Annotated in this window: 55 protein-coding genes and 1 pseudogene (2 of these 56 only partly in view); 39 read left to right on the forward strand and 17 right to left on the reverse strand. The window is 58.9% G+C overall.

Annotated elements, in window-relative coordinates; all coding sequences use genetic code 11:
- Window positions 1–482 carry the 3' portion of a class I SAM-dependent methyltransferase gene (locus IPK32_02385; protein ID MBK8090862.1) on the forward strand. 388 nt of this gene lie to the left of the window's left edge, so only the last 482 of its 870 coding nucleotides appear in the window; the start codon falls outside the window, past its left edge; the stop codon is at window positions 480–482.
- Window positions 483–493: 11 nt separating this feature from the next.
- Here IPK32_02385 and IPK32_02390 read toward each other — a convergent pair whose 3' ends face one another.
- The 3 genes from IPK32_02390 to IPK32_02400 all read right to left on the reverse strand — a co-directional run bounded on the left by IPK32_02390 (window position 494) and on the right by IPK32_02400 (window position 3092).
- Window positions 494–1276: a hypothetical protein gene (locus tag IPK32_02390; GenBank protein MBK8090863.1), complete on the reverse strand. Its 783-nt coding sequence runs from the start codon at window positions 1274–1276 to the stop codon at window positions 494–496.
- Window positions 1210–1617: a hypothetical protein gene (locus IPK32_02395; GenBank protein ID MBK8090864.1), complete on the reverse strand. Its 408-nt coding sequence runs from the start codon at window positions 1615–1617 to the stop codon at window positions 1210–1212. The genes IPK32_02390 and IPK32_02395 overlap by 67 nt, the downstream gene beginning before the upstream one ends.
- A gap of 440 nt (window positions 1618–2057) precedes the next feature.
- Window positions 2058–3092, reverse strand: a complete 1035-nt coding sequence (locus IPK32_02400; GenBank protein ID MBK8090865.1) for an IS630 family transposase — start codon at window positions 3090–3092, stop codon at window positions 2058–2060.
- A gap of 31 nt (window positions 3093–3123) precedes the next feature.
- Here IPK32_02400 and IPK32_02405 point away from each other — a divergent pair, with 31 nt between their 5' ends.
- Window positions 3124–3510, forward strand: a complete 387-nt coding sequence (locus IPK32_02405; GenBank protein ID MBK8090866.1) for a transposase — start codon at window positions 3124–3126, stop codon at window positions 3508–3510.
- Between the two features lie 109 nt (window positions 3511–3619).
- Here the strand turns inward: IPK32_02405 and IPK32_02410 are convergent, their stop codons facing one another.
- Window positions 3620–3931: an SWIB/MDM2 domain-containing protein gene (locus tag IPK32_02410; protein MBK8090867.1), complete on the reverse strand. Its 312-nt coding sequence runs from the start codon at window positions 3929–3931 to the stop codon at window positions 3620–3622.
- 333 nt (window positions 3932–4264) lie between these two features.
- Between IPK32_02410 and IPK32_02415 the strand changes: the two genes are divergently transcribed.
- Both IPK32_02415 and IPK32_02420 read left to right on the forward strand, forming a co-directional pair.
- The gene (locus IPK32_02415) at window positions 4265–4891 is read left to right on the forward strand and encodes a DUF4372 domain-containing protein (GenBank protein MBK8090868.1); all 627 of its coding nucleotides are present in this window, start codon (window positions 4265–4267) and stop codon (window positions 4889–4891) included.
- On the forward strand, window positions 4779–5576 hold the full coding sequence (locus IPK32_02420) for a transposase (protein MBK8090869.1): 798 nt from the start codon (window positions 4779–4781) through the stop codon (window positions 5574–5576). The genes IPK32_02415 and IPK32_02420 overlap by 113 nt, the downstream gene beginning before the upstream one ends.
- Window positions 5577–6030: 454 nt before the next feature.
- On the opposite strand, the gene IPK32_02425 is transcribed toward IPK32_02420, so the two are convergent.
- Window positions 6031–7131, reverse strand: coding sequence for an aminopeptidase (locus IPK32_02425; GenBank protein MBK8090870.1), 1101 nt, complete (start codon window positions 7129–7131; stop codon window positions 6031–6033).
- A gap of 96 nt (window positions 7132–7227) precedes the next feature.
- Here IPK32_02425 and IPK32_02430 point away from each other — a divergent pair, with 96 nt between their 5' ends.
- On the forward strand, window positions 7228–8097 hold the full coding sequence (locus IPK32_02430) for a hypothetical protein (GenBank protein ID MBK8090871.1): 870 nt from the start codon (window positions 7228–7230) through the stop codon (window positions 8095–8097).
- A gap of 71 nt (window positions 8098–8168) precedes the next feature.
- Here IPK32_02430 and IPK32_02435 read toward each other — a convergent pair whose 3' ends face one another.
- Entirely contained in the window at window positions 8169–8873 is a 705-nt protein-coding gene (locus IPK32_02435; protein ID MBK8090872.1) for a DUF1080 domain-containing protein, read from the reverse strand.
- A gap of 138 nt (window positions 8874–9011) precedes the next feature.
- Between IPK32_02435 and IPK32_02440 the strand changes: the two genes are divergently transcribed.
- The 5 genes from IPK32_02440 (at window position 9012) to IPK32_02460 (ending at window position 16135) form a co-directional block, all read left to right on the forward strand.
- A complete protein-coding gene (locus tag IPK32_02440; GenBank protein ID MBK8090873.1) occupies window positions 9012–10253 on the forward strand; it encodes a nucleoside permease in 1242 nt (413 codons plus the stop codon).
- A gap of 26 nt (window positions 10254–10279) precedes the next feature.
- A complete protein-coding gene (locus IPK32_02445; GenBank protein MBK8090874.1) occupies window positions 10280–11146 on the forward strand; it encodes an aldo/keto reductase in 867 nt (288 codons plus the stop codon).
- A gap of 59 nt (window positions 11147–11205) precedes the next feature.
- On the forward strand, window positions 11206–12519 hold the full coding sequence (locus IPK32_02450) for a S8 family serine peptidase (protein MBK8090875.1): 1314 nt from the start codon (window positions 11206–11208) through the stop codon (window positions 12517–12519).
- Window positions 12520–12682: 163 nt separating this feature from the next.
- Window positions 12683–14848 (forward strand): BatA domain-containing protein, encoded by a 2166-nt coding sequence (locus IPK32_02455; protein MBK8090876.1) that lies wholly within the window; start codon window positions 12683–12685, stop codon window positions 14846–14848.
- Between the two features lie 534 nt (window positions 14849–15382).
- Window positions 15383–16135 (forward strand): L,D-transpeptidase family protein, encoded by a 753-nt coding sequence (locus tag IPK32_02460; GenBank protein ID MBK8090877.1) that lies wholly within the window; start codon window positions 15383–15385, stop codon window positions 16133–16135.
- 9 nt (window positions 16136–16144) lie between these two features.
- On the opposite strand, the gene IPK32_02465 is transcribed toward IPK32_02460, so the two are convergent.
- Window positions 16145–16288 carry a hypothetical protein gene (locus IPK32_02465; protein MBK8090878.1) on the reverse strand — a complete coding sequence of 48 codons (144 nt, stop codon included), beginning with the start codon at window positions 16286–16288 and terminating at the stop codon, window positions 16145–16147.
- A 201-nt stretch (window positions 16289–16489) separates the two neighbouring features.
- On the opposite strand from IPK32_02465, the gene IPK32_02470 reads away from it, so the two are divergent.
- The 5 genes from IPK32_02470 (at window position 16490) to IPK32_02490 (ending at window position 20620) form a co-directional block, all read left to right on the forward strand.
- Entirely contained in the window at window positions 16490–18109 is a 1620-nt protein-coding gene (locus IPK32_02470; protein MBK8090879.1) for an Eco57I restriction-modification methylase domain-containing protein, read from the forward strand.
- 1 nt (window position 18110) lies between these two features.
- On the forward strand, window positions 18111–18848 hold the full coding sequence (locus IPK32_02475) for a PaeR7I family type II restriction endonuclease (protein MBK8090880.1): 738 nt from the start codon (window positions 18111–18113) through the stop codon (window positions 18846–18848).
- 232 nt (window positions 18849–19080) lie between these two features.
- Entirely contained in the window at window positions 19081–19431 is a 351-nt protein-coding gene (locus tag IPK32_02480) for a hypothetical protein (protein ID MBK8090881.1), read from the forward strand.
- 110 nt (window positions 19432–19541) lie between these two features.
- Window positions 19542–19736, forward strand: coding sequence for a hypothetical protein (locus IPK32_02485; GenBank protein ID MBK8090882.1), 195 nt, complete (start codon window positions 19542–19544; stop codon window positions 19734–19736).
- Window positions 19737–19960: 224 nt separating this feature from the next.
- A complete protein-coding gene (locus IPK32_02490) occupies window positions 19961–20620 on the forward strand; it encodes a hypothetical protein (GenBank protein MBK8090883.1) in 660 nt (219 codons plus the stop codon).
- A 103-nt stretch (window positions 20621–20723) separates the two neighbouring features.
- Here the strand turns inward: IPK32_02490 and IPK32_02495 are convergent, their stop codons facing one another.
- Window positions 20724–22118 carry a hypothetical protein gene (locus IPK32_02495; GenBank protein ID MBK8090884.1) on the reverse strand — a complete coding sequence of 465 codons (1395 nt, stop codon included), beginning with the start codon at window positions 22116–22118 and terminating at the stop codon, window positions 20724–20726.
- The gene (locus tag IPK32_02500; GenBank protein ID MBK8090885.1) at window positions 22115–23029 is read right to left on the reverse strand and encodes a Gfo/Idh/MocA family oxidoreductase; all 915 of its coding nucleotides are present in this window, start codon (window positions 23027–23029) and stop codon (window positions 22115–22117) included. The genes IPK32_02495 and IPK32_02500 overlap by 4 nt, the downstream gene beginning before the upstream one ends.
- A gap of 137 nt (window positions 23030–23166) precedes the next feature.
- Between IPK32_02500 and IPK32_02505 the strand changes: the two genes are divergently transcribed.
- The 3 genes from IPK32_02505 (at window position 23167) to IPK32_02515 (ending at window position 28045) form a co-directional block, all read left to right on the forward strand.
- Entirely contained in the window at window positions 23167–24081 is a 915-nt protein-coding gene (locus IPK32_02505; GenBank protein ID MBK8090886.1) for a sugar phosphate isomerase/epimerase, read from the forward strand.
- Window positions 24082–24179: 98 nt separating this feature from the next.
- The gene (locus tag IPK32_02510; GenBank protein MBK8090887.1) at window positions 24180–27053 is read left to right on the forward strand and encodes a c-type cytochrome; all 2874 of its coding nucleotides are present in this window, start codon (window positions 24180–24182) and stop codon (window positions 27051–27053) included.
- A gap of 101 nt (window positions 27054–27154) precedes the next feature.
- Entirely contained in the window at window positions 27155–28045 is an 891-nt protein-coding gene (locus IPK32_02515; protein MBK8090888.1) for a hypothetical protein, read from the forward strand.
- Between the two features lie 100 nt (window positions 28046–28145).
- Here the strand turns inward: IPK32_02515 and glgX are convergent, their stop codons facing one another.
- A complete protein-coding gene (gene glgX, locus IPK32_02520) occupies window positions 28146–30215 on the reverse strand; it encodes a glycogen debranching protein GlgX (GenBank protein ID MBK8090889.1) in 2070 nt (689 codons plus the stop codon).
- A gap of 224 nt (window positions 30216–30439) precedes the next feature.
- Between glgX and IPK32_02525 the strand changes: the two are divergent.
- From IPK32_02525 to gyrA, 4 genes and pseudogenes are all read left to right on the forward strand, one after another.
- Window positions 30440–32990 (forward strand): annotated as a pseudogene (locus tag IPK32_02525) (DNA gyrase subunit B).
- A gap of 69 nt (window positions 32991–33059) precedes the next feature.
- Window positions 33060–34103 (forward strand): DUF1016 family protein, encoded by a 1044-nt coding sequence (locus IPK32_02530; protein ID MBK8090890.1) that lies wholly within the window; start codon window positions 33060–33062, stop codon window positions 34101–34103.
- A 5-nt stretch (window positions 34104–34108) separates the two neighbouring features.
- Window positions 34109–34756 carry a hypothetical protein gene (locus tag IPK32_02535; protein ID MBK8090891.1) on the forward strand — a complete coding sequence of 216 codons (648 nt, stop codon included), beginning with the start codon at window positions 34109–34111 and terminating at the stop codon, window positions 34754–34756.
- A gap of 26 nt (window positions 34757–34782) precedes the next feature.
- Window positions 34783–37449: a DNA gyrase subunit A gene (gene gyrA / locus IPK32_02540; protein ID MBK8090892.1), complete on the forward strand. Its 2667-nt coding sequence runs from the start codon at window positions 34783–34785 to the stop codon at window positions 37447–37449.
- 5 nt (window positions 37450–37454) lie between these two features.
- On the opposite strand, the gene IPK32_02545 is transcribed toward gyrA, so the two are convergent.
- Both IPK32_02545 and IPK32_02550 read right to left on the reverse strand, forming a co-directional pair.
- A complete protein-coding gene (locus tag IPK32_02545; protein MBK8090893.1) occupies window positions 37455–38237 on the reverse strand; it encodes a murein L,D-transpeptidase in 783 nt (260 codons plus the stop codon).
- 53 nt (window positions 38238–38290) lie between these two features.
- The gene (locus IPK32_02550) at window positions 38291–38776 is read right to left on the reverse strand and encodes a gluconokinase (GenBank protein MBK8090894.1); all 486 of its coding nucleotides are present in this window, start codon (window positions 38774–38776) and stop codon (window positions 38291–38293) included.
- Between the two features lie 149 nt (window positions 38777–38925).
- Between IPK32_02550 and IPK32_02555 the strand changes: the two genes are divergently transcribed.
- From IPK32_02555 to IPK32_02585, 7 genes are all read left to right on the forward strand, one after another.
- On the forward strand, window positions 38926–39303 hold the full coding sequence (locus IPK32_02555) for a hypothetical protein (protein MBK8090895.1): 378 nt from the start codon (window positions 38926–38928) through the stop codon (window positions 39301–39303).
- Window positions 39221–39646, forward strand: coding sequence for a hypothetical protein (locus tag IPK32_02560; protein ID MBK8090896.1), 426 nt, complete (start codon window positions 39221–39223; stop codon window positions 39644–39646). Before IPK32_02555 ends, IPK32_02560 begins: the two co-directional genes overlap by 83 nt.
- Window positions 39643–41283, forward strand: a complete 1641-nt coding sequence (locus IPK32_02565) for a hypothetical protein (protein MBK8090897.1) — start codon at window positions 39643–39645, stop codon at window positions 41281–41283. The genes IPK32_02560 and IPK32_02565 overlap by 4 nt, the downstream gene beginning before the upstream one ends.
- A gap of 185 nt (window positions 41284–41468) precedes the next feature.
- On the forward strand, window positions 41469–42959 hold the full coding sequence (locus IPK32_02570; protein ID MBK8090898.1) for an Hsp70 family protein: 1491 nt from the start codon (window positions 41469–41471) through the stop codon (window positions 42957–42959).
- Window positions 42960–42991: 32 nt separating this feature from the next.
- On the forward strand, window positions 42992–43357 hold the full coding sequence (locus tag IPK32_02575; GenBank protein MBK8090899.1) for a hypothetical protein: 366 nt from the start codon (window positions 42992–42994) through the stop codon (window positions 43355–43357).
- Between the two features lie 149 nt (window positions 43358–43506).
- Window positions 43507–44982: an undecaprenyl/decaprenyl-phosphate alpha-N-acetylglucosaminyl 1-phosphate transferase gene (locus IPK32_02580; protein ID MBK8090900.1), complete on the forward strand. Its 1476-nt coding sequence runs from the start codon at window positions 43507–43509 to the stop codon at window positions 44980–44982.
- Between the two features lie 587 nt (window positions 44983–45569).
- The gene (locus IPK32_02585; GenBank protein MBK8090901.1) at window positions 45570–47591 is read left to right on the forward strand and encodes an O-antigen ligase family protein; all 2022 of its coding nucleotides are present in this window, start codon (window positions 45570–45572) and stop codon (window positions 47589–47591) included.
- 20 nt (window positions 47592–47611) lie between these two features.
- On the opposite strand, the gene IPK32_02590 is transcribed toward IPK32_02585, so the two are convergent.
- Window positions 47612–47947, reverse strand: a complete 336-nt coding sequence (locus IPK32_02590) for a hypothetical protein (protein ID MBK8090902.1) — start codon at window positions 47945–47947, stop codon at window positions 47612–47614.
- A complete protein-coding gene (locus tag IPK32_02595) occupies window positions 47931–48620 on the reverse strand; it encodes a Gfo/Idh/MocA family oxidoreductase (GenBank protein ID MBK8090903.1) in 690 nt (229 codons plus the stop codon). The genes IPK32_02590 and IPK32_02595 overlap by 17 nt, the downstream gene beginning before the upstream one ends.
- 288 nt (window positions 48621–48908) lie before the next feature.
- Here IPK32_02595 and IPK32_02600 point away from each other — a divergent pair, with 288 nt between their 5' ends.
- Entirely contained in the window at window positions 48909–50234 is a 1326-nt protein-coding gene (locus IPK32_02600; protein MBK8090904.1) for an MFS transporter, read from the forward strand.
- Between the two features lie 44 nt (window positions 50235–50278).
- The gene (locus tag IPK32_02605; GenBank protein ID MBK8090905.1) at window positions 50279–50479 is read left to right on the forward strand and encodes a hypothetical protein; all 201 of its coding nucleotides are present in this window, start codon (window positions 50279–50281) and stop codon (window positions 50477–50479) included.
- A gap of 174 nt (window positions 50480–50653) precedes the next feature.
- On the opposite strand, the gene IPK32_02610 is transcribed toward IPK32_02605, so the two are convergent.
- Window positions 50654–50905, reverse strand: coding sequence for a hypothetical protein (locus IPK32_02610; protein ID MBK8090906.1), 252 nt, complete (start codon window positions 50903–50905; stop codon window positions 50654–50656).
- A gap of 92 nt (window positions 50906–50997) precedes the next feature.
- Between IPK32_02610 and IPK32_02615 the strand changes: the two genes are divergently transcribed.
- The 7 genes from IPK32_02615 to IPK32_02645 all read left to right on the forward strand — a co-directional run bounded on the left by IPK32_02615 (window position 50998) and on the right by IPK32_02645 (window position 54519).
- The gene (locus IPK32_02615) at window positions 50998–51537 is read left to right on the forward strand and encodes a transposase (protein ID MBK8090907.1); all 540 of its coding nucleotides are present in this window, start codon (window positions 50998–51000) and stop codon (window positions 51535–51537) included.
- Entirely contained in the window at window positions 51462–51857 is a 396-nt protein-coding gene (locus tag IPK32_02620) for a transposase (GenBank protein ID MBK8090908.1), read from the forward strand. Before IPK32_02615 ends, IPK32_02620 begins: the two co-directional genes overlap by 76 nt.
- A 64-nt stretch (window positions 51858–51921) precedes the next feature.
- Window positions 51922–52263, forward strand: coding sequence for a helix-turn-helix domain-containing protein (locus IPK32_02625; protein MBK8090909.1), 342 nt, complete (start codon window positions 51922–51924; stop codon window positions 52261–52263).
- Window positions 52260–52955, forward strand: a complete 696-nt coding sequence (locus IPK32_02630) for an IS630 family transposase (protein ID MBK8090910.1) — start codon at window positions 52260–52262, stop codon at window positions 52953–52955. The genes IPK32_02625 and IPK32_02630 overlap by 4 nt, the downstream gene beginning before the upstream one ends.
- Before the next feature lie 391 nt (window positions 52956–53346).
- Window positions 53347–53598: a hypothetical protein gene (locus tag IPK32_02635; GenBank protein ID MBK8090911.1), complete on the forward strand. Its 252-nt coding sequence runs from the start codon at window positions 53347–53349 to the stop codon at window positions 53596–53598.
- Window positions 53576–54295 carry a transposase gene (locus tag IPK32_02640; protein ID MBK8090912.1) on the forward strand — a complete coding sequence of 240 codons (720 nt, stop codon included), beginning with the start codon at window positions 53576–53578 and terminating at the stop codon, window positions 54293–54295. Before IPK32_02635 ends, IPK32_02640 begins: the two co-directional genes overlap by 23 nt.
- 11 nt (window positions 54296–54306) lie before the next feature.
- Window positions 54307–54519: a hypothetical protein gene (locus IPK32_02645; protein MBK8090913.1), complete on the forward strand. Its 213-nt coding sequence runs from the start codon at window positions 54307–54309 to the stop codon at window positions 54517–54519.
- A 1450-nt stretch (window positions 54520–55969) separates the two neighbouring features.
- Here IPK32_02645 and IPK32_02650 read toward each other — a convergent pair.
- Window positions 55970–56830: an esterase family protein gene (locus IPK32_02650; GenBank protein ID MBK8090914.1), complete on the reverse strand. Its 861-nt coding sequence runs from the start codon at window positions 56828–56830 to the stop codon at window positions 55970–55972.
- A 74-nt stretch (window positions 56831–56904) separates the two neighbouring features.
- Between IPK32_02650 and IPK32_02655 the strand changes: the two genes are divergently transcribed.
- Window positions 56905–57147, forward strand: a complete 243-nt coding sequence (locus IPK32_02655) for a CDGSH iron-sulfur domain-containing protein (protein ID MBK8090915.1) — start codon at window positions 56905–56907, stop codon at window positions 57145–57147.
- 12 nt (window positions 57148–57159) lie between these two features.
- Here the strand turns inward: IPK32_02655 and IPK32_02660 are convergent, their stop codons facing one another.
- On the reverse strand, window positions 57160–57671 hold the 3' portion of the coding sequence (locus tag IPK32_02660; GenBank protein MBK8090916.1) for a class I SAM-dependent methyltransferase. The gene runs 433 nt beyond the window's last position; the window shows 512 of its 945 coding nt (coding positions 434–945); its start codon lies beyond the right edge, outside the window; it ends in the stop codon at window positions 57160–57162.

Consider the following 57671-nt stretch of genomic DNA (forward strand, 5'->3'; position numbering starts at 1 on the left):
GTGGCAGCACCCTCGCCGCCGCACACGCAGGCGCAGAGGTCTGCCATGTCGATGCCTCCAAGGGCATGGTGGACTGGGCACGCCAAAACGCCGCGCTCAATGCCCTCCAGCAGCACCCCATCCGCTGGATCGTCGATGACGTGACCAAATTCCTCGAGCGGGAGCTGCGCCGCGAGCGCCGCTATGACCTCATCATCCTCGACCCGCCTAGTTACGGCCGTGGAGCCAAAGGAGAAGTCTTCAAAATCGAAAACGACCTCCCACCGCTGCTCGCCCTACTGGCCAAACTACTCTCCGAAGAGCCCCTCGGCGTCCTCCTCTCCTGCCACACCCCCGAGCTGACCCCCATCGCCCTCCATCACCTCCTGAAGCAGAGCTTCGCCCAAAAAAGCGGCCACCTCGACCACGGCGAAATGCAGCTCCGCGGCGCACCCCACGTCCTCCCCGTCCCCAGCGGCAGCTTTTGCTGGTGGACGGCCTAGACCCAATGCCGCTAAGCAAAAGGGTCGATGATGAGATCGTCGCTGGCTTGGAGAGAAGAGGTCGAGAGCAGGCGTGGCCATTTGCTCACGGGCTGTCGCACCTTGCGCTGGCAACTACGTCTTCGTCGCGCTGGCAACGCGGCTTGGGCGATTTGCTCTCGCACTCGGCGCACCAGCACTCCTTGTGCCGCCTCGTCCATGAGGCCCTGCGCTGCCTCCAGCACCAGTAGCAGCGCTACGGTGTGCTCCAAACAGTGGCTCATGCTGATGCGCAGCGCTCCTGCCTGCCGGACTTCTTCATCCTCACTGCTCTGTGCGCAGGCTAGTCGCTCCTCAGCCACCAGTGAGCTGGCGATGAGGAGCGCGGCGAGTTCTTGCTGTGCTGTCTCGGTGCGTTGTGCGCTGAGCAAATGCCCTCCGTGAAGCACGAGCTTGAGTTCTTTGTAAAAGACTTCCTGTTCCCAGCGCTTCGCATACAACGCCAACAACTCACGCGCACTGCCCTGCTGCACGCTCAGGCTCGTCCACAGCCGCACCTTCACCCACTCTCCAGCGGCGTTGCGCACTCGCCCCACGATCTCGCGCACTGGCAACTCGCTCTGGCGCATCGGCGGATGTTTGCGCGGGCGGCCCCGCGCTTTGTTCGCCTCGGGTGTCTGCTTCTCGTCAGCTTTGGACGGAGCTGTTGTTGACGAGTCTGCGCATGGGCTCTCACGCTCGCGCAGACTCACCACCACCTCCGCACTGCCATCGGCATGCACGCTTTGCACTCGCACGGAGAGCTTTTGCCGCACTCGGACCAAAAGTGACTCTGCGTGCGCTGCGAATGTTTTTGCAGTTCTTTGAGCATCGGAGCCTGCCCGTAATAGCGGTCGGCGATGAGCAGGCTGCGAGCTGGTAGCGCGGCGAGCAGCGGATCGGCCAGCGATTTCTCATTGAGCGCACCCAGTGACATCGATACGGCCAGCGGTGCATGGGTGCCGAGCTCGACCAGCGTGCTCATGGAGAGCTTGGCAAAGGCTGCCTGCGCACGACGACTGCGGCTTTTGGGCACTTGGGCGTTGATCTGCACGGTGTTAAGCAGGTTCCACTGCCCACCGTCGATGCCGACCAAGCGCAGCCCGGCGAAAAACACGCTGGATGCCGCTGCTCACAGGCTAGCGGCACCAGGGAGTGGCGCATGCAGGCATCGAAAGCTTGGGTGGATATCTTCAAACGACGCTGGCTTAGCGCCGCGGAGCCTGATGCGCACAGCAAAATAACGACCGATGATCTGCTGTAGGCTGCCGCAAGCGTGCAGACTTTGGGCGACCATGCCGGCGATGAGTTGCCAACCGAGAAGTTTGCGTCGCGGCCCTTGGTGCGTTGGCTCTGCCCGCAGTTCCTCGGGCAACTGCTCGACGCCGAGTTTTTGCGGATGCGTGCAGAGAGATGATGTTCGTATCGCGGTGGGCTGGATGGCTTTACCATCTACCGCTAGTTGACTCAGCTACTCAGTTATACAGCACTCTTTTCGCCCCTCTTCGCTTTTTTTGCTTAGCGGCATTGTGGCTAGACCGGTTCTCAAAAAGAATGTCATAAACGCGTCTTTGGGCGGCACTGGGACTGAAGGATGGATGGCTGGTCGAACAAAGAGCGTAGGGACTCGATGATACGGTCCTGAAGTTGCTCGGAAGTCTTGGCGATCCAGCCGTTGAACCAGTCGGCCTTCATGCGCAGCCACAAGCGTTCGATGGCGTTGAGATCGGGCGAGCGTGGTGGCAGATACTCGGGCTCAAAGTGGTGCCAGTTAAGACTCTTGGTCTTGTGCCATGAGGCGTTGTCGAGCACCAGGATGGCGCGGCGTCCTGCCACGTGCGGATTCTCCTCAGCTAGAGTGTCAAGGAACACCTGAAAAGTGACGCTGTCGCACAGGTTGAAGAGCAGTGCGCCGAGACGTCCATCTTTGGGCCGCACTGCGCCAAACACATTGTAGCGGATGTGCTCGCCGAGATAAGGTGAGTGGCGCACCTTGCCGATCTTGGTCCAGGTACGGCGCGGGCGCGGATCGCCTTCAAAGCCGCTTTCGTCGCTGAACCACAAGTCGACGCTCGGATCGGCCACCCAGCGCTGGAGCTTTTGGCAGAAGGCTTGGCGCTTGTCCTCATCCTGATTGAGCGGCCAAGGGCGCGGAACTTTGAGGCGGTAATCGTGCTCGTGGAGATAGCGCACGGTGGTGCTGTAGCCGAGTTGCGTTTGCAGGTTCTGCTTGATCCAGCCGTGCAATTTCACAGCGGTCCAGTGGCTTTGTCCGGCCAGTGAGGGATCTTCGATGAGAGGTAGGATTTTATCGCTCACCTGTTCCTTGGGCAGGATGCGGCGACGCCCGCTGCTACGCCCGGGAATGAGACCATCAAGGCCGGCGAGATTGAAGGCTTGGATGAAGCGCAAAACCTGCCGCAGGCTGAAGCCTGAGAGGTCAGCGACTTGCTCGCGGCTCTTGCCTTCATAAAGCCAGCGCAGCGCTTGAAGCCGACGAAAGCCCTTCTTCGTGGGTGAGCAATCCATCGCCACGCAGACCTCTTCCAAGGTCGCGTTTTCGAGATTGAGTGTGATGCACGGGCGGGCCACCGCCGCCTATTAATTACCGAAATTCTAAAAAATACAGTCTCAATATGACATTCTTTTTGAGGACCGGTCTACAACAGCCGGGCCGACTGCGAGAACAGGATCAAGGAGCTCAAGCAAGACTTCGGCCTCGACGCGTTCTGCCTGCAGGACTTTTTGGGCCACGGAGGCCTCGTTCCGCTTCATCATGGTAGCATACAATCTGATGAGTCTGTTCCGGCATTTTGGACTCAACAGTCACAATCAAGCCACCTTGGCGACGCTGCGATCCTATTGCTTTGCAATAGGCGGTTGGGTCAGACAACACGCTCGAAAGCGAGTGCTCAAGCTCTCACTGCCTGGCAAAAAACGTCCCTGGATGGACGCTATCTTCCGCCAAATCGAGGCTCGCCCACCACCGTTCGCTTACTCAATTGCATAATCCGGGTTGAAAAGCACCCCCTATCCAGAGGTAACCTATCGTGAAACTAAAAAAATCGGACAGCAGTTTCCTGCCGCCCGATAATTGGAGTGATTGGTGTTAACGATGATTATTTGATGTGCTTATTCACCAGCTTGGTCATCTCAAACATCGTCACAGTAGCTTTGCCATTGAACACAGCCTTGAGTTTGGCGTCCGCGTTGATATTGCGCTTGTTCTTCTGGTCCTGGAGACCGTTCTTCTTGATGTAGTCCCAGATTTTCTTGGTCAGGGGACCGCGTGCAAGAGGAGCGGAGCCGACAACAGCGGCCAGCACATCATCGGGCTGGACCGGCTTCATCAGCGCGGGGTTCACTTTACGTTTTGCTTTGGGTTTAGCGGCTTTGGCGGCCGGCTTCTTAGAGGTGGATTTGGTGGCCATGGACGCGATTCTGGCAGCGAAACGCTCTTTGTGTCAATACAAGATTATAAGGCGGTTAAAAATCACGGAGAACTTTCTTATTTTTTGGATTTTGCCCTCAAAAAACCTTCAGGGCTTGGTCATTTTTTAAAGGAGTCATTTCTGAGATCAAAAAGTTTTTATCTTGAATTTTGCCTCCATTACCTTTCAGCGCGGTAATATTTTGACAACTTAGCGAATACACAGCCATCCCATAGGGTGGTCGTGCAGAAGGGTGTGAAGTATGCTGACTGAGAGCGATCAGCGGTTTGATTTGGAGTGCGATGTCAAAACCAAAACACACACATGCCACCCATGCCACCCAGCCACCACATCAACGTTCTCGGCCAGATACTCAAGCTCATACCGCGCAGTATCATCAGCACCGCCGCCAGGGAGACCGGCGTGGATGCCAAGGCGCGAACCTTCAGTGCCCTGAGCCTCCTCGGCACGATGATCTTCGCCCAGCTCGTCCACGCTCTGAGCCGCAACGACATCTGCGACTGGTTGCGGCTCAAGACCCGCGCCATCGCCGCCTTCGGCCTCACCCCGCCCTCGCGCAACAACCTCTCCTACGCCAACAAGGAGCGCGACGCACTCTTCACCGAGCTGGTCTTCTGGCGCACGCTGGAACATCTGCACCATTGCGATGCGAGCTTTGGCTCCCAGCGGCCAGGCGGCGGTTCACGCGCTCCGCTTCACCGTTTCAAAGTGAGGATACATGCCGTCGATTCCACCGTGATGGAGCTGGTGGCCAACTGCATGGGTTGGGCCAGACACCGCCGCAGCAAGGCCGCCGCCAAGATGCACCTGAGCTTGAGCTTGAGCTTTGAACAGCTTCCTGCTCACCTTCGCCATCGTGGGCAGCGCCGGCGAGCACGACAACAAGCGCGCCCGCGAGCTATGCGCTGGTCTGTTGGAGGGCGAGGTGGTCGTCTTTGACAAGGCTTACGTGGATTTCGCCCACCTGCATGATCTCGATTTGCGCGGCGTGCAGTGGGTCACCCGCGCCAAGGACAACTTTTACTACCGCGTCCTGCGCAACCTGCCAGTGATCAATGGCTGCGGCATTGTGAAGGATCAGATCGTCAAGCTCACCGCGACAAAGTGGAAGCCGTTCTCCGGATTGAGCGTGCGGCGGGTCGAGGCCTGGGTGGAGGTAGAGGGTGAGAAGCGCCTGATGGTCTTCATCAGCAACAACAACACCAACTGGAGTCCTCGCAGCGTCTGCGACTTGACTCAGTCGCCGCCTCACGGCTCCTGCGGGCTGCTCGTTCCTCGCCGTCTATCTCGCAGCCCGCCGGGCTGCTCGGTTCTACCGCGCCCGCTGGGACATCAAGGTGTTCTTCAAGCAGGTGAAGCAGACGCTCAAGCTCGGCGACTTTTTGGGTCACAACGCCAACGCGATTCGCTGGCAGGTGTGGACGGCGCTGCTGGTGTATGTGCTGCTGCGCTTCGCCGCGCACATGAGCCTGTGGGGCCACAGCTTCACGCGGCTCTTCGTGGTGTAGAGCGCGGCGATGTGGGAACGGCTCGATCTGCTTGGCGTTTTACAAAGCTATGGGACAGCAGGTGGCAGTTTCAAGATGCTCGGCAGCCCGCATACCTCGTGGTTGCCAGGGTTTGAGCCTGCAGGCACACGATCTCATGGGACAGCACCCGCGTGATTTGCCTGCACAGCCGCGCTTCAGGCCATAAAAACTTACTCGCCCTGCTCCGCTTCTAAACCACCCTCCCTTCGTAAACCACCAGCTTGCCCATCATTTTCCGAAGGCTATGGGGTGGCTGTGTGGTGAATTTTATAATCTGAGGCCGATGAAGCTCATAGCTGGAAAATTCACTGTGAGATGTCCCCCAATCTGCGGCCAGGGGCGAGCGGAGTTAAGTTTTGACCTTCACAGCTTTTAGTAGGACGGGGTTCGTTCTGAACAACTTGCTATGAATTAGTACTAAGCCTTATTTTTAGGCTTAGCACTGAATTTATTAGCGCTGGCTAAACGAATGCTAACCCACCGCAACCTTTCCCTCAACCTTCACGGTGTTCCCAGTTGCTTGAGGGGGCTCCGATGGCGGCTTGTGGCTTAGTAGTTGAGGGCTTTGAGCTCGGGGAGGGTGAATTGGCCGTCTTTGCGGATGAGCTGGCCGTCGAAGCGGATTTCGCCGCCGCCGTATTCGGGGCGCTGGATGTTGACGAGGTCCCAGTGGACTTGGCTGCGGTTGCCGTTGTCGGCGACGCCTTCATAGGCCTGCCCTGGGGTGAAGTGGAAGCTGCCGGCGATTTTTTCGTCGAAAAGGATGTCGCGCATGGGCTCTTTGATCTCGCGGTTAAAGCCGATGGCGAATTCGCCGATGTAGCGGGCACCTTTGTCGCTATCGAGGATCTTATTGATCGCGGCGGTGTTGTTGGCGGTGGCTTTGACGATCTTGCCTTTGCTGAACTCGAGCTTCACGCTGTCAAAGGCGATGCCTTGGTAAATGGAGGGTGCGTTGTAGCTGATGACGCCCTCCACGCTGTCTTTCACGGGTGCGGAGAAGCACTCGCCATCGGGGATGTTGTGCCCACCGCCGCAGGGGATGGATTTGAGGCCTTTGAGGCTGAATTTGAGATCGGTGCCGGGGCCGGTGATGTGGACTTGGCTGGTTTTGTCCATGAGCTTTTGCAGGGACTTCATGGCGGGCTCCAGCGCGGCGTAATCGAGCAGGCAGACGCGGAAGAAGAAGTCCTCAAAGGCCTGGGTGCTCATGCCGGCCTGCTGCGCCATGCTGCTGGTGGGCCAGCGCAGGACGACCCAGCGGGTCTTGCCGACGCGCTGATTCTGCACGGGACGCATTTTCTTCATGACCATCTGCATTTTGTCCGCAGGGACATCGCTGGACTCGGTGATGTTATGACTTCCACGCACGGCGATGTAGCACTGCGTTTTCTTCATCAAGGCGAGGGTGTTTTGTGCGATGAGGTCGTATTGACCGGCATCGGCATGGATCATCTGCTCGCGGGTGATGAGGGCGTCGTTGAGGCGGACCATGGGCTTGCCACCTGCGGCGACGACTTCGCGGATGAGGGACTGGCCGACGTAGCTCGGTACATCAAAGAGGTCGATCCAGACGAAATCGCCTTTTTTTACTTTGGTGGAATAACGGACAAGCTGGCGGGAGAGGGCGTCGATACGTGGGTCGTGCATAGATGCGGCTACAGTGGCAAGCAGGCACGGTGCGGAAAGGTTTTTTTCGCATGGGAATCATCTCCCCTACCCTGTTCTGGCCTGCTGTGGTGAGTCGTGGTTCCGGCAGCACTTTCGCACTGGCGCGGTGCTTTTCTCTGCGCCAGCATCCGCGTCATGTTCTGGCGGCTCCTTTCGGCACTGGCGATTCTGTTCTGGGCGGTGATGGCCGCTCTGCTGGTGCGTGACACGTATTTCCCCCATGAGTCCACGCTCTCCGAGGTGCCGCCGCGCTATGTCTTTGACCTCTTTTTGAAGCAGGCCAGCCAGCAGGCCGTGACGCTGCACCTGCACCACCGGGGTGAAAAAATCGGACACGCCAGCATGAGCATCACGGGCCAGAAATCCAGCCCGATCAGCGCACCCGAGGGCTACGAGCTCATGGCCCGTGGGCTCATCGAGCGGCTCCAGGAGAACGCCGCCCGCATGGACATCACCTGGGAGATCAGTGGCCGCATCGACACGCAGGGTGAGTGGAGCCGCGCGGAGTTCCTCTCCTCGATGCAGCGTGAGAAGGTGCAGGCCCGTGTGTTTTGGGAGAAGGGCCAAAAACTCCCCGCCGTCTCTGTCACGCAAGATGGCCGCAGCCTCATTGATCCATCCCAGCTCGGCATCCTCACGGCTCTGAGTGGCGGCATGATCGGTAAAAGCGGCGGACTCGGTGCCTTAGCGGGTGTGCTCGGCCCATTGGCAGGCATGCCAGCAGCCGATACGAGCACCACCGCAGGCGAAAACACACCCGCTACTGCCAGCGAGACGCTTTTCACGGCCCACGAGGCCACCGTCGAGATGGCGGGGCGTGAGCGGAAATGCTTCATCGTCACCATGCCACTCGTGGCTGGCCAGAGTGCCCGCTTGCTCTTTGCTGAGACTGGGGAGCTCGCTCGCATCGAGCTGCCTCAAGAGACGTCCTGCTCGAGCCCATGATTCATGGCATGTTTCAGCCGTGAACGGCTCCGATGCCGAAAATAGCGAACGGCGAACCTCGAACAACTACCTCACTTCGTCTCCCGCACTTTCACGTTCTTCCAGCGCACGGTGTAGGGGCCATCGCCTTTTTTGATGCCGTGGACTTGGAAGCCGATGAAGCCTTCGGGGTCGCCGGGTTGGGTGAAATCGGCGGTGGGGACGTCATTGACCCAGCTCTGGTAGTGATCGCCCTTCACGGCGATGCGGTAGTGATTCCACTCACCTTTTTTGAAGGCGGCTTTGGCAGCATCCGAGCGCACGGCTTCTGTTTTGGTCAAAATGCTCCACCAGGTGCCGCGGCGGGCTTCATCATAAAAATCACCCGCTGTGCCATTCACTGCGATCTCGCACTGCGGGCCATAGAGTCGGCCTGCGGGCAGTGGTTTGCTATTTTTGCTGCCTTCTGGCGCGGGATCACCCTCTTTGGCCAAATGGCTGCGGACCTGCACACCGGAGTTCAGCGCATCATCGACCTTCACATCGAATTCGAGCTCGAAATCCTTATACGGCCCGACCATGAGGAAGGAGTTCGGGCTGCCATCCGTGGTGGTGCCCACCAACACGCCGTCTTCCACTTTATACGAGGCAGTGCCGCTCACGACCTGACCGCCAGAGAGTGTGCCATCCGCGAAGAGCGCCTTCCAGCCATCCTTCCCCTCCTCTGCCAATGCGGATACATAAAACAGACCTGCGGACAGGACGATGGCGGGAAAAAGGGTGCTGCAATTCATCATAGGGCTGCGAGGAACGCCGACATTATCACCAAACTATCATCCGAAGCGTCAAAGACCTCATCGCGTGCTCCATGGATCTGCCGCGTGCTCTTTTGTCTTGCCAATAAAGGCCCCTCTCCCTAGCCTCGCTCCCTCTTTATGAAATCACCCGCCGCGAAAAAGCTCTTTGTCATGATGATCTTGGAATTCTTCATCTGGGGGGCATGGCTGCCGCTGATTTGGGGTTACATGGGCAAAGATGGACTCAATTTCACGGACACACAGGTCGCGTGGGTAGGCAGTGCTTTCGCGATCGCCTCGATCGTGGGCATCTTTTTCAGCAATCAGTTCGCAGACCGGAATTTCTCGGCAGAGAAGTTCATGGCCTTCAGCCACTTCATCGGCGGGCTTTCGATCCTGGGGATGTATTGGGTGCGTGACTTCCCCACCTTCTTTGCGCTGATGCTGGTGCACTCGCTCTTTTATGTGCCCACCATCTCGGTGGCGAATACCCTGGCCTTCACCCATCTGCAAAATGCGCAGAAGGAATACGGACTCGTGCGCATGGGCGGCACCATCGGCTGGATTCTCGCGGCATGGCCCCTCTACTTCATCCTTCAGGGCAAGTCGGGCGTGGATGCCGTCGCGGCCAGTCGGAATATTTTCCTCGTCTCGGGCGTGTCCTCGCTGGTGCTCGCTTTCTTTAGCCTGGGGCTGCCACACACACCGCCAAAGCCTGCGGCAGAAGGCAGTGGCCGCTTTGCCTGGCTGAGTGCGGCTAGCTACTTGGGCAAGCCCTTCTTGCTCGTGCTGTTCATCGTCACCTTCATCGACTCCACCATTCATAATGGCTACTTCCTCATGGCAGGTGGCTTCCTCGGTAGCAGCGTGGTCGGTATCAAGCCGGAGTGGATCATGCCGGTGATGAGCATCGGCCAGATCGCCGAGATTCTGACCATGGCCGTGCTAGGTGGTGTGCTGGCACGCCTGGGCTGGAAGACGACGATGACGCTCGGTATCCTGGGCCATGCGGCACGCTTCGCCATCTTTGCCTTCATGCCGCAGAATCAGCTCATGATCATCGCCGTGCAGGTGCTGCATGGCATTTGCTATGCGTTCTTCTTTGCCACGCTGTACATTTTCATCGACGCGGCCTTCCCGAAAGACGTGCGCACCAGTGCCCAGGGGCTCTTTAATCTGCTGGTGCTCGGTGTCGGCGATTTCGCGGCGAAGTGGTTCTTCATCCCGCTTCAGGCAAAGCTCACTGCCGCTGACGGCAGCGTGAACTACCGCGAGCTCTTCCTGTGGCCTACCGGACTTGCGCTAGCGGCCTCGGTGCTGCTCGCCATTGCCTTCTGGCCGCCGAAGGAGCTGTCCTCCAATGTGGATGTGAAGCACTAAGTCGTATCTATTGGCCCCAAACTCCGATGCAGCTCGCTCTCGGCACCGTGCAGCTCGGCATGCCGTATGGCATCGCCAATACAGCGGGCATGCCTGATGAGTCCGCCGCGGCAGACATCCTACGTGCGGCCTGTGAGAGCGGCATGCGCTGGCTCGATACCGCCGCTGCGTATGGCCAAAGCGAGTCCGTGATCGGAAAACTGCTCCCCCAGGCCTGGAGCGGCCCTGCACCGTGCATCGCGACAAAATTCGTGCTGGATGAAAAAATCACTCCGCAGACGCAATTAGCCTCCGCGCTCGAAAAACTGCGTCGCGACCAGGTGGAGGCCGTTTTGCTGCATCAAGAGAAAGACATTGATCATCCGCGCTTTGCTGACTTCGCGGCGCTAACCGCCACAGATGGCGTGCAAAGCGTCGGCATCTCCTGCTACACACCGCAGATCGCCCTTCGCGGCATCCAGGCCGGTATGCGCTGCCTACAGATCCAGAGTAACCTCTTTGACAACACGCATGCAGACGCAGGCGTGCTGCGACTCGCCCGCGAGCGCGGCGTGACGGTGTTTGTGCGCTCCATTTTCCTCCAAGGCCTGTTTTTTCTGCCACCGGACCATGAGCGCTCCCAGCGCATCCCTGGGGCCGAGATGGCGCTGCGTGCGCTGCATGATTTTTGCCACCGACATGCCATCACGCCAGCCACGCTCGCCCTGGCCTATGGAGCCACGCTTGATGAGGCGATCATCCTCCTCGGTGCAGAAAACGCCGCCCAGGCACGCTCCAGCGCCGCTCTCGCCCATGAGGCAGAGTCCCACCGCGAGCTAGCCCTGCGCTGGCTGCGTGAGCGTCCCAGCATCCCCGACTCCGTCATCCAGCCCGCTTTTTGGCCAAAGCTGTGATGTGCTCGACGTATCGAGCCTTGACCATGGATGCATTTCCCCCGTAGTTTTGCGGCATCATGCCTCGCCGTGTTGTCACCTTTCTTTTTGCCTGCGCCATCGCTTTGATGGTTCTAGCGCTTGGGTGGCTGTTTCGAGAGATGCTGGGCTCCAGCGATTTGCCTACTCCCGCCGTCACAGAGGCCCGGTCGGCACCGAAAAAAGCCGCGCGTGCCTCCACTCCGCCGCCGAGTGGCGCTTTGAATACGGACCGACTCCAAACTGTCACGGCAGCTCCCGTCGATCCGGCTAAGGATCTCGCCCAGGCACTCGCACATCCGCATGCGGTGCCGGGTGAGGCTTTGCTGACTTTTCGCAATCAAGCAGCGCTCGCGGCCTTTCGTGCCCGTGCGGCGGCTCAGGGGCTGGAGATCATCGGGATCGATCCCACCTTGCTCACGGCTCGGGTGCGCTACCGCGACCTCGCGGGGCTCCTGGCCGATGTACGCGATCACGCAGAAGAGCTCGCTCACGCTGGGCCGAATTGGGTCACACGCATCCCCGGCTTACCCGCTGCACAGCCGCAAAAAGACGGCTCCAATGCCGGTGGCGACACGAAATTCCTCTCCCAGGGGCTCGATCTCATCGGCGCAGCGGCGAATCGCAGCGGCTGGGGCAAAGGCATCACCGTCGCCGTGCTCGATAGCGGCATCACAGATCATCCCGCGCTCAATGGAGCGGTGAAAAGCCACATCGACCTCGTCGGTGATGGTTCTGCCCCGCACGGGCATGGCACAGCGATGGCCTCACTCATCGCCGGACGTGATGGCACCGCCGCAGGCGTATCTCCCGCCGCTGATTTGATCGACATCCGTGTCACAGACGCCAAAGGCAGCAGCAACACCGCCCTGCTCTCCAGCGGCATCGTCCGCGCCGTGCAAGATGGAGCCAAAGTCATCAATATCAGCCTCGGGTCCTCCCAGAGCAGCCCTGTGCTGGAAAACGCCGTGCAATACGCCCTTTCTCAGGGCGTGGTCGTCATCGCCGCCGCAGGCAATGAGCAGCAAAACATGCTCTCCTACCCCGCAGGTATCCCCGGCGTCATCAGCGTCGCTGCGGTGGATGCCGCAGGACGGCAGGCCTGGTTCTCAAACTCCGGTCAGGGGCTCAGCGTGGCCGCACCGGGTGTCGGCATCATCTCAGCCTACACGGATCAGCGCATCGTCATCGGCAGTGGCACCTCCCAGTCCGCCGCATTGACCAGCGGAGCAGTGGCCTACCTCCTAGGGCGTGGATACCAGGCGCAGAACATCTCCCAGATCATCACCCGCAATGCACGCCCCACCGGAGCACCCGCCACCGCCGTCGGCGCAGGCATCCTGCACCTCCCGTGATGACATCCCGGCGAAGGAAGGCTGCAAAAGTGGCGTTTCTCCCTTTGCCGCACCAGATGGCCGTGGCATACACCGCACGCCATCTGCCTGAGGCACCTTGCATTGTCCCTCACGCCCCGTTTTTGCCCACTAGTCCCTCGACGCTCCGCATCGCCCAGCGCCCATGACGTTCCTCAATATCGCCCTCCTCGCCGGAGCTGCCGCCTTTCTCATCCCCCTACTCATTCACCTTCTCAATAAGCGGAAGGTCGTCACCGTGCGCTGGGGGGCCATGCACCTGCTGCACGAGGTCATCCGCCAGCGGAAGCGCAAAATGAAAATCGAGCAGCTCCTCCTGCTCCTCACCCGCGTCTGCATCCCCATCATCCTCGCGCTCTGCCTCGCCCGCCCCGTGCTCACGGCGCTGCGCAGCCTCGGGCTCGGCAGTTCATCGCTCATCGTCATGCTCGATGACTCCTTCTCCATGCGTGCACCGGCGGAGAAATCTGCCACACCCAGCGCCACCGTGGCAGATGCCGCCCGCGCAGACCTCCAGCAGATCACCGAGGCACTGCCCAGCGGCTCCGCCGCTCAAGTCGTGCTCACCGGCGGCACCCCGCGCCGACTGCTCGATCAGCCCACCACCGCGCTCGATATTCTGCCAAAGAAACTCAGCGACGTGCCCTCCATGTCCGGCCCCGTCTCTGCCAATGACGCCTTCCAGGCCGCCACCTCCGCCTTAAAAGATGCCCCCACTGCCGCACGCGAGGTCGTCATCGTCTCCGACTTCCAATCCGCCGACTGGAAAGCCATCGCCGACGGCGCCGCACTCCCCGCATTGGAAAATCTCTCCAAGCAGGAGCCACGGCCACAAATCACCTTCTACCGCATCGGCAGTGACCTCGCGGAGAATCTCAGCATCGCCAGCGCCGACCTCTCCGCCCTCGTCGCCGCCGAGACACAGCCCATCGGCCTCCGCGTCCGCATCAAAAACCACGGCAAACGCCCCTGGCAGGACATCCCCGTCCATCTGGAGGCCGATGGCGCACGCCTACGCACCGCCCGCGTCTCCCTCGCCCCCGAAGGCGAGGCCGTACTCTCCTTCACCCACGCCTTTGACAAAGTCGGCGACCACGCCCTCTCCGTCCGGCTCGAAGGCGACAGCTTCAGCGACGACAACGCCTTCCACAGCATCGTCCAAGTGCGCAATCAGCTCAACGTCCTGCTCATCGATGGCAAGCCCAGCAGCGTCCCGCTCGAAGGTGCCACCGACTTCCTCGCGCTCGCCCTCACCCCGCACACCGCAGCTGCCAATTCGCTCAAAGACCTCATCCGCACCCGCACAGTCGATGCACGCCGTCTCCGCCCAGACGACTTCAAGCAAACCGAAGTCATCATCCTCGCCAACGTCGATAAACTCCAAGGCCGCTCCCTCACCGACCTCACGCAATTCGTGAACGGCGGCGGCGGACTCCTCATCTTCGCCGGACCAGACTGCGACATCACCTGGTACAATCGCGAGCTCTTTAAAAACGGCACAGGCCTCCTCCCCGCCGCCATCACCGGCCAAGCCCGCGCCGAGGCCGCAGACGCCCCCGCACACCTGCTCATGCAGCGCCTCACCCACCCCAGCGTCCTCTACTTCAATGACACACGCGGCGGCCGCCTCCAAGATGCCGAATTCCGCCACTGGTTCGAATTCGCCGCCAACAGCGATGCCCAGCAGCAAACCCAGCGCATCCTCAATCTCGACCGCAACGCTCCCCTGCTCATCGAGAAAAAACTCGGCCAGGGCCGCGTCATCGCCGCCGCCACCACCGCCAATGCCGAATGGAGCAATCTGCCGCTCCAGCCCTTCTTCGTCCCCCTCATGCAGCGCCTCACCACTTACCTCGCCACCGAAGGCAGCGCCCCCGCATGGCAGCTCGTCGGCAGCACCATCCGCGTGAACCTCGAAAAAGCTCAACTCGGCTCCGAATACACCCTGCGCGATCCCACCGGCCAAACACAGACCTTAAAGAGTCAGCAGCAGGGCGACCAAGTCTTCATCCAAAGCCCGCCCATCGCCCAACCCGGCATTTTCCAGCTCCAGCAGCTCGGCACCGAAAAAATCACCTTCCTCGCCTTCAACACCGACAACAGCGAAAGCGACCTCCAGCCGCTCGCCAGCGAAGACATCCAAAAAATCGCCACACGGCACGAAGCCGCCTTCGCCGACTCCCTCCCAGCCTACCAGGCCCTCGACCGCACCCGCCGCCACGGCAGCGAGCTCTGGCAGCCCCTCCTCATTGCCCTCCTCGCCCTCCTCTTCCTCGAAGTCCTCCTCCAGCAGCGCATCGCCCGCAGTTGAGAGCCCCCAGACATGCCCCAGCCTCCGCTGCGAGGTGCATGGGGAAAGGTAGGCACTTGATGCCGTTGCAAAAACTCTGTGTTCCTCTGTGCCCTGTGGTAGGCCCAAGGGATTCACCACAGAGCACCGGAACCCAAGGCCGCTTGATTGTGGGACGGAGAGTAACTTTTGAGTGTATCCACAGATTGCGCAGATTTCACAGATGGAAGCCCATCTGCGTCATCTGAGAAATCGGTGGATAAAAATTCAAGTTCTTCGGGAGGATACGGCGGCTCAAAGAAACTCGGACTTAAGTTCCCTGCACCCGCGCCTTTAGACCGATTCTCAAAATGAATGTCTGAAATGAACGGCGAGCGCGGCGGCCTCAGTGGCAAGGAAAGAGCGAGGAGGCTATTGGAACAATAGCTGACGAGGGAATGACGCCGCCAACGAGGCTGCCCCGCCGCCGGGAATCGGACAGGCATTTTGAGAAACCGGTCTAGCCACGAGAAGGCAGGCTTGCGCAGAGAGGAGCCAGCGTGTTTCATCCAGCGCATGCACACGAAAAGCCGATCACCGCTCCGATGGGGCGTCTTGGCCACTCTCGCAGCTCTCTCACTCTTCACCGTCATGTCCGCCGCCGAGTCACCACCGCCCCTGCCCGAGTCCTTCGCCGCTGCCCTGCCGAAAAAGTGCAAGCAAGTGCTCTACACCGTCGCTAGCAGCCAAAAGACCACCTCCGCGCAGCTCTGGATGCTCGAGCGTGTGCCGCGCAAAGGCTGGCAGCCCGTGCAACCCGCCATCCCCGTCAAAATCGGGCGCAAAGGCATGGCCTGGGGCACCGGCCTGCACCCCAGCAGACTCCCCAGTGGCTGGCGGCGGAAAAAAGAAGGCGACGGCTGCACCCCCGCCGGAGTTTTTAAACTACCCGCCGTCTTTGGAGCCACGCAAAAACAGCGCATCGTTCGCATGCCCTACATCCGCTGCACCTCCCACATGATGGGCATCGACGACCCGAAAAGCCGCTACTACAACCAGATCGTGGACTTCCGGGACGTGCAGATGGACTGGGGCGATGCCGAGCTGATGTCCGACTACCGCGGGCACTACAACTGGGGCATCGTCGTCGGCCACAATCCCAACAACATCCCCGGCGCAGGCTCCTGCATCTTCGTACACATCTGGCTCGGCCAAGACATCCCCACCGCAGGCTGCACCGCCATGTCCGAGCGTGACATCGAGCGCGTCATCACCTGGCTCGACCCCGAAAAAGATCCCCACATCGTCCAAGCCGTGGTGAAGCGCTGATCGCTCTCACTACCGCCGCAGCACATGGATCAGCGCATGGATCAGCTCATCCTCCTTATTGATCAAATCCTGCATCTGCGCCTGGTTGTAGCCGCCATCGGCATTTCGGCTCAGGGTGCTCACATTGAACCACCACCGCTTGCGCCCGGGCATCCTGCGTGCGTTTTGCGATGGTGGAAATGAGTACCAACGGAACTCGGCCCCGATGAGGGGGACGATAGGCAACGCTTGTTGAACTGGTGACCTGCCTGTAAAAGGATGCCATCGTCCATGGTCATCCAAAGCCGACATTCCTTCTCCAGCAGCACCGAACTCTTCCCGGCCGAAGAGCTTGTCGGCGATGCATTGCTGAAGATGAAAATGGCACCATCCGAGGAACGAGGAGCCATTTTCACGCGTCCTGAGGTTGTCGATTTCATGTTGGATCTCGTCGGATACACTCCTGACAGGCCTTTGTGGCAACTCAGGCTGCTGGAGCCTTCTTTCGGAGGTGGCGAGTTTCTTCTGAGAGCAGTCGAAAGGCTGCTCCAAGTTGCTCAAACCGCCAAGATCGCCGCAGACAAGCTGGCCCCGGCTATCCGTGCGGTGGAACTGCATACCGACACCTTTCAACAAACCCGTGAGACGCTTTCAAAGCTGCTCCAAGACCACCAAGTGCCTGCGGCAACGATTTCGATGCTGCTGGAGGCATGGTTGAAGAACGATGATTTCCTCTTGGAGCCTGATCGCGAAGCTTTCGACTTTGTGATTGGCAATCCGCCCTATGTCCGCCAAGAGCTCATTCCCGCAGATCTGCTCGCTGAATACCGGCTGCGCTACATGACGCTGTATGACCGTGCCGATCTCTATGTGCCGTTCATCGAAAAGTCGCTGAGCCTTCTGAATGATGAAGGGCAGATGTGCTTTATCTGCTCCGACCGATGGATGAAGAATCGCTACGGCAGGCCGCTTCGCGCCCTCATTTCATCCGGCTATTCGCTACGCTATTATGTGGACATGGTAGGCACTGACGCATTTCAGTCTGAAGTGACCGCGTATCCAGCCATCACAGTGATTCGGCGTGGAAAGTCTGACGAAAAGCCTTTGCTGGCTCATCGGCCAGAAGTTTCGAGCGAGTCTCTGCGCCAGCTTCATCAACTATTCACAGGGCCTGTGACCAACTACAACGGCACCGTGAGCATGCTGGCCACCAGCCCGCAGGGAGACGAACCCTGGCTGCTGGAATCCGATGCCCAACCGTCTCTTGAGCTCGTGCGCAGGCTTGAAGCCACATTTCCAACTCTGGAAGAAGCCGGATGCAGTGTCGGGATCGGCGTGGCCACCGGTGCGGATAAGGTATTCATCGCGCCGTATGATGAACTGGATGTCGAGGAAGAACGAAAACTGCCGTTGGTGACGACGAAGGATATTCTCACCGGCGAGGTTCAGTGGAAAGGTCTCGGCGTGGTGAACCCCTTCGAGGAAGACGGCAGGCTGGCGGACTTTTCGGCCTACCCGCGTTTTGCCCGCCATATAAACCGCCACCGCGAAGCCTTGCAGAAGCGTCACTGCGCCCAAAAAGCGAACGGATCGTGGTATCGCACCATCGACCGTATCACGCCGTCACTCAGTGCCATACCCAAGCTGCTCGTGCCAGACATCAAAGGCGAGGCGAACATCGTTCTGGAGAAAGGACAACTCTATCCTCACCACAACCTCTACTTTATCACCAGCAAACACTGGCCACTGGAGGCATTGCAGAGGATCTTGCAGTCCGGCATCGCTCGTCTTTTCGTTCGCGCATACTCGACCAAGATGCGCGGTGGCTGCCTGCGTTTCCAAGCCCAGTATCTGCGCCGCATACGTCTCCCTCATTGGAATAAGATCGCAGCTTCGTTGCAGTCAAAGCTCTGCGATGACAAACAGCCTGTCGAGCCGCTCCTGGCAAAAATCTACGATCTGACCGCTGAAGACCTCCCACACCTGCAATCCTGACATGGCCCTTTTTCTCGCAAACCACACGACCAAAGTCAGCAAAGCCATCAAAGGCTTCTGGAGCGGACGTCATGAAGCCAAGCTCAAACAGGCCGCCGGCGGTAAAAGCGACCAAGGAGAGCGTTCTGCTGTCACCGCAGGGAAGAACATGAATGGCTTTATTTCCCTCATGGAGGAGCTCGTTCGCGGGAATGGACTCAAATCCGCTGACATCCATCTCAGCCGCCGGGCGCTCACTCTCCCGGGTTTTTTCCGTCCGACGAAGCTGTGGGACATGATCGTCATGGATCGCGGCACACTGGTGGCGGCGCTGGAGTTCAAATCCCAGGTGGGGCCGTCGTTCGGGAACAACTGCAATAATCGGGCCGAGGAAGCCATTGGCACGGCCCATGATTTTTGGACCGCCTACCGTGAGCGTGCCTTCGGGGACGTGCCACGTCCGTTCTTAGGCTGGCTGATGCTGGTGGAGGATGCAGAAGCCTCGAGAGCGCCTGTTCGCGATCACTCGCCCCATTTTCCGGTGTTTCCTGAGTTTCAAAACGCCTCGTATCTCGACCGTTACCACCTGCTTTGCAAAAAGCTGATGCATGAGCAGCTCTACACCTCCGCCACAGTCCTGGCGACACCTCGGTCTGCCGTCAAAGACGGGCGCTTCACCTGCCATGACGACATGACGAGCCTGACCACCTTTGTTTCCAGCTTCGCGGGCCACATTGCGATGGCGGCAGCCCGGAAATAATGACTTCGTCATTGCCGAACCGCTGTTGTCCCTTCTGCATCTGAGCGGGTGAGTAAATGTGCGTGAGGAGGAAGAACTCGCATGCCGCATGCGATGAAGAAGCCGTTGCTTGCCCCGTTGCTTGCCAAAGGGAGAGCGGATGGCTAGTCTCGGACCGGTTCGTCCACTGAAAACGGTGAACGAATCGGATTCGCCCAAAATTTATTGTGACTAAACGACGTTCTACACAAAAATGAAGACAATCCTAACTGCATCGTTATCGCTTATCGGCGTCATTCTCATTTCGAACTGCTCCACAACGGGTGAGCTTCCTCCGTTGTCTTCCGTTCGTCCCGGGGTTGCGCAGGAAGGAACTCTGGCGAACCCGGCACTAGCACAGGATGCATCCTTGGCGATTCGGAAGATTGCGGGTGGGAACAAGCGTGTGATCAAGTTCGTGATCCAGCAGCCCGTTGGGCAGCCGGGCAGGAAGGCTTGGAGAGAGATGTGGGTGTATGATCCAGAAGGAGCCCAGAAGCAGTTCATTATGACTTTTAGGGAAGACGGTCAAGGCTCCGCTGACTTTCAAATACAGAAGATGTAGAATCGGGTGGAGGTGACAGGATTGCGCCTGTAACCCCTCGCACAGCACGCGGCTTTGACGGAGCTTCGCTTTCCCAACGGGTAACCGCGCTCTCACTACCGCTGCAGCGCATGGATCAGCTCATCCACCTTGTTGATCAAATCCTGCATCTGCACCTGGTTGGAGCCGCCATCGGCAAAAGCGACCAAGGAGAGCATTCGGAAGTCACCGCCGGGAAGAACATCAATGGCTTTATTTCCCTCATGGAGGAACTCGTTCGCGGGAATGGATCAAATCCGCTGACATCCATCTCAGCCGCCGTGTGATGCGGGTGGGAGATGTTGTCCCTTCTGCATCTGAGCGGGTGAGTCTAGAAATGTGAGTGAGGAGGAAGAGCTCGCATGCCGCATGCAATGGAGAAGCCGTTGCTTGCCAAAGGGAAAGCAGATGGCTAGTCTCGGACCGGTTCGTCCACAGAAAGCGGTGCACGAATCAGATTCGCCCACAATTGATTGTGACTAAACGACGTTCGCCCAAGATTCGTTGACCAATGTCCAAACTCCTCTTCACTCTCCAAGCTGAGACAGCCGACCTCCTCAGGCGTGGGGACATCGATGGTTGTATTGATGTATTTGCCTCGAGATTGGCATCGCTAGACCCTTCACCTTTTCATGTCGCGTTGGAGTTGGATTTTACCAATGACCCTCTGGCGGTGGCCTTTCACTTCGATCAGTTTATCGTTTCACAGTCGGCTTTGTTTCCCGTTCGTGCTATTTACACCGAGACCAACGGCTTCGACATCAACACTGACTGCTGGTATTGTGACCTATTCGCCTACACCACATACGGTGGACACGAGGATTTCGACTGGCTATCCGATTGGCAGTCTGAGGACAGTGCACCACTCATTCTGACAGGGATGGAGAGATTGCAGGCCGTTTATGCCTCTGATGCCTTCGGAGATCGCGCATACGACGATGCGTGTGATGCTGCCGGTATGATTGTGGTCAGCAGCTTTCAACGCCTAATCCAGCGTGCATCCCGGAACATGCAGCGACTTGACTTTCCCCTTCTCTCGACTGCCCACGATTATGACTTCATCGCCAAAATGACAGCGAGCAACACCGGCACCCCAACCAAAGGCGAATTGGGTGGAGATGACAGGATTGCGCCTATCAGCCCTCCCATACCACCCGGTATGCGGCTTTGACGGCGCTTTGCTTGCCCTACGGGCAACCTGAGGGCTGTCGGTCTCCCTTCGGTCAGCCGCAACCAGGCCGTGCTTGGCCGCTAGGCGGTGCGGGCAGCCTCTTTCACTCCGCGAAGCGCAGCGCATACAGATCGGCGTCCTTCATCTGCACGCGGAGCTGGATGGTCTTGCCTGCCAGTGCGGTGACATCGAGGACGCTGGCTTGGAACTCATCGCCGTAGATTTCGGCGGACTTGGCGAGGACGGTGCCGCTTTCGTCCAGCACGTCGATCTGGATGAGGCCGGTGGCGGAGGTGGCGGAGTTCAGCAGGAGTTTTGTCCCACGGAAACGGAGCGGATGGGTGGTGAAGCTGCCGCCTTTGGCATCGGCGTGCATGGAGGCAAAGCCCTGCTTCCGCACGGTGAGCCGCCGGATGCGGTGATCTGGATGGCGGTAGTGCTCACTGATGTAGAGCGACCACTCGGTATCACTGGATGCGTAGATGCCGCAGGCGGTCATGTTGCTGCGCTCAGTCCAGTTTTGCTGATCTGGGCCTGGACGCACCCAGGCCTCCAGAAAGGGGCGGTCCCACATCACGCCATCGCGGCTACTCATGAAGACGGCATCGCTCACGCCTTTGCCGCCGATGTGGCCTTTGACCTTTTCACGCGTGGTGGCGAAGCGCTTCGGAAAGGACAGGAAGAGATGCGGTGCGGTGGGGCACGCGACGGTGGCACTGGTGTAAAAGTGCTCCGCAGGCACGCCATCGGCATAGCGGTGCGGCACGCCATCGCTCCAGCTCAAAAAGTCGCCCGAGGTGCTGCTCTGGATGGCGCGGACTTTATTGCTGAAGATGCGGCTGTAGCTGGCGTAGCGGCTCCGCGTGCTGTCCCAGAAGGCGAGGTTCTGCGAGTCGAAGGCCCCCTTGGTGATGACGGGCGTGTCCTGCATCTTTTTCCAATGGATGCCATCGGGCGATGCAAAGGCGTAGAGGCCGCCGGGGGTCTCGCCCTGGTGCCAGTTTTTGCCGGGCTGCTTCACGCCACCGAGCGCCTTGTAGCGCTCTGCGGGCTTCGCGTTGGGATTGGCATCCAAAAACGGTGCGAAGTTATGCGATTCGACGCCGCGCCAGATGACATTGTTGTCCTTGGTGCCGCCAGCCTCGATCAGGCCGAGCTTTGGCCGTGTGAAATGGATGCCGTCCTCGCTCTCCACCATGCAGGTGACCTGCGCATCGCTGTGATCACTGCCGCCAGCGGAGCCTCGGTAATAAAGACGCACTTTTTTGCCATCCTGGATGACGGAGAAGTAGCCGCAAGTGGGCCCCTCCCACGGTTGATCGGTGGTGAGCACGATCTCTCGACGGACGGGCTCATGCAGCTTCAGGGCGACGCCATTTTTCTCCGCCACGAGGTATTCATCCACCATGAGCTCCCAGCGTGAGCCGAGATCCAGTGGTGCTGCGGCAGATGCCAGCAGCGGAAAGAGGGCGGGTAGGAGGGAGAGGATGCGTTTCATAGTAGAGAAAGAATGTCGGAGAGCGAAATCACTGCGCCGCCCTGCTCGCGGCTGCGAATGCCCGCGATGATGACGAGCATGAGCTCGACTGTTTCATCAAAGGGCAGTGGTCGCTCGCCGGTGCGCAGCATGTCGATGAAGGCCACGAGCTGCCCCCGGAAGGCGTGGTAGGTATCCGTGAGCTTCAGCGGCAGGTCGCCCTGCGTGCCGTAGAGATGCACGGCGCCAAAGCTGCCATACGCATCATGCAGGGCACCGATGGTGACTCGCACGCCGCTGCGATGCGTGAGGTGCATCACATCGCCGCCTGCATCGCTGTGGGCCTGCACAGTGAGGAATCCTGGGCCCAGCAGTGGCTCCACGGCCTCCAGCGCATGGATGCCGTAGCGCTCCCAGGTCTTGCAGGTGAAGCTGGTGATCCAGCGCAGCTCCCCCAGGTGCAAAAAGTCCGCCCGCATCTCCGGCGCATAGCGCATGCCACTGGTGGAGAGGATGATTTTCCCGGCGCGATGCCATTCGATGAACTGGCGCAGCTCGGGCAGCGTGGTGGCCATCGGTTTGTCGATGAAGACGGGCAGCCCCGCCTCGATGAAGGGCCGTGCGCGGCGCACATGATCCGTGCCATCATCCGTCGCGATCACTGCCGCATCCACCTGGCCGATGACGTCTTCCGGCTTTGCCACCACATGCTTGATCAGGCTGGCGGCGGCCACTTTCGGAGCATCCGCAGGATCATCGCACCAGATGTGCGTCACGCGGGCTCCAGGGATGCGCACGGATTCGAGCGGCTGCTTGCCCATATACACGGGGATGCCCGCGTAGGGGCACTGGGCCATCGCAGCGGGGTCGTAGCCATTGATGATGCCGCTCCATGAGTACGGGTGACCATTGCCCTCGATCATGCCGAGCATGGCGAGGCGGATTTCAGTCGTGGGAGATGGCATAGAGCCTCTTTACGCCGGAAATTCTCGATTTGATCTTCAAACCGCCGCTTGCGCCACTGCGCTAGCGCAGCATCACTTCGGCTCACTTTTTCCCCACTCCAACCATGATCAAACTCACCGGAATCGCAGATGAAGCAGGCGCGTCGCTCGACGTGCAAATCCAGGCCCACCAGGAACTTGGCTGGGACAGCATCGAATCCCGCGCGGTGGAGTTCGATGGCGTGAAGGGCAACCTGCATGAGATCCCGGACGCCGTGTTCGACAAGGTGGTGGTTCACTTGGAGCAGAAGGGCATGAAAATCAGCGGCTTCGGCTCGCTGATCGGCAACTGGGCCAAAAAGATCACCGATGACTTCTCCATCACTGAGGCTGAAATCAGCCGCGCTATCCCGCGCATGCAGCGCCTGGGAGCCAAGCTCATCCGCGTGATGAGCTACGCCGTGTGCAAAACCGACGGCAAGGACGATGCAGAGCAGTTCGCCCCCGAGCGCATCCGCCGCATGACCGAAATCAATAAACGCTTCGCCGATGCTGGCCTGACCGTGGTGCATGAGAACTGCATGAACTGGGGCGGCATGAGCCCGACGTATGTGCAGCGCATGGCAGAGGCCGTGCCGGGCATGAAATGGGTCTTTGACACCGGCAATCCCGTCTTCATCGACGACCGCGACCGTCCCGGCCACAAGCAGGACGCCTGGGCGATGTACCAAGCCATCAAGCCCCACATGGCCCACGTTCACGTCAAAGACGGCATCTGGGATGTCGCGAAGAATGATGCCACCTATACCTTCCCCGGCGAAGGCGAAGGCCAAACCGAGCGCATCATGCGTGACCTGGTGGAGACCGGCTACAAAGGCTACATCAGCATCGAGCCCCACGTGGCCGTGGTCTTCCACGGAGCCGGTGCCGCCGATAATCTCAGCCCCGAGCAAAAAGCCAAAGAGCAATACGACAGCTACATCAAATACGGCCGCATGCTCGAAGCCATGCTGAAGCGTGTGGGTGCTACGCTGGCGTGATCAGCGCCCCAGATCACCGCTGAAGTCGCACCTCCGGCACTCCTAAACTGTGAGCACCGAGCGCGTAAATCTAACGCCTCAGTCGGCGTAGTAGCCTCATGTTCACGCGTCTAGCCTTCCTGCTCCTGCTTTCCTGCCAAGCCTTTCCTCAAACCGGCAGCATCCCCACAGATCGTCCGCGTGCGAGACCCGCATCGGCTCTCACGGGCTGGGCGGATTGGGAAAAGGGTGAAGAATTGCTAAAACGCATCAAGGTCCCGCCCGCACCGGTGCTTTCGCCAGAGGATGAGGCAAAGACCTTCAAGCTCGCACCCGGTTATCGCGCAGAACTCGTCGCCTGCGAGCCGATGGTGCAGTGCCCGATCTTCTTCGAGTTCGATCCTGAGGGGCGCATCTGGGTCGTCGAGTATCAGGGCTACATGCGTGATGTGCAGGGCAGCGGCGAAGGCGATCCGATCTGCCGCGTTGTCGTGCTCACGGATGAAAACGGCGACGGCAAGGCCGACAAGAGCACCGTCTTCCTCGACAAGCTCGTCATGCCCCGCAGCTTCGCCTTCGTGAAAGGCGGCATCTTGCTGCAAGAGCCGCCGAATCTGTGGTTTTGCGCTGACAAGGACGGCGACCTGCGCTGCGATGAGCGCACGCTGGTCGGCACGATGGGCGTCGGTGGCAATCCGCAGCACACGGCGAATGGCCTGCGCCGGGGCATCGACAACTGGCTGCACTGCGCCGACTGGCCGCATCGCTACCAATGGAAAGATGGCAAGCTGATCGACGAAACCACGCTGCATCGCGGCCAGTTCGGAGTGAGCTTTGATGAAACTGGGCGTTTCATCTCCTGCTACGAAAACAGCGCCATGCACATGGACCTCATTCCAGCCGAGGCATTGATGAGGCACCCAAACCTCGCCAAACTCGCGCAGCGTGGCGGTCGCGGTGGCTTCGGCGTGAATGTGAACGTCGCCAAAGATGCCGCAGAGTGTTTCCCCATCCGCGTGACGCCCGCGGTGACGCTCGGCGCTCTCGAACTCCGCGATGATGGCCGCCTACGCACCTACACCATCGTTTCCGGCACCTGCTTTTACGATGGCGATCAATTCCCGCCGGAGATGCGCGGCAATGTCTTCGTGCCCGACTCCGCAGGCCATCTCGTCGGCACCTTGAAGCTCAGCGGTGATGTACATCCGCACGCCACGCGCTTCTTTCCGCCGGAGCAGGAGCTCATCGCCAGCACCGATGAGCGCTTCCGCCCGGTGAACGCCCGCGTCGGCCCCGATGGCGCTCTTTACCTCGCCGACATGTATCACGGCATCATCGAGCACGTCATCTTCATCGTCCCCTGGCTCACCAAGCAGATCGCCGAACGCAAACTCTACGAAGGCAACGACCACGGTCGCATCTGGCGCATCGTGCATGAGAAACGGGAGAATCGGAGTGATGGAGGTCTGGTGGAGATGCTCGGGCATGCGAATGGCTGGCAGCGAAACACGGCGCAACGCCTGCTGGTCGAGCGTGGGGAGGACATTGGTGACCCAAATCGCTTTGAGACGCCGCTGCATCGTCTGCACGCGCTTTGGACGCTCGAAGGCATGGGCAAACTCAAGCCAGAGCATCTTGATAAAGCTGCGAAGGATGCCGATTCGCGTGTTCGAGCCACTGCGGCAAGGCTGGGAGCCCAAATCGTGCTCAAAGATGAGCTCGATGCCAGCGTAAGGCTTCACGCTTTGCTCTCACCGAAGCCGCTTTCAGCCATCGCAGAGCATCTCACACATCATGAGGATGATTTGAGCCGCGTCGCCGCCATGACGACATTGCATGGCAAGGAGATCGCTTTGCTGGAGCTGTTACTGAAATGGTCGCAAAGCACCGCGCATCGCGTGGAGACGCTCAAATTGCTCTCGCAGCTCGCGTGCATGGATGGCAAAGCGGAGGCCATTCTCGCGAAAATGGCCGAAACGGCGATTTGGCAGCGTGAGGCGCTTTTGGACGGTTTTCTCGCCTCGCTGGCTAAAGTGACGCTGAAGGCCAAACCGGCATTTTGGGATGAACTGGCCTCGAATCGCGACATCGCAGCTCGTGAACGGCTTCAAAGGCTTCGCATGGCCTTGAATTGGCCAGGAGCCGACGTTTTGCCGATCACAACCCGAAAGCTCAGCGAAGCCGCGAAGAAGCAGATCGAACGCGGTGCGGCGGTGTATCAAAGCGTCTGCGGCCTCTGTCATCAGCCCACAGGCTATGGCGTGCCGAATGTGGCACCGCCGCTGGCGGAGAGTGCTTGGGTCACGGGCGAGCCGGAGCGGCTCATCCGCATCGCTTTGCAGGGTTTGTATGGTGAGATTGAGGTCAATGGTCAGAAATGGAACCTCGCCATGCCCGGCCAAGGCCTGAACCCGCTGCTCGATGACGCGAAGCTGGCTGATGTGCTCTCTTATATACGCAATGCCTGGGGAAATGAGGCACAACCCGTCTCCGCCGTGCAAATCGCTGCCGTGCGTGAACAAACGAAGGATCGCAAAATGCCCTGGACTGCCGACACGCTGCTCCAAGTCGATGTAGGTGGCGAAAACGCCATCCAGCCCGATGCAGAGGGTTTTTTGAGCCTGCCAGCGAGCGCTGCGAAGACTTACGGCCAAAAGCTCGCTTATCGGCCCTCTTTGGATGTGCTGGCCCCCTGGCGGATCGAGACCGATGTCGCCGAATGGACGATCCAAGTCCCCAGCGATGCTGAGTATGAGGTCGGGGTGGTTTTAGCAGCGGATGAGGCCTCTGCCGGGGATGCCTATTGGGTGGAAACAGAGCACTCGCGTGTCAGAGGCACCGTCGGGGCTACGGGTGGGTACGAGACCTTCGCGGAGCAATCTGTCGGCACAATCAGGCTCAAGAGCGGCCTGCAAAAGCTGATCCTACGACCTGACGGTGCGCTGAAACAGGAGCTGGCAGACGTGCGGGCAGTGATGCTGAGGCGGAAATGATTTGAGGCCAAATTTCAAAGGAACAAAAAACATTTGCGAAAGTCATCGTGATGATAGATTATTTAAGTTGTCAGAAATATTAACAATTCTCGACTAATTCTATGAATCGTTCCTTATGCGTGTTTCTCTTGGCTAGCGCTGGCTTTGCCTCCCTCGACAGCGTTTTTGCCCAGATGCCACCTCCGCCGCCAGGATATGGCACGATGGGGGTAGCCCCACCGCCCATGCTCCCGCCGCCTACGGTGCCAGCGTACCCGAATGCCATGCCGCCCCCCTCGATCAGCCCAGGTGTCACCCCACCTCCGCCGATGATTGATCCTTACTCTGCCCCGCCCCCTCCAGGGAATATGGCTCCACTTCCGCCTCAGAGCACCGCTCCCTATGGTGCCCCACCGCCGATGGATCCAAACTACACCGGTGCCCCGATGGGCGGCCCCGTCGCTGGCCCCAGTGGAGGCCCCGGCATCATCAATTATGATTACGCCGAGCTGACATATCGCTTCATTGATCCAAAGGCCCCGGGTCTCAAAGGTGCGAGCACCATCGGTGCCACATTGAGCGTGGCCCTTTTCGAGCCGCTTTACATTAAGATCGGAGCGAACTGGGGCAGCGGCGCTGACAGTGGCCCAGGCGGCAGCAATTACGATTTCGCCTCGATCCAAGCAGGCGTGGGCTTCCACACCCAACTCGTCAGTCCGAAGCTGCAATTCGTCGGGGAGGCCGGTGTCTCCTACGCCAGCCTAAAAGCGTCCAACAGTAACGCAAGCTTCAGCGATGGTGCTATTTATGCCCGCCCTGGCCTGCGCTACGCCCTGACGGATGCCATCGAGCTCAATGCCGGTGTGATGGTGAGCAGTGCAGATAAGTATGACAGCAAGCTAATCGATTTTGGTGGTTACTTCCGCGTCATGCAGCGCTTCGATGTAGGCCTGGGTGTGGATCTAGGTGATGCCACTCGCGGCTTCCGTGGCAGCTTGCGTATGCGCTGGTAATCCCCATTCACCTCATTTTAGCCCACGCTCCAAAACCAGACTCCAAGACCCGAAAAGGGGTGTCCTTCACTGGACGCCCCTTTTTGTTGGTGAGAGAGGATCACACATCATCGGCATCTAGCGCAGAGCCTGCCGCGAGCTCTAAGCAGGCCATGGACATGCCGCACATAGCGTAAAGCTCCACCCCGGCGTGTCGCGTGTGCGAGTCTGGCTGCGCCGTGTCGAAAAGGAGCTGCCATATCGTGACTGAGTCACCAGGCAGATGAAATTGGCATGCGGCTGTATCATTGTTAAAAAGCAGCAGCAGCGGAGCCTCGCCAGAGACGCCCGCGATCAGCGCCCCGAAGTGCTGGCGGGCTGGGTCATGCCATTCTTCAGAGCAGAGCCAGGTGCCATCTCCCTCCAGCCAAGTCACATCTCGCAAGCCGGTGAGCGGATCAATTTTACCATCGAAAAAGGCAACTCGCCGCAGCGCAGCTCTCTCACGCCGCAGCGCCAGCACCCGGCGGACGAAGCGGAGCATCACTTCATCACAAGTGGACCAATCGAGCCAACTGATCGCATTGTCCTGGCAGTAGGCGTTGTTATTCCCCTGCTGTGTGCGTCCGCGCTCATCTCCAGCGCAGAGCATCGGCACACCGGTAGCGAGAGCCAGCGTGGCCATGAGGGCACGGGCGGCACGACTGCGCTGCTCCAGGATGGCTTCATCATTCGTAGGGCCTTCTTCGCCTCTGTTTTGACTGAAGTTATGCTCATCGCCATCCCTGTTGGCCTCTCCATTGGCCTCATTGTGCTTCTTTGCGTAGCTGACCAGGTCCCGCAGCGTGAAGCCATCGTGCGAGGTGATAAAATTCACGCTAGCTAGCGGTGGACGTGCCAAGGGGCCGTAAATGTCCTCACTGCCACAAAAGCGCTTCGCGAACTCTGCCGTCATCCCCGCATCACCACGCCAGTAGCAGCGTGCCGTGTCGCGGAATTTTCCATTCAGCTCACGCCACGGCGCAGGGAAGCCGCCGACCTGGTAGCTATCCGCTTGGCTGATGTCCCAGGGCTCCGCGATGAGCTTCACACGCGAGAGCACGGGGTCCTGCTCCACGGCAGCTAAAAATGGCGCGAAACTGCTAAAAGCATCATGCTCATCCCGCGCCACCGTCACCGCCAGATCGAAGCGGAATCCGTCCACGTGCATCTCCGTCACCCAGTAGCGCAGCGAGTCCAGTATGAGTCGTAATCCCAGCGCACTCGCAGAATCGACCGAGTTCCCACACCCCGTGACGTTCACATAATTGTGATCCGCAGTTTGGCGATAATAGGCCGAGTCATCGAGACCACGCAGCATGAGCATGGGACCTTCCACACCGGCCTCCGCCGTGTGATTATAGACCACATCGAGAATGACCTCGATCCCCGCTGCGTGCAGGCTACGCACCATATCCTTGAACTCCCTGACCTGAGCCTGCGGATCGTCCACAGAGGCATACTCGCCATGCGGGGCAAAGAAGCCCAGCGTGTTGTAGCCCCAGTAATTCGTCAGCCCACGCTCCAGGAGGAAGAGATCATCCAAATGTGCATGCACAGGGAGTAGCTGCACAGCGGTCACACCGAGACTGAGCAGGTACTCGATCACTTCGGGGTGGGAAAGGCCTGCGTAGGTGCCACGCAGCTCCTCCGGCAGGCCAGGATGCGTCTTGGTAAAGCCCTTTACATGCAGCTCATAGATCACCGAGTCACGCCATGGGATGCAAAGGTGCGAATCCCCCCTCCAGTCGTAAGATTCATCCACAACGACGGATTTCAGCGCCTCACGCCCATTATCCCGGCTGCGCGGCCCCGCGAGCATGTGCGGCGCAGAGTCAGGATTGCCAAAAATCGCCCGTGCATACGGATCGAGCAGCAGTTTCCGTCCATCAAAGCGCCGCCCTCTATCTGGCTGCCACTCACCGTGCGCACGAAAGCCATAGAGCATTCCCGGCGCAGCCTGTGGCATGACCACGTGCCACAGGTGATTCTCCGCACGCTGCATCCGCGCCCGCGCCACCTCCCTCTCAGGTGCCAGGGGGGCATAGAGGCACACATCCACCGCCACAGCATGCTCAGAGCACACCACAAAACGCGTTCCATCCGGAGTGAAACTGACACCGGGGCGGAGAGGCGGGTTTTGAGTCTTCAATACAGAAAGAGTATGTCGTTGGGAGCCCTGCGGATAGTCGAGAACTACGGCCATCGCAAGCGTCGGCACACCCTACTCCGACTTAGGCTCTGAGAGCCGTTTTTTACGGCAAAAAAAGCCTTTGCCTCCCCCCCTAGCTTGCTAGTCTCCAACCACCTCCACCGTGCGCATTTTCCGAAGGGGTTTCTTGGACGGACTCAGACGGTGGATTTCTCGATTTTTTTATGCCAGACGACATCATTGATTCTATTGGATCAAACTCCACCGCCGTAGCCGCTGACCAAGCCTACGGAGCCGAACAAATCCAGCACCTCGAAGGCCTCAGAGCCGTGCGCATGCGCCCTGGCATGTACATCGGCGAGACGGACGAGCGCGGCCTCCACCACTGCGTCTTTGAAGTCGTCGATAACTCCATCGATGAGCATCTCGCCGGAAACTGCAAAAACGTCTGGATCAACATCCACACCGACGGCTCCATCAGCATCGAGGATGATGGACGCGGCATCCCGGTCGAAATGCACTCAAAAGGCATGCCCACCGTCGAGCTGGTGCTCACCAACCTCCACGCAGGCGGCAAATTCGGCGATGGTGCCTATGAATTCTCCGGCGGTCTCCACGGCGTCGGCGCCAAGTGCGTCAACGCTCTCTCCGACTGGTTCAAGTGCGAGGTCTATCGCGACGGCAAAATCTACGCCATCGGCTTTGAGCGTGGCATCACCACCGAGCCACTGAAGGTGCTCGGCGATCTCGATGATCCCAAGCGCACAGGCACCAAAATCTCGTTCTTCCCCGATGCGACGATCTTCACGATCACCACGACATTTGTTTTCGAGCGGCTACGCACACGCCTGCGTGAGCTCGCCTTCCTCAATCCCGGCATCACCATCCATCTCACCGATGAGCGCGGTGAGGAGCCCCGCAGCGAAACCCTGCTCTACGCAGAAGGCGTGAAGCAATTCGTCAACGAACTCGGCGAAGGCAAAGATAAAGTCCATCCAGAGCCCATCGTCGTCGCTGGCCGACGTGAAGTGATGCTGGAGGACAAGAAAAAATTCATCCTCGTCGATTGCGTCATTCAGTACAACAAAGGCCTCAGCGAACAGACACTCTGCTTTGCCAATGCCATCCCGAACCCGGACTTTGGCACGCATTACTCCGGCCTCAAAACCGCTCTCACGAAGGCGGTGAAGCAGTACATCGCCTCCAATCCAAAATCCTTCAAAGAGAAGATGCCAGAGATCGAGGGCGATGACTGCCGCGAAGGCATGATCTGCGTGTTGAGTGTCAAACACCCCCATCCGCGCTTCAACTCGCAAACCAAGGTCAAACTCGTCAATGGCGAAGTCGAAGGCGTGGTGAACTCCATCGTCTATGAGGGCCTCACCCGCTACTTTGACGAAAATCCAGACATGGCGCTGGAAGTCATCAAAAACATCATCATCGCCGCCAAAAGCCGCGAAGCCGCCCGCCGAGCCCGCGAAGCCATCCGTAAGGACGCCATGAGCAGTGGCGGCCTCCCCGGCAAGCTCGCTGACTGCTCCGAGCGTGACGCATCAAAAACCGAGCTCTTCATTGTCGAGGGTGACTCCGCCGGCGGCTCCGCCAAAATGGGCCGCAACCGCCACAATCAAGCCATCCTGCCCCTGCGCGGAAAACTCATTAACACCGAGAAAGCCCGGCTCGACAAGGTGCTCGCCAACAAAGAAATCCAGACCATGATCACCGCCATCGGCACCGGAATCGGTGGCGACAGCGAAGTGGAGGGCAGTTTCAACCTCGAAAAGCTCCGCTACCACAAAATCATCATCATGACCGATGCTGACGTGGACGGCAGCCACATCCGCACCCTGCTTTTGACCTTCTTTTTCCGTCAAATGCCCGAGCTGGTGAAACGCGGCCACATCTATGTCGCCCAACCACCGCTCTACCAAGTCACCCGCAAAAAAACGCGAGGAATACGTGCAGAACGATGAAGAAATGGAGGCCATCCTCCTCGAACTCGGCTCCGGCGAGATCACTCTGCGCAACGTCTCTGATGACTCCAAAGTCGATTCCAGCCGCTTGAAGCAGATTCTCGGCCTACTGGTGCCCGTGGCCAAATTCGCCGACATCGTGCGTCGTCACGGCGCGGACTTTGAAACCTACCTCCAGCATCGCAATATCGAAACTGGCGAACTCCCCCACTACCTCGTCATCATTCGCGAGGGCAACGAAGTCCACGTCAAATACCTGCTCGACCGCGACGCCCTCGCCGCCTACGCCCGTGAAAACGTCGATCTCCACCTCTTTGGCAAACCCGAAGTCGATCCCGCCAACGGCAGCACCGCACCGAAACAAACCCGCCGCGCCCGCCTCATCGAAATCCATGAAGCCCACGGCATGAAGGCCCGCTTCAAGCACCTCGATGAACTAGGCCTCCACGTCGATCACTTCAGCAGCCAAGACAAACCCCTCTTCGAAGTCATCGAAGGCGACGGCGACAACGCCAAAATTCACCCCGTCTTCAGCATCCCCGGCATCCTCGACAAAGTCATGGAAATCGGCAAGCGCGGCATGGAGATCAAGCGCTTCAAAGGTCTCGGTGAAATGAACGCCAAACAGCTCTTCGAGACCACCATGGACCCGAACAAGCGCACCCTCCTCCGCATCCAGCTCGACGAAACCAACGCCCACGAAGCCGAACGCATCTTCACCATCCTCATGGGTGATGTCGTCGAGCCCCGAAAGCACTTCATCGAAGAGAATGCGCTCAATGTGCGGAATTTGGATGTGTGATCAATCGTGAAGCCCAAACGCTCCAGTTCCTCCAAAGCCCTCCAGCCCGCCAAGCGGAGCTTCGAGGGCTTGGTGCGTGAACTGAAAACGTTCATCACTGAAAGCCGCCGACAGATTGTCCGCGCGGTGGATTTTGCCCAGGTGCAGACCTGCTGGGGCGTGGGGCGTTACATTGTGGAGTTTGAGCAAGGCGGGGCTTCAAAATCTGAATATGGTTCCAAACTTCTACCCAGGCTGGCGGACTCCCTCATGGTTGATTTTGGAAAGGGCTTCGATGCATCTAACCTGAATAAGATGAGGCAGTTTTACCTCGCTTTCCCAATTTTGGACACAGTGTGTCCAAAATTGAGCTGGAGTCATTACCGCATACTTTCGCGCATCAATGACAGCAAAGCTCGTGACTGGTATATCCAAGAGGCGACCGCGCAAAATTGGAGCGTCCGCGCTCTCGACCGCCAGATCAACCGCCTCTACTATGAGCGGCTGCTTTCCAGCAGGGACAAAAAGGCCGTGAAGGCAGAGGCGGAGAAGAAAATAGCCGAGTTACCGCCATCGCCGAAGGACTTCATTCGTGATCCTGTGCTGCTGGAGTTTTTGGGGCTGCCGGAAACCGGGAGGCTGCTGGAATCGAATCTCGAACAACGGCTCATCGACCACTTGCAGAGCTTCCTTCTCGAGCTGGGCAAAGGATTTGCCTTCATCGGACGCCAAGTGCGGGTGAGCACGGAGACGAAGGACTTCTACATCGATCTCGTCTTCTATAACTACCTCCTGAAGTGCTTCGTGATCTTCGATTTGAAGCCACGCGAGCTGCGGCACGAGGACATCGGCCAGATGGACATGTATGTGCGCATGTATGACGAGCTGCATCGAGGCAAGGGAGACAATCCCACCGTTGGCATCATCCTCTGCGCCGCGAAAGACGCCTCCATCGCCAAATACTCAATCCTCAACGGCAGCGAAAAGCTCTTCGCCTCTCGCTACACGCTCGTGCCGCCCAGCGAAGAGGTGCTGCGCCTCGAATTGATCCGCGAGCAGCGGTTGCTGGAAAATTGTACCGTATCAAAAAGCAAGAACTCAATGCGTTCTAGGAAGGGGGGATTGAAGGCATGATATTCATGGCTGACTTCACTTTTTCCGACTTAGCTAGGATCATTGCTATTCTCTTTCTGACGGCATTTTACGGGGCGGTTCTTTGGTCTATTTGGGAATCCTGGCCTCACCTGCGATCTAAAGCATTCAGAAATTCAGCCCCAAAATTGGTGTTTTTATTTTTGCTTTGTGTTTTTGGAGCTGCCATTCGGATTCCTGGTTTGGGTTGGGCACATGACATTTACACATCCAAGATGGTGTATGGCAAGTTTATGCTCATGCCTGCATCTACGAATATAGTGAATTCCGAGTCTAGTTTCACAGGCGATGGCACTTGGGCTAATGTGGTGCAATTGCCTGAAAGCTATTGGTCATGGCTCGCTGAACATGAGTTTGACCTTATCGGCAAATATCCTCTAGGATGGTCGCCTGAGTGGGAAACCACCAAGTGGCAAAAGACGCCAACAACCGGAAAGGCATTGGAAATCGCAAACTATCTTAGCGGTGATGGCAAACGCCATCAAATCGGCCATTTGATTGCCTGGGCAGCGACTCAAGAAGGAGGCTACTTCACCTATTCAGAAGATCCCAAAAAAGGTTATCGTCGTTATGTTTCATTTCGACTTCTCATTCCAGCTTCAAAGCAGGCCGTTTCCATTTTTCAAAAGATCTGACGCGTTAATTTTTCTCCCATCCTTTCATGCAAGACTCCAACACACGCCCCATCTCCGTCGCCGACGAAGTCAAGAATAGCTTCCTCGACTACTCGATGTCCGTCATCATCTCTCGCGCTCTGCCGGATGTTCGAGATGGCCTCAAACCCTCCCAGCGGCGCATTCTTTATGCGATGCATGAGCTGTCGCTCTACCCGCCGAAGAAGCATGTGAAGTGCGCGAAGATCGCGGGTGACACCTCGGGTAACTACCATCCGCACGGCGAGGCGGTCATTTATCCGACGCTCGTCCACATGGGGCAGGAATGGGCCATGCGGGAGACGCTGATCGACCCGCAGGGGAACTTCGGCAGCGTGGAAGGCGATCCTCCGGCTGCGATGCGTTATACGGAGGCCCGCATGACACACCTCGGTGGCGCTTTGATGCAGGACATGGACAAGGACACGGTCGATTTCGTCCCGAACTACGACGAACGACTCACGGAGCCCACCGTCTTCCCGGCGGCGTTTCCGAACCTGCTCGTCAATGGCGGTACGGGCATCGCGGTCGGTATGGCGACGAATATGCCGCCGCATAATCTGGGCGAAGTCGTCGATGCGGTTTGTGCGCAGATCGACAATCCAGCAATCACCACGCCGGAGCTGATGGCGCATGTCAAAGGGCCGGATTTCCCCACGGGATGTACCATCATGGGCACCTCTGGCATCCGCGAATACATGGAAACGGGTCACGGCAGCGTGCGCATCCGCGGTCAGGCTGAAATCGTGGAAAACGGCAATCGCGAGCAGATCGTGATCACCGAGATCCCCTACAACGTGAACCGTGCGGAGCTGGAAAAGAAGATCGCCGAGCTCGCGAACGAAAAAATCATCCCTGAGATCAGCGGCGTGCGAAATGAGTCCGATGAGAACTCGCGTCTCGTCGTCGATTTGAAGAAAGATGCGCGTGCGCAGGTGGTGCTGAACAATTTGTACAAGCACACCGAGCTAGAGGCCTCCTTCAGCGTCCACATGCTGGCCATCGACGGCAACAGGCCGCGAGTTTTCGGCATCAAAGACGCCATCGGCTGCTACATCGAGCACCGTCGTGAGGTGATCATCCGCCGCACGAAGTTCCTGCTCGGAAAAGCCGAGGTACAGGCCGAAAAGCTAGAGGCCTTCCTCCTCGCGCTCGGTCATCTGGATGATTTCATCAAAATCATCCGCGATAGCCGGAACCGCGATGAAGCCCGCGCTGGATTGCGTGCCTACACCTTCCCCGTCGCGACGGCGGAGCAGCTCGGCATCCTGATTCGCGGCCAGCCTAGCATCCAGGATGGGCGCTATGTCTTCACGGAGAAGCAGGTCGATGACATCCTGGAACTGCGCCTCTACCAGCTCACTGGCATGGAGCGTGACAAGGTGAAAGCCGAATACGACGCCATCCTGGCCACGATCAAGGATTTGCTCGACATCCTGGCCAGCGAGCACCGCGTGCTCACCATCATCAAAGACGAGCTCCAGGTCATCAAAGCAAAGCACGCCACACCGCGCCTCACACGCATCGAGGCAGTCTCCGGCGAGATCGAGAGTGTGGACCTCATCCCGAACGAAACGGCCATCGTGACCATGACACACATGGGCAGCATCAAACGCACGCCCACCGCCGAATACCGACTGCAAGGACGCGGTGGAAAAGGCCTCAAAGGCATGGAAACCCGCGAATCGCAGAGCGAGGAGGATGCGGACGACTTCGTCGAGCATCTCTTCAGTGCCCAACTGCACGACTTCTTGCTCTTTTTCACCAATACAGGCCGCATGTATGTGGAGCGCGTGTACCAGATCCCACAGGCCACCCGCACAGGAAAGGGCCGCAGCATCAAAAATGTGCTCAACCTGCGTTCCGAGGAGAAAATCGCCTCCGTGCTCATTTTGAAGGCTCAGGGAGCTGAGGATGATGCGATGTGGGCAGCGGACAAATACGTCCTTTTTGCCACCAAAGACGGCACGGTGAAGAAAACCGCCCTCGAAGAGTTCAAAAACTACCGCAAAGACGGCATCATCGCCATCAAGCTCGATGAGGGCAATGACTTGGTCGATGTGGTGCTCACCGATGGCACGAAGGAAGTCTGCCTCGTCACGCATGAGGGCATGTGCGCCCGCTTCCACGAAACGGGTGACAATCCTGAGTCTCCGAATCTGCGCCCAATCGGCCGTGCCACCGCAGGTGTGCGTGGCATCACGCTCGATGCAGATGACTTCCTGGTGAGCTGCATCACCAAAGAGCCTGAGACGATGGTGCTCGTCGTGAGTGAGAACGGACTCGGCAAGCGTACCGGCTTTGATGAATACCGACTCCTGACCAATCGCGGTGGCAAAGGTGTGACCACGATGAATGTCACCGAGAAGACCGGCAAAGTCGTCGCAGCGCTCGCGGTGAAGGAAACGGATGAACTCATGCTCATGACTAGCAAAGGCCAGAGCGTGCGCATCAAAGTCAGCCAAATCCGCGAAACGGGCCGCAATGCCCAAGGCGTGAAGCTCATGACGCTGAATGAAGGCGAGACAATTCAAGACGTGGCCACCGTCGTCGCAGAGGAACTGGAAGTCGCCGCCGAGGTGACGAGCACCGAAGAAGGGGCTCCCACAGATGGAGAAACGACACCAGAGGCCTCAGCTCCTGAAGCGGATGCAGCAGCGCCTGCCGCATCCTGAGCCACTCACTTCACTTGATAGCGACCCTCGCTCACGCTGACTAGCGGTGGGCGATGGGTCCGCTCGAAGGCGTCGTGGATGACTCGGAGGTCATTCCAGAAGCTGAGCCAGGGGCTTTTATCGCTCGCGGCTTGTTCGATTCGCTGAGGTGTCATGCGAAAAGGAAAGGCGTGCAGCGAGATGGTGGTCTGGCCGTTATTCAATGAGGCTTCGATGATGAGGTAGATTTCTTCGATGACGGGGTCCGTCATGGCAAAGCAGCCGATGCTGACCTGATCGCCATGCACCATGATGAGGCTGCCCGTGCGGCCATGGTGGCGATCGAGAGCGTCCGGATAACCGATATTGAAGGCGAGGTGGTAGTTGCTGGCGGGATTGAGCTGGCCGCGTGTGATGCCGTAGCAGCCCTCAGGGGCCTGCATGTCGCCTTCTTTTTGTTTCGGACCGAGTCCGCCCGAAAAAACAGCGATGGGATAGGTGCGAAAGAGCTTCCAGGCTCCTGAGGCACTTTTCAGCCAGAGCTCGAACTCACTGCTTTCTTTGAAAAGGCGGATGTAGGCGGCTTGACCGAGCTGGAGGCCCGATTTGGCCAACTCGGCCTCCAGGGGGCCTTGGAGGCGCTTTTTCACATCCGTGAGCCGTTGGGCTGCGGACATGGTTTTCCAGGTTTTTGACTCAGGGGGCAGTGGATAGGGCAAGGTGAGTGCAGCGAAGGTCATACGGCGCATGGCGAGTCGGGCGTAGGGTTGCGTCGCGGGATGAAGCCAGAGCCCGAGAAGGAGTACCACGAGAAAAAGAAGCAACGCAGCGAAAAGCTGCCTAGAGCGATGTGCTTTGGCACTCATGGGATGGTTAGCTGGAGGCGCTGGATGATTTCGGACACGATGTGCTCTGGCGAGCCGTCGATAGACACGCGTATGAGGTCTGGCGTGAGCTCCAGTGTGGAGAATTGGCTATCGAGCAGCGCGGGGTTCATGAAGTGGCCTTTGCGCTGGGCGAGGCGTGTGGAAATGAGCTCACGCGTGCCATCGAGAAGCACAAAAGCCACCTTCCCTTCTGGATCGTCCCCACGCAGGCGATCACGGTAGATTTTTTTCAGAGCGGAGCAGGCCAGCACATGCACGGGGGCGCTGGCTCGCTGCGCCAGGATGCGGGCACGCAGTGCGGCATACCAGGGCCAGCGGTCCTCATCAGTCAGGGGGGTGCCAGAGGCCATTTTGGCCTTGTTCGCGGGCGGATGGAAGTCGTCTCCATCATCAAAAGTTCCTCCGAGCCGCTGGGCGAGTGAGCTGCCGACGAGTGACTTCCCACAGCCGCAAACACCCATGATGATGATGGTCTGGGGAGGTGCTACGGGGGCCTGTGTACTCATGATGGGGAGGGGTGGCACTGGCTAAATGCATTTCAAACGGCCTTCAACATGCATGAGGCCGCAACTTGACCACGACACGCCGCCCGTGGAGTATCCCCGCCGCCATGACTCGACCCACGACCCTGCTCCTCACCCTGCTGGCGGCCTGCTACACCGCACATGCGGAGGATGCCGCTAAAAACGCTGCTCCACAGCCCGCCGCTGCCACCAAGAAGGCCCCAGAGCCCGTCGCCGCCGAGAAAAAGGAGTGGTCGCTCTTCGATGGCAAATCTCTCGATGACTGGGAGAATGTGGACATCGGAGCCAGTGGCATGGTGGAGCTAGAGGGCGGCCTCATGATCATCAATGCCGGCGATAGCGTGAGTGGAGCTGTTTATAAAAAAAGCAGCCAATTTGCCGATGACGAATTACGAGATGAGCTTCGATGCGAAGCGGCTCGATGGGGTGGATTTCTTTGTCGGTCTGACCTTCCCAGTGGGTAATGCCAAGACCTGCGCCACGCTGCTCTGCGGCGGCTGGGGAGGTGCCGTCACTGGCATCTCCAGCATCGATAATCTGGATGCGAGTGAGAATAATACCTCCTCCTTCCAGCGCTACGAGGATGACAAGTGGTATTCCGTGCGGCTCCGTGTCACGCCAGAAAAGCTGGGTGTGTGGCTCGATGGCAAGCACATCATCGATGAGGATATCAAAGGTAAAAAGATCAGCGTGCGGCCCGGCCCGATCGAAAACTATCTGCCACTCTCCTTCACCACCTATGCCACCACTGCGGCCATCAGGAATGTGAAGATGATCGCCATCACGCCTGAAAAAAGCGCTCCATGAGGCGGTGCCGCGCCCTCAGCCTCCTCACGCTGATTTGGCTCCTAGGTGCCTGTGGTAGCTGGCAGCCACGCCGCACGGGTGAAGTGCGTGAGCTGCCTCTGCGCACACGCCGCACGATGCACGCTGATCTCATCACAATGGCGGAAAACTGGGATGCGATGAGCCGTGGCCGCGCTCGTAGCCGCCGCGAGGCGGAAAACGCCTACGAGACCGCGCTGGGTCGCTTTTTGACCACCTGGACACGAGCGCAGTCTCCCCGCTCTTGGTCGTCAGGGCTCACACTCGGCCTCGAAGGGCCTGGTGGCCACTTCGTCATCGAATTCGATGCCGTGGATGCCAAGAAGCGCGGGGCCTCACCTGCTGAATATGATGATCTGATGCCCGCTGAGACCACGATCTGGCGTGGACGCGAGACGCAGGCTCTCCGCCCAGGGCTGGGTGTACCGCTGGTCGGCCGCGTGGAGCGCAATGAGGCCTCTGCACGCGATCAGCCCTTCCTTCCGCCAAAGGGAGGGCATTTCACCGTCACCGCAGTGATGGAGATGATGCCCCCAGCCGCAGATGGCATGCGCCACTGTCGCCTACGCCTGCATAACAGCCTCAATACCGAGACCGTCCCTGCGCCAGGGGGGGAGCGGCAGCTTGCCGCAGACTACACAGCGCCGAAGGAGCTCTCACTTTCCAAAAAAGCCTTTGGGAACCTCTCGCTCATCGGTATCCTGAATCCTGAGAGGGCCTTCAAAGACTGCCGCCTCTACTGCATGGATGAGTATGATCCTAAGCGCATCCCCATCGTGTTCGTCCATGGGCTGATGTCCGATCCGCACATCTGGCTCAATGCGGTGAATGCGATCAGTTCCGACTCCACGCTGCGGCGGCACTACCAGCCCTGGTACTTTCTTTATCCCACCGCCATCGCTGTGCCACAGGCCGCGGCCAAGCTGCGGGAGGCTCTGCTGCTCGCCCGTGAGCACTACGACCCCGAGCATGATGATCCAGGTATGCAGCGCATGGTCCTGGTGGGTCATAGCATGGGCGGTCTGATCAGCCGCATGCAAGTGACTGATAGCGGCGAAGCACTCTGGAGCAGCGTCTTCACTAAGCCGCTGACAGAACTCAAAATCAGTCAAACCGCACGCGACAGCCTGCAGCAGACCCTGATCGTCAAGCCTCTCCCTTTTGCGCAGCGGGTCATTTTTATCGCCACGCCGCACCGGGGCAGCAGGATCGCTAGCCTGGACATCGTGCGCCGTCTCACCGGGCTCATCCGGGTGCCCTTTGAATCCATGACGATGGCGGGTGAGCTGCTACAGGGGAATTCAGATGCGCTTTCACCCCAGATTAGCCAGTGGGGCGTTTTCAGCTTTCTGAGCCTGGGCACCCTCTCAGAGCGCAGCCCATTTCTCCGGGGGCTAGATCAAACACGACCTGCGGTACGGCATCATAGCATCATCGGCAATAGTGGCCTGAAATGGCTCGACCGAGAAAAAACCAGCGATGGCGTCGTCCCCTACCGCAGCGCCCATCTTGACAGCGCCAGCTCTGAAAAGATGGTCCCCTACCTCCACGGCTGCTCAGATAAGCAAGACGTCGTCCGAGAAATCACCCGCATCCTCCATGAGCACCTGCGGCAGTAAAAGTGAAGGGGATGGAGTAGGAATATTTAGGGAACCTTGACATTTGAGAGCCAAACCTTGATCCTCCGGCTTTTAACGACTAACCGTAAGCTCTCAATCCAGGCCCTGTCCCTCGGGTGTCGCACCCAGCTAGCCAGCGCCCCTTCCCTGCCCCTCTCAAAACCCCCGTCCATCCCGCACCGCATATGGCTGAATACGTTGGCATCGACCTCGGCACCACCCTCTCTGGGTTGGCCTACCTGAAACCCGACGGCAATCCCGAAATCGTCCCGAATGCCGATGGGGAACGCCTAACTCCCTCTGTCGTCTTTTTTGAAGCCCATGAGGATGTGAAGCTCGTCGGTTCCGCAGCACGCGACGGTGGCGAGCCAGACCGCACCATCTTCCAGATCAAACGCCACATGGATGACCCAGAATATCTGGTGGACATCGATGGCAAAAAATGGACCCCCGCAGAAATCTCCGCGCTCATCCTCTCCAAGCTTAAACGCGATTGCTCAAAAATCTGCGGCGACATCCATGAAGTCGTCATCACCGTGCCAGCGAACTTCAACGAGCTCGCACGCAAGAGCACCATCGCCGCCGCAGAGATGGCTGGGATGAAAGTCCGCCGACTCGTCAATGAGCCCACTGCAGCGGCAGTTTACTACGCACACTCTCAGGGCGTCAAAGGCCGCGTCCTCGTCTATGACCTAGGCGGCGGCACACTCGATACTACCATCCTGGAAGTCGAGGGTGACACGATCAAGATCCTCACCTCCGAAGGGGCACGCCACCTCGGTGGCAGCAATTTTGACGAGCTACTCCTTTCCGCCTACGCAGAGCAATACCAGAAGCAGACCGGCTCCAGCCTCTTCAGCGATGAGCGCCACCGCCGCCGCATCCTCCAAGCCACTGAGGATGCCAAAAAAATGCTCTCCAAGCTCCAACGCGTCAACGACACTGTCGCCAATGACAACAACAGCGGCATCGCCCGAATCGACCTCAGCCGTGAGCACTTTGAAAAAATGATCCGCAACATGCTCACCCGCACAGTCATGCTGGTCGAGCAAGCACTCGATAACGTCGGCCTCAAACCTGCCGACATCGACCACGTCGTCCTCGTCGGTGGCTCCACCCGCATTCCAAAGGTGAAAACCGTGCTCGAAAAAATGTTTGGCAAAACGCCCAAGAGCTGCGGCAACGTGGATGAATGCGTCGCACTCGGAGCCGCCCTCTTCGCCAAAAAATCCGCCAAAATCCAAGAAGTCTGCAACGCCAGCTACGGCACCTTGGCCATGGTTTATAATGCCAAAACGGGCGAGGAGAAGCTCATGAACTCCATCGTCATCCCGAAGAATAGCACCATCCCCTGCTCACGCAGTCAGGTCTATCAAACCAGCGAGGATAATGAGCGCATCATTGAGGTGGACATCACTCAGGGCGAAGATGAAGACGCCAAATTCATCGACGTCATCGGACGAATCACGCTCGAAGTGCCGCCAAACCGCCCGAAAGGCTGCGAGATCGCCGTGACATTCAGCTACGATGAAAACCAGCGAGTCCGCGCCCTGGTCGTCGATAAGCAATCTGGCCGCAGTAAGGAAGTCGCCCTGAGCTACAAAGGAGCTGGCGTCCTCTCGGATGACGAACTCAAGCGCCGAAGCGCCCACCTCCGCACCATGAGGATCGAATAACGCGAATCAGAAATCCAAAAACAGGAATTCCTATGTTCAAGATCCTCAAATCCCTCTCTAAATCCCTCACAGGCGGAAGAAACGCAGAAGCCCGCAAAACAGAAGCCGCCGCCAAGAGCACAGAAGCAGGTGGCATCCTCGAAAAAGTCGCCAAAGGCCAGCCCGTGGCCACCGCAGCTACCAAGGCCACCGCACCAGCTGCCCCACCAAAAACGCCTGAGGAAATGTGCGAAGTGACCTCCAAGATGACCAAGTCTGAGATCCACGCCCGCCTGAAGCTCCTCTACAAGCGCTACAACCGCGCCGCCAGCAGTCTCAACGCCCAGACCCGCTCCGAGGCGGACGCCATGCTCAATGCCATCGTCGAAGTCCGTGAAAAGCACTTTGGTCCCATCTGATCAAAGCTCCCTCAGGTGAGCATCCGGCATTATTTCCTGTCCCACACAGCGCGGCAGAGACTCTGAGTGGCGAAAATGCCCCTCGAAGAGCCATTTTTCGCTTCGCAGCGAGCAGGGAGCCGCTATGCTCGTGTTTTAATTTTCCCCACATGATTTTGACGACGCCTGCCGAGCTGATGACTGGCCCGCCCGTGCCACTGCACCTCTCCAAGCTGCAGATGGCAGGCTTTTACGGCGGCGCGATGCTCGTCGCCGCAGCGCTGACCTTCCTCGTCCTACGGAGTGGCGTGACCTTCGCCATGGATGCCCCAGATACGCGGCGAAAATTTCACGCGAAGCCCATTCCCCGCCTGGGAGGTGCCCCCATTTTCCTCGCACTGACGTTGGGCACAGCAGTGGCGGCTTTTTACGGGCTGCTGCGCTGGGAAGACTGGATGCCGGTGGCCATCTGCAATACGCTGATGTTCAGCGTGGGCTTCATTGATGACCTGAAGCCCCTGGGAGCCAAAGTAAAGCTAGCAGGCCAAGTAGGCACCTCCCTCATTCTCTATGCGCTAGGCATCTCGATAGACATATTGAGTAATCCTTTTGGCGATGGATCAATCTCGCTGGGCTGGTGGTCACTACCGATCACAGTGATGTGGTTGGTGAGTATCCCGAATATCGTGAACCTCATCGACGGCATGGACGGCCTAGCGGGCGGATTTGGCATGTTTCTCTGCCTTACGCTGGCTGTGATCGGCCACTATGGCGGCAGCGCAGATGTGATGGTGATTTCATTGACGATGGCGGGGGCTCTAGCGGGCTTTTTGGTCTTCAACCTGCCTCCGGCGAAGATTTTCCTCGGAGATGGCGGTGCATATTTGATCGGATTTTTTGTCGCCTCCGTATCGCTCTTTAGCTCGAACAAAGGTGCGATCATCGGTGCGTTATTGGTGATCGTGATCGCCCTGGGCGTGCCCATTTTGGATACAGCCTTTGCGATCCTACGCCGTAGCATCCGCGGGGTGCCCGTCTTCAGTGCAGATGCGGAGCACATCCATCATCGCCTGATCCTGCTAGGCTATAGCAAAGGCCGAGCACTAGCGGTGATGTACACAGTCTGCGTGGTGCTGAGTCTGACAGGCATCAGCATCTTGGTGACAAAGGGAATCGCTATACCGGTGGCAGCGGCTCTGCTCTTCCTGCTCGCCGTAGCAGCGGCACGCTACCTGGGATATGTGCGCAGCTTTAAAAAGCTACGTCTTCAGGTGAGCGCTGCCCTGGAGCGGAAGCGAGTCAGGGAGTACTTCCGTGCCAGGGGCCGCATCCTGGACTTTGAAGTCGAGCGGAGTGGCACTCTGGAGGAATTCGATGTGACCTTCCGTCACGCCCTAGAGCGTATGTCGGTGCGTGTCGTCGATGAGCAAGATGCCCGCACTGCGGAGGCCAAGCTCGTGACAATCAAGCTATTCGATGGCCAGGTCATTACTCTGCGCCATCCAGCAGATCAGGAGTCTCATACCGAATGGCAACTACGGCTCGATGAACTCACTCCTGCTCTCGACCGCTGTAAGGAGCGATGGGGTCGGCTACCCGCATCCGCAAGCATTCCAAAGCCTGATCCATTGATAATGCCGAACTGAACCCCTTCCGCCCCACCGCATCATGGAATTCAAACCCATCTTTGAGGATAATCCCGAGCCGCAGCGCCGCCGCAGGCGCAGACGGCGCTCTTCGTCTTCCTCCACTTCATCATCGAACGAGTCGCCCATGATGGCCGGTGAAGATGGGAGCGTACGTCTTGCCTCCTCGACTGAGGAGGAGGAAAGCTCCGGTGCAGATGAGAATGCACCGGAGGACTATGAATTGGAAGGCCCCGGCTGGCATGGTGTTGTCTTTGCACTAGTTCCACTCTTGGTGATCTTCCTTGGCACAGGACAGGCAACATGGTCACGGGCTCTGACAGCGGGCTTGATGGCTCTGACGATGCTTTTTTTTCCCGCACGCCGACGCCCCCCCCCCTTGGCACTCACAGGACTTCTTGGGGCTGTGCTGGGCCCCCTCGTGGCCTTTTTGCCACGATCCTTCGGTGCCACGATGCCCTGGCGGGATAGTCTGACTACGGACTGGGGTATCCAGCTACCGGGCAGCATCACCCCCACAGACTTGGGTGACCGTGGAGGATTGGCTCTGGCTCTGTCAATGCCTGGCCTGGCTTGCATGGTGCTTCATGCGCGGCTTTTCAGGTGCCCAGCGCCGCGTCATCCTAAGTTCCCTCGCCATCGGAGGTCTGATGATTTGCTGGATGACCATCATGGAGGGCCTGAAACTGTTCCAGCTCCCCTGGTGGCCTGGTCATGGGCAAGTCGTGGACATGAGTCATTTCGGCCCCTTTTCTAATCGCAACCACATCAGTAGCCTAGCCGCCATCACCTGCATACTGTGTGCAGCCTGTGCCTATGACGCCCAGCGGCGAAAGCAGCGCATGTGGTTCATCTACGCCATTGGCTTTTTTCTGCCCGTAGTGACGATTTTCATGAATTCATCGCGAGCAGGCCTGCTACTGCTCTTTTTGGGGATCACCCTCTGGTTGGGCACAGCATCCATGCGGCGCGGCTTCTTCAAAAAAATGGCCGTCACAGCGTCCTTCATTCTGGTGATTGCGGCTGCACTATTCGTTGCTGATGGAGGCCTCTCTTCAAGAACCAAATTGCTCGTTAAAACAGGAGCGAACATGGGCTCTGACATGCGTGTCATCCTATACAAAGAATCGCTCCGTATTGCCTCCGAAGCCCCCTGGTCAGGCATCGGATTGGGTAATTTCGACTGCGTCTTTCCGCTGTCAGTCTCCAGCTTTGACCCCCGTGCCCGCGCCATTCATCCAGAGAGTGATTTGCTCTGGAAACTCGTCGAAGGTGGTCTCATCACCCTCGTGCCGTGCATGCTGCTCATCGCCTGGATAGCGCTTTCCACAGGCCCATGGTTCGGAAAGAAGTCCAAAGGACGCGCCCACCGCCATGACCGCCGCGCACGCAATACCGCCGCCATTTGCCTCCTACTCGGCTTACTCCACGGCCTCATTGACGTTCCGATTCATAATCTCGGCTACTTTTCCCTCCTCGCCCTACTCGCTGGTGTTAGCCTCCGGCCAAGGTGTCTGCCGAAGGCAGCCAGATGGCCAGAAAAGATCGCCACCGTCGTCATCGCTTTCGCCGTACTCGCCCTCGGCGTCACATGGGCAGCTATCGCCACTGGAAAGCCACTCCTGCCAGGGACCAGCTCCGCCCTCATGCTGCAAAAACGTGCCCATGAGCTCGCGAACAGCGGCTCCGCCTCCGATGCACTTCCCCTGCTCAATCAGGCCATCCAGATGCGCCCACTTGACTACAGCCTCTACTTTGATCGTGCCAGAACTCGCGTCATCCTCCGTCAGGACACCGAGGCCGCACTCCTCGACTACACACGCTCACGCCTCCTCGAACCACACTTCGCCTATGCCTGTTATTACGAAGGACTCGACTGGCTCGGCATCCGCCCAGAGTACGCCGTTCTAGGGTGGCGCGAGTTCATCAAGCGCTTCCCCCAAGCCGCACCCGGCATCCACGGCTACTACCATCAGATGGTCCATCACTCCACCCTTCACCCGGAGATCCGTGAGGCCGTATGGAAACTCGCCAACACCCAGGAGCTCAAACTCGGCTTCCTCGGTAGCGTCAACACTCGTCAGGACTTCGAGCTCTGCCTGCGAGACATCCTCGCTCGTCAGCCTGACCTCGCCGGGCTCGAGTCCGCTCAGCGCATGAGCCTCTTTGAAATGTGGAACCGTCTCGGTGACCGTGAAGCCCTCATGGCTGCCATCGCATCCAATAAAATATGGGAGCGTGACGGCGGCTGGAAAATCCTCGCCGAATATTACGCCCAAAAATCCGACTTCCGCAAAGCCTGCGAAATCGCCGCCATCTACCTACCCTCCCTCCACCGTGCACCACCAGGCGGCAGCACCGACCTTAAAACCCTCGAAAACGCTTTTCTCTTCAACACCCTTGATCCCCAACTAGGCATCAATCTCTTCCAGGCTTACAAAAACAACAACGACTACGACAACGCCATCCGCACGCTCGAAAAAGTGCGCACCGCCACCAATCCACCCAACTATATCGACCTCGAAATCGCTGCACTCTATCTAGCTAAAGAAGACTTCCGCCGCGCCTGGGAGCACTACCGCATCGCCGCCACAGCTTCCCAAAATTAATTCCTCGTCACCTCGGCACCTCACCTCCACACACCTGCCGCACGCATGACCGTCTCATGCACCGCGATGTCGTGCGCCGCATCCCAGGCTAGTTTTTTCTCACCGCGCACCACTTTCGCAAGATCAACAAACTCTGCCGCATAGCGATCCTTCGGCACCGTGAGCTGGAATGACTGCGTGCCTTTCTTGTAGCCACCACGCTCCCTCGTGAGAGACAAATTCACCTTCCCGCTCTCCAGCGGCACGATCTCGAAGGTGCCCTCCGTCCCCGTCACGCTAAAACGCCGACGTGGCCCGCCAAAAGGGTCCGCGTGATTGCAGCGCACCACCGCCGTCGCTTTAGCATATTGCAGCACGGCAATCTGATTGTCCTTCACACCATCCGCGCCTGCAGGCGTCGAAAAAGCCCCCCACCTCCGCAGGTTTGCCCAAAAGCGTCACCACCGCGTCGATCACATGACACGCCAGCTCGAACATGCCGCCGCCCTCCAGCTCGCCGAGCTTCTGCCGTGTCCCGGCATCCGCCAGCTTCCCCATCGCCGCATCGATCTCTGTGATCTCCCCCAGCCAGCCCTCACGCACAGCTTGGAAAAGCAACTCAAAGGCCGGGTTGTAGCGCAGCATGTAACCCATCTGCAACGTGAGACCGCGTTTCTCCGCCTCCAGCCGCATGGATTTGAACTCATCATGCTTCAATGCACCTGGTTTGTCCAAATGGACATGCTTACCGGCCAAGATACAGCGCCGCGCCATCTCGCAGGAGTCAGCGATCATCGTCTCCACTGCCACCGCCTTTAGATTCGGCCTAGCGAGCAGTTCATCCACTGTCATCGACTTCACGCCATCATAACCCTTCGGCCCGGTCACCCCCTCCACCTCCCAGAGCTCCGTCAGCGAGCGCATCGCCGTCATTTTCCCGCCCGCATGCGCATGCTCCGTCCCGATTTGGCCGATCCGCAGCCGCGCTGCTGGCGCATTCACCGCCAAAGCCGCCGAACCCGCAGCGAGGAAAAAAGAACGTCGTTTCATAAGTCCTCAGTGAACGACTCCCCGCCCACTTCATTTCCAAAAGCCTTCGCATTTGCCCTTCGCGGCTCTCCAGCTCCACCTGCATAGGTGCCCGATTTCGGTCACTGCGTGACCAAAAAGAGACCGATAGCAGCACTTCACAGCCCTCCCCCCCCTCTGGCATGTCCCAGCCACCATGACGAAGCTACTCAATTTCGAGATTGTCATTTCCGCAGGTGGCATTCAACATCCGCGCTCCACATGAGCACCACGATCCAGCCCGACGCCTCCGCCCCTTGGTATAAGCAGATGACCAAATACCACTGGTTTGTCTTTATCGTCGCCTCGTTGGCATGGCTATTCGACTGCCTGGACCAGCAGCTCTTCCTCCTAGCGCGAAATTCAGCCATGAAAGCGCTGCTACCAGAAGGAATGGACCCGATTAAATACGGCGGCTACGCCACCTCGATCTTCGTCGCGGGCTGGGCCACCGGAGGGCTCATTTTTGGCTCGGTAGGCGACCGAATCGGCAGGGCAAAGACGCTGACACTCACCGTGCTCATCTATTCCGTCTGCACCGGTCTCTCGGCATTCTCCAAAGGCTGGGTGGACTTCGCGATTTTCCGCTTCCTGACCGGACTCGGCGTCGGTGGCGTGTTTGGACTCGCGGTGGCTCTGGTGGCCGATACTCTACCAGATACAGCCCGAGCAGGTGCTCTAGGCACCTTGCAGGCACTTTCAGCGGTGGGGAATATCGCAGCGGGCCTCACCAGCATGTACATGGGCAGTCTAGAGGCTGCGAAGGCCATCGAACCAGGCACTGCATGGAAGTACATGTTCCTCGTTGGTGCATTGCCAGCCTTTCTATGCGTCTTCATCCAGATCCGCCTGAAGGAGCCGGAAAAGTGGGTAATGGCGCGTGCTGCAGGCAAGGCAGCGGGCGTGAAGTTTGGGTCCTACTCCGCTCTGTTGGGCGATGTGCGCTGGCGGAAGTCTGCGCTGCTGGGCATGGTGCTCTGCGTAGCAGGCGTCATCGGCCTCTGGGGCATCGGCTTCTTCAGTCCTGAGCTCGTTGGGGATGTAATGGAGCGCTCACTCAAAGCCGAAGGTGTCGCCCCAGAGAAAATCGCTGGCGAAAAAACTTACTGGATCGGCGTGAACTCCATCGTGCAAAATCTCGGTGCCTTCTTTGGCATGCTACTAATGACCAAGATCGCTCAGAAATCAGGCCGCAAGCCCGCCTTTGCCATGGCTTACATCGCAGCGATGATCGCCACCATCGGCTTCTTCCAGTTCTTTGATGGCCGTGGCGACATCTGGATGAGCGCGGTCATGGGGGCCTGCCAGCTCGCACTCTTTGCTGGCTTTGCCATTTACCTGCCAGAGCTCTTCCCCACCAGCCTGCGTAGCACCGGCACGAGCTTTTGCTACAATGTCGGGCGCTTCGTCGCCGCGAGTGGTCCATTCACTCTCGGCAGCCTCCAGGCAGCGCTCAAAGCCGGCGCCACCACGCCAGAGGCCAAGTTGGAGGCCTTCCGCACCGCCTGCACCTACATGAGCTGCATCTTCCTCCTCGGGCTCGTCGCCCTGGCCTTCCTGCCAGAGACCAAAGGCCGCCCGATGCCGGAGGATTGAGAAAAGCCCATTGTCGGTCCGTGCAAAGCCGTTACCTTCGCCCCATGCAAACCGAAGTCGCACCACCATGCCTGGAAACGAAGCCCCCCAAGGCGGCGAAGCCGCGCAAAACCTTCCAGCCGATCAAACCGTGGATCACCCGCGAACAAATGGCTGCCCGGATTTCACGACTGCCCTTAACCACCTGGGAAGAGAAAGTGGCACAGATCAATCGCAGCCTTGGTCGCCCACAGGGTTCGCCGTAGAGCGTGACCGACAAATCGCGATCCTTTCCGACTGGGCCACTGACGAGCGTTTCTGGATACCCATATCACAGCTCGGACAGCGCAACTCGGGCCGGATTGAACACGCCGTTTTTGGAGAACAAAAAGCCGGCAAATTCATCTTTAAGGCGACCAAAGGACCTAGACCCAATGCCGCTAAGCAAAAGGGTCGATGATGAGATCGTCGCTGGCTTGGAGAGAAGAGGTCGAGAGCAGGCGTGGCCATTTGCTCACGGGCTGTCGCACCTTGCGCTGGCAACTACGTCTTCGTCGCGCTGGCAACGCGGCTTGGGCGATTTGCTCTCGCACTCGGCGCACCAGCACTCCTTGTGCCGCCTCGTCCATGAGGCCCTGCGCTGCCTCCAGCACCAGTAGCAGCGCTACGGTGTGCTCCAAACAGTGGCTCATGCTTTGCTTAGCGGCATTGGGTCTAGACCGGTTCTCAGAGCCTATCCGGCAAAAAGTTGTAGCCAGTAAAAGCTGAAAGTGGAAGTTGGGCGATGCCAGCCAAGCCCTATCAACCAGCCGGTTACGATTCTGATCTCAGCGATGCGGAATGGGAACTCATCAAGCCTATCATCTACCCGGCTGGCGCGAAGCGTTGTCGAGGCAGGCTGCGAGCTCCCGACTCCGCCCGAATCTGTCTGGACACCATCCGCTATGTGCTCAAAACGGGCTCTCAGTGGTCGATGATCCCCAAGAACCTCGCGCCCCGCAGCACCGCTCACGACGCCTTGAGTAAATGGACCGAGCAGGGCTTGTGGCCCAAGCTCAACGACGCCCTGCGCACCCAGACACGCCTGATGCTAAAAAAACGCCATGCCCAGCGCCGCTGTCATCGACAGCCAAAGCGTCAAAGGCGGGCAGCTACCGGCTGTGAGCCTGCGGTTACGACGCGGGCAAGAAGATCAAGGGACGCAAGCGCCACGCGCTCACCGACACCAACGGCCTGCTGCTGGGCGTGGTGGTCACGCCCGCCGACGTGCAAGATCGTGACGGCGCAAAGCTGCTGTTGTGCATGTTTTGCCATGGCTTCCTGAGCCTGCTGATGATCTTTGCCGATGGTGGCTATGCCGGGAAGCTGGAGACCTTCGTGCAGAGCATGGGACAACTCTTCGGTCACGGAGCGAGTTTTGCCTTGGGGATCATCAAGAAGCTCGAAGACCAGAAGGGCTTCGTGGTGCTGCCGCGCCGCTGGGTCATCGAGCGCAGCTTTGGCTGGCTGGTGAAGCAACGCCGACTCACACGGGATCACGAGAAGAACCCGCGCCATCACGAAGCCTTTGTTTACCTCGCCTTCATCGGCATCATGGCCAGACGCCTCACCTCGTTACAACCTGTCGAACCTTTTGCCGGATAGACTCTCAAAAAGAATGTCATATTGAGACTGTACTTTTTAGAATTTCGGTAATTAATAGGCGGCGGTGGCCCGCCCGTGCATCACACTCAATCTCGAAAACGCGACCTTGGAAGAGGTCGGCGTGGCGATGGATTGCTCACCCACGAAGAAGGGCTTTCGTCGGCTTCAAGCGCTGCGCTGGCTTTATGAAGGCAAGAGCCGCGAGCAAGTCGCTGACCTCTCAGGCTTCAGCCTGCGGCAGGTTTTGCGCTTCATCCAAGCCTTCAATCTCGCCGGCCTTGATGGTCTCATTCCCGGGCGTAGCAGCGGGCGTCGCCGCATCCTGCCCAAGGAACAGGTGAGCGATAAAATCCTACCTCTCATCGAAGATCCTCACTGGCCGGACAAAGCCACTGGACCGCTGTGAAATTGCACGGCTGGATCAAGCAGAACCTGCAAACGCAACTCGGCTACAGCACCACCGTGCGCTATCTCCACGAGCACGATTACCGCCTCAAAGTTCCGCGCCCTTGGCCGCTCAATCAGGATGAGGACAAGCGCCAAGCCTTCTGCCAAAAGCTCCAGCGCTGGGTGGCCGATCCGAGCGTCGACTTGTGGTTCAGCGACGAAAGCGGCTTTGAAGGCGATCCGCGCCCGCGCCGTACCTGGACCAAGATCGGCAAGGTGCGCCACTCACCTTATCTCGGCGAGCACATCCGCTACAATGTGTTTGGCGCAGTGCGGCCCAAAGATGGACGTCTCGGCGCACTGCTCTTCAACCTGTGCGACAGCGTCACTTTTCAGGTGTTCCTTGACACTCTAGCTGAGGAGAATCCGCACGTGGCAGGACGCCGCGCCATCCTGGTGCTCGACAACGCCTCATGGCACAAGACCAAGAGTCTTAACTGGCACCACTTTGAGCCCGAGTATCTGCCACCACGCTCGCCCGATCTCAACGCCATCGAACGCTTGTGGCTGCGCATGAAGGCCGACTGGTTCAACGGCTGGATCGCCAAGACTTCCGAGCAACTTCAGGACCGTATCATCGAGTCCCTACGCTCTTTGTTCGACCAGCCATCCATCCTTCAGTCCCAGTGCCGCCCAAAGACGCGTTTATGACATTCTTTTTGAGAACCGGTCTAGCCACAATGCCGCTAAGCAAAAAAAGCGAAGAGGGGCGAAAAGAGTGCTACAACTGAGTAGCTGAGTCAACTAGCGGTAGATGGTAAAGCCATCCAGCCCACCGCGATACGAACATCATCTCTGCACGCATCCGCAAAAACCTCGGCGTCGAGCAGTTGCCCGAGGAACTGCGGGCAGAGCCAACGCACCAAGGGCCGCGACGCAAACTTCTCGGTTGGCAACTCATCGCCGGCATGGTCGCCCAAAGTCTGCACGCTTGCGGCAGCCTACAGCAGATCATCGGTCGTTATTTTGCTGTGCGCATCAGGCTCCGCGGCGCTAAGCCAGCGTCGTTTGAAGATATCCACCCCAAGCTTTCGATGCCTGCATGCGCCACTCCCTGGTGCCGCTAGCCTGTGAGCAGCGGCATCCAGCGTGTTTTTTCGCCGGGCTGCGCTTGGTCGGCATCGACGGTGGGCAGTGGAACCTGCTTAACACCGTGCAGATCAACGCCCAAGTGCCCAAAAGCCGCAGTCGTCGTGCGCAGGCAGCCTTTGCCAAGCTCTCCATGAGCACGCTGGTCGAGCCTCGGCACCCATGCACCGCTGGCCGTATCGATGTCACTGGGTGCGCTCAATGAGAAATCGCTGGCCGATCCGTTGCTCGCCGCGCTACCAGCTCGCAGCCTGCTCATCGCCGACCGCTATTACGGGCAGGCTCCGATGCTCAAAGAACTGCAAAAACATTCGCAGCGCACGCAGAGTCACTTTTTGGTCCGAGTGCGGCAAAAGCTCTCCGTGCGAGTGCAAAGCGTGCATGCCGATGGCAGTGCGGAGGTGGTGGTGAGTCTGCGCGAGCGTGAGAGCCCATGCGCAGACTCGTCAACAACAGCTCCGTCCAAAGCTGACGAGAAGCAGACACCCGAGGCGAACAAAGCGCGGGGCCGCCCGCGCAAACATCCGCCGATGCGCCAGAGCGAGTTGCCAGTGCGCGAGATCGTGGGGCGAGTGCGCAACGCCGCTGGAGAGTGGGTGAAGGTGCGGCTGTGGACGAGCCTGAGCGTGCAGCAGGGCAGTGCGCGTGAGTTGTTGGCGTTGTATGCGAAGCGCTGGGAACAGGAAGTCTTTTACAAAGAACTCAAGCTCGTGCTTCACGGAGGGCATTTGCTCAGCGCACAACGCACCGAGACAGCACAGCAAGAACTTGCCGCGCTCCTCATCGCCAGCTCACTGGTGGCTGAGGAGCGACTAGCCTGCGCACAGAGCAGTGAGGATGAAGAAGTCCGGCAGGCAGGAGCGCTGCGCATCAGCATGAGCCACTGTTTGAGCACACCGTAGCGCTGCTACTGGTGCTGGAGGCAGCGCAGGGCCTCATGGACGAGGCGGCACAAGGAGTGCTGGTGCGCCGAGTGCGAGAGCAAATCGCCCAAGCCGCGTTGCCAGCGCGACGAAGACGTAGTTGCCAGCGCAAGGTGCGACAGCCCGTGAGCAAATGGCCACGCCTGCTCTCGACCTCTTCTCTCCAAGCCAGCGACGATCTCATCATCGACCCTTTTGCTTAGCGGCATTGGGTCTAGTTGTTGGCAGAAGCTGAGTCCAACGGGCTTGCGGTTCACCAAGAGAAGATAGTCACAGCGCCCCAACTTCAGCGACACCTCACGAAGTGCGATACCGACCGAGGCGGAGGGATCGAAGACCTTGGAGTCCTGAACGGCCCAGCATGGCGTCGATGGTTTGGCGGGCTTGCTGTTCGGGGAGGGCGGCCATGCGGGAGTTTCCCTATCCAAGCAGGGGATGGCACGGATGGCAAGGCTTTGGGACGAGGGGTAGCAAGGGCCTCTAGAAGAGTGTCTGGGCGGTGTGGCGGCTCGGGAAAAAGAGCTGCCGGTGGGCTGGGGTGCAGGTCTCGGTGAGGGCACCGTCATCTCACCGTGCGGGCAACGTCAGCTCACGGTGTGGGCAGTGTCAGATCACGGTGTTGGCAAAACGGGCGAATCTGTGGACAAAACGGGACGTTTTCCGGGCAAAACGGGCGGATCTGTGGACAAAACGGGACGTTTTGTGGGCACGGTGAGATGACCCCCTGGGCACTGTCAGGTGACTCCCTGGGCAGAGTGAGATGACTCCCTGGGGCAAACAGGTCCATGTGCGGACACCGTCAGATGACTCCCAGGGCACCGTCAGGTGACTCCCTGGGCAAAACGGGCGAATCTGTGGACAAAACGGGACGTTTCGTGGGCAAAACGGGCGAATCTGCGGGCAAAACGGGACGTTTTGTGGGCACGGTGAGATGCATGTCTGGGCACTGTCTGGTGACTGCCTGGGCACGGTGAGATGCATCCATGGGCACCGTCAGATGACTGCTTGGGCTCTGCGGGGCGTTGGGTGGGCAAAATGGGCGGTTTCGCGCAGCAATCTGGCGATTTCGCGTGGCAATCGGGCGGTTTCGCGTAGCTTTCCGGCCGTGGCGCAGTGGTGGGCAGGTCGGGGAGGGATCGCCAGAGGGGCCAGTTGCGCAGCAACTGGGCTACTTTTCACGACTGGGGGCGGGCTCAGGTAAGTTGCCGAGTTGCTGTGCAACTCGGGGTTTCATCGCCAGAGGGGCCAGTTGCACAGCAACTGGGCTACTTTTCACGACTGGGGGCGGGCTCAGGTAAGTTGCCGAGTTGCTGTGCAACTCGGGGCTTCATCGCCACAGGGACCAGTTGCACAGCAACTGGGCTACTTCACGACTGGGGCGGGCTCAGGTAGTTGCCGAGTTGCTGTGCAACTCGGGGTTTCATCGCCAGAGGGGCCAGTTGCACAGCAACTGGGCTACTTTCCAAGACTGGGGGCGGGCTCAGGTAAGTTGCCGAGTTGCTGTGCAACTCGGGGTTTCATCGCCAGAGGGGCCAGTTGCACAGCAACTGGGCTACTTTCCATGACTGGGGGCGGGGCTCAGGTAAGTTGCCGAGTTGCTGTGCAACTCGGGGTTTCATCGCCAGAGGGGCCAGTTGCACAGCAACTGGGCTACTATTTCCAGATCCAGCGGAGGGTGTCGGGGAGGATGGAGCCGCCGTGCTTCATGTTGTGGGTGCCTTCGCCCATGACGAATGTGTAGTCGTAGCCGGCAAATTTCAGCGCGGCGGCCATTTCTTGATTGGCGAGGGGCCAGTTGCCGAACTGGTTGTCCAAGTCGTTGCTGCCTTCTTCCAAAAAGACTTTTAGGGGCTTTTTCTCGGTCTTGCGGATCAAGGCGGGATAGACGTGGCCGCCGCGGATGTTGGTGAAGCTGCCGATGTGGCTGACGACCTTGCGGAAGGCGTCTGGACGCTCCCAGGCGACGGTGAAGGCGCAGATGCCGCCGCTGCTGTTGCCGCAGATGGCGCGGCCATTGGGGTCGGTGGTGAGGTTGTAGTTTTTGGAGACTTCTGGGAGGATTTCATCAATGAGGAAGCGGGCATGGGCATCGCCGAGTGAGTCGTACTCGAAGCTGCGATTGCTGCGGGGCTTCTCTTTGTCGTTGGCGGCGGGAAAGGTGCCTGGTTGGATGAAGATGCCGATGGTGACGGGCATTTCGCCTTTGGCGATGAGGTTATCAAAGACGACGGGGGCCCGCAGTTGGCCATCGGGCTTCACGAAGCCGCCGCCGTCGCAAAAGACCATGACGTTGGCCGGTTTGGCGGCGTCGTATTGAGAGGGCACATAAATCCACCAATCACGCGTGGTGCCGGGATAGACCTTGGAGGTGGTGAATGGGGGCATTTGGGTCACTTTGCCCTGGGGCACGCCTTTTTGTACCTCGGAGTCGGGGCCGAGCTTGTACTGATCATCCTGCGGTGCGGCTGGGAGGGTGATGGTGAGGAGGAAAAAGGCGGTGAGGAGCTGTTTCATGAATAGGGGTCATAGCGAACGCCCCCGATGGATTCCATCTTGCAGCACGCAGCTCCCCCACGCACTGTCTGGACATGGAAACGACTCTCCCAAAAATTCACGAAAAACAACCTGTCGCTGTCGAGCTGCCTGCGGGTGATCACTGGTGGTGTGCCTGCGGCCTCAGCGGCCATCAGCCGAGCTGCGATGGCTCGCACAAGGGCACGGGTTTCGGGCCGAAGAAATTCACACTGCCGGAGGCGAAGAAAGTCTGGCTGTGCAACTGCAAGCACACGAAGAATCCGCCTTTCTGCGATGGCTCGCACAAGGCTCTCTGAGCGGAGCTTTTGCTAACGCACCATCATCCAGATGGTGCTGGCTCCATGGCCGGGGGGGAAGTCCACGACGGGCTTCAGCCGATTGAAGTCGGTGGTGCGGCGTTTGGTCTTCGCGCAGAGACGTGCTTGGCGCTCCAGGGTGACGGGATCGAGCTTGGTGCAGTTGGTGGAGAGGAGGATGGCGCAGGTGGGGCCTGCGATCTCGAGCGCGGCGAGGACGAGGTCCTCAAAGTGCTGCTCGATCTGCCATAAGCGCCCCTGGTGCCCGCGTGAGTAGGTGGGCGGATCGAGCACGATGGCATCAAAGCGCTCGCCCCGGTGCCCGAGCTTTGGCAGCAGCTCGAGGGCATCCTCTGCGAGGAATCGGTGGCGTGCCTCTGGGATGCCATTGAGGGTGAAATTCTCGCGCCCGCGATCCAGTGATTTTCTGGATAAATCCACACTCACGGTCTCTGCGCCTGCGAGTGCGGCAACGACGCTGAAACTGCAGGTGTAAGCGAAGGTATTGAGCAGCCGCTTGGGGC

Source organism: Verrucomicrobiaceae bacterium (genome assembly GCA_016713035.1).
Lineage (GTDB): Bacteria > Verrucomicrobiota > Verrucomicrobiia > Verrucomicrobiales > Verrucomicrobiaceae > Prosthecobacter.

Excerpts from the sequence above, each read along its gene's own strand:
- IPK32_02410 (MBK8090867.1), bottom strand. The coding sequence starts at position 3,931 with ATGGCCACCAAATCCACCTCTAAGAAGCCGGCCGCCAAAGCCGCTAAA.
- IPK32_02415 (MBK8090868.1), top strand. The coding sequence starts at position 4,265 with ATGCCACCCAGCCACCACATCAACGTTCTCGGCCAGATACTCAAGCTC.
- IPK32_02425 (MBK8090870.1), bottom strand. The coding sequence starts at position 7,131 with ATGCACGACCCACGTATCGACGCCCTCTCCCGCCAGCTTGTCCGTTAT.
- IPK32_02435 (MBK8090872.1), bottom strand. The coding sequence starts at position 8,873 with ATGATGAATTGCAGCACCCTTTTTCCCGCCATCGTCCTGTCCGCAGGT.
- IPK32_02440 (MBK8090873.1), top strand. The coding sequence starts at position 9,012 with ATGAAATCACCCGCCGCGAAAAAGCTCTTTGTCATGATGATCTTGGAA.
- IPK32_02445 (MBK8090874.1), top strand. The coding sequence starts at position 10,280 with ATGCAGCTCGCTCTCGGCACCGTGCAGCTCGGCATGCCGTATGGCATC.
- IPK32_02450 (MBK8090875.1), top strand. The coding sequence starts at position 11,206 with ATGCCTCGCCGTGTTGTCACCTTTCTTTTTGCCTGCGCCATCGCTTTG.
- IPK32_02455 (MBK8090876.1), top strand. The coding sequence starts at position 12,683 with ATGACGTTCCTCAATATCGCCCTCCTCGCCGGAGCTGCCGCCTTTCTC.
- IPK32_02460 (MBK8090877.1), top strand. The coding sequence starts at position 15,383 with ATGCACACGAAAAGCCGATCACCGCTCCGATGGGGCGTCTTGGCCACT.
- IPK32_02465 (MBK8090878.1), bottom strand. The coding sequence starts at position 16,288 with ATGCCCGGGCGCAAGCGGTGGTGGTTCAATGTGAGCACCCTGAGCCGA.
- IPK32_02470 (MBK8090879.1), top strand. The coding sequence starts at position 16,490 with ATGAAAATGGCACCATCCGAGGAACGAGGAGCCATTTTCACGCGTCCT.
- IPK32_02475 (MBK8090880.1), top strand. The coding sequence starts at position 18,111 with ATGGCCCTTTTTCTCGCAAACCACACGACCAAAGTCAGCAAAGCCATC.
- IPK32_02480 (MBK8090881.1), top strand. The coding sequence starts at position 19,081 with ATGAAGACAATCCTAACTGCATCGTTATCGCTTATCGGCGTCATTCTC.
- IPK32_02485 (MBK8090882.1), top strand. The coding sequence starts at position 19,542 with ATGGATCAGCTCATCCACCTTGTTGATCAAATCCTGCATCTGCACCTG.
- IPK32_02490 (MBK8090883.1), top strand. The coding sequence starts at position 19,961 with ATGTCCAAACTCCTCTTCACTCTCCAAGCTGAGACAGCCGACCTCCTC.
- IPK32_02495 (MBK8090884.1), bottom strand. The coding sequence starts at position 22,118 with ATGAAACGCATCCTCTCCCTCCTACCCGCCCTCTTTCCGCTGCTGGCA.
- IPK32_02500 (MBK8090885.1), bottom strand. The coding sequence starts at position 23,029 with ATGCTCGGCATGATCGAGGGCAATGGTCACCCGTACTCATGGAGCGGC.
- IPK32_02505 (MBK8090886.1), top strand. The coding sequence starts at position 23,167 with ATGATCAAACTCACCGGAATCGCAGATGAAGCAGGCGCGTCGCTCGAC.
- IPK32_02510 (MBK8090887.1), top strand. The coding sequence starts at position 24,180 with ATGTTCACGCGTCTAGCCTTCCTGCTCCTGCTTTCCTGCCAAGCCTTT.
- IPK32_02515 (MBK8090888.1), top strand. The coding sequence starts at position 27,155 with ATGAATCGTTCCTTATGCGTGTTTCTCTTGGCTAGCGCTGGCTTTGCC.
- IPK32_02535 (MBK8090891.1), top strand. The coding sequence starts at position 34,109 with ATGGCTGACTTCACTTTTTCCGACTTAGCTAGGATCATTGCTATTCTC.
- gyrA (MBK8090892.1), top strand. The coding sequence starts at position 34,783 with ATGCAAGACTCCAACACACGCCCCATCTCCGTCGCCGACGAAGTCAAG.
- IPK32_02550 (MBK8090894.1), bottom strand. The coding sequence starts at position 38,776 with ATGGGTGTTTGCGGCTGTGGGAAGTCACTCGTCGGCAGCTCACTCGCC.
- IPK32_02555 (MBK8090895.1), top strand. The coding sequence starts at position 38,926 with ATGACTCGACCCACGACCCTGCTCCTCACCCTGCTGGCGGCCTGCTAC.
- IPK32_02560 (MBK8090896.1), top strand. The coding sequence starts at position 39,221 with ATGACGAATTACGAGATGAGCTTCGATGCGAAGCGGCTCGATGGGGTG.
- IPK32_02565 (MBK8090897.1), top strand. The coding sequence starts at position 39,643 with ATGAGGCGGTGCCGCGCCCTCAGCCTCCTCACGCTGATTTGGCTCCTA.
- IPK32_02570 (MBK8090898.1), top strand. The coding sequence starts at position 41,469 with ATGGCTGAATACGTTGGCATCGACCTCGGCACCACCCTCTCTGGGTTG.
- IPK32_02575 (MBK8090899.1), top strand. The coding sequence starts at position 42,992 with ATGTTCAAGATCCTCAAATCCCTCTCTAAATCCCTCACAGGCGGAAGA.
- IPK32_02580 (MBK8090900.1), top strand. The coding sequence starts at position 43,507 with ATGATTTTGACGACGCCTGCCGAGCTGATGACTGGCCCGCCCGTGCCA.
- IPK32_02585 (MBK8090901.1), top strand. The coding sequence starts at position 45,570 with ATGCGCGGCTTTTCAGGTGCCCAGCGCCGCGTCATCCTAAGTTCCCTC.
- IPK32_02595 (MBK8090903.1), bottom strand. The coding sequence starts at position 48,620 with ATGAAACGACGTTCTTTTTTCCTCGCTGCGGGTTCGGCGGCTTTGGCG.
- IPK32_02600 (MBK8090904.1), top strand. The coding sequence starts at position 48,909 with ATGACCAAATACCACTGGTTTGTCTTTATCGTCGCCTCGTTGGCATGG.
- IPK32_02605 (MBK8090905.1), top strand. The coding sequence starts at position 50,279 with ATGCAAACCGAAGTCGCACCACCATGCCTGGAAACGAAGCCCCCCAAG.
- IPK32_02610 (MBK8090906.1), bottom strand. The coding sequence starts at position 50,905 with ATGAGCCACTGTTTGGAGCACACCGTAGCGCTGCTACTGGTGCTGGAG.
- IPK32_02615 (MBK8090907.1), top strand. The coding sequence starts at position 50,998 with ATGCCAGCCAAGCCCTATCAACCAGCCGGTTACGATTCTGATCTCAGC.
- IPK32_02635 (MBK8090911.1), top strand. The coding sequence starts at position 53,347 with ATGCGCCACTCCCTGGTGCCGCTAGCCTGTGAGCAGCGGCATCCAGCG.
- IPK32_02640 (MBK8090912.1), top strand. The coding sequence starts at position 53,576 with ATGTCACTGGGTGCGCTCAATGAGAAATCGCTGGCCGATCCGTTGCTC.
- IPK32_02650 (MBK8090914.1), bottom strand. The coding sequence starts at position 56,830 with ATGAAACAGCTCCTCACCGCCTTTTTCCTCCTCACCATCACCCTCCCA.
- IPK32_02655 (MBK8090915.1), top strand. The coding sequence starts at position 56,905 with ATGGAAACGACTCTCCCAAAAATTCACGAAAAACAACCTGTCGCTGTC.